Source organism: Microbulbifer sp. ARAS458-1, from assembly GCF_045348205.1.
Taxonomy (GTDB): Bacteria; Pseudomonadota; Gammaproteobacteria; order Pseudomonadales; family Cellvibrionaceae; genus Microbulbifer.
In genome coordinates this window covers 3,147,193-3,204,863 of sequence record NZ_CP155838.1, presented here as the reverse complement: position 1 = coordinate 3,204,863, position 57,671 = coordinate 3,147,193, and the positions used below count along the sequence as shown (strand labels likewise).

48 protein-coding genes and 1 pseudogene (1 of these 49 running past the window's edge) are annotated in these 57,671 nt (G+C 57.9%); 32 read left to right on the top strand and 17 right to left on the bottom strand.

The window, feature by feature from the left end:
- Nucleotides 1–341 precede the first annotated feature (341 nt).
- The 9 genes and pseudogenes from AAFH99_RS13405 to AAFH99_RS13365 all read right to left on the bottom strand — a co-directional run bounded on the left by AAFH99_RS13405 (nucleotide 342) and on the right by AAFH99_RS13365 (nucleotide 12,076).
- On the bottom strand, nucleotides 342–1,400 hold the full coding sequence (locus AAFH99_RS13405; RefSeq protein WP_406827964.1) for a linear amide C-N hydrolase: 1,059 nt from the start codon (nucleotides 1,398–1,400) through the stop codon (nucleotides 342–344).
- Between the two features lie 114 nt (nucleotides 1,401–1,514).
- Nucleotides 1,515–2,195, bottom strand: coding sequence for a zinc metallopeptidase (locus tag AAFH99_RS13400; RefSeq protein ID WP_406827963.1), 681 nt, complete (start codon nucleotides 2,193–2,195; stop codon nucleotides 1,515–1,517).
- A gap of 94 nt (nucleotides 2,196–2,289) precedes the next feature.
- Nucleotides 2,290–2,766 (bottom strand): YcxB family protein, encoded by a 477-nt coding sequence (locus AAFH99_RS13395; RefSeq protein ID WP_043315441.1) that lies wholly within the window; start codon nucleotides 2,764–2,766, stop codon nucleotides 2,290–2,292.
- A 93-nt stretch (nucleotides 2,767–2,859) separates the two neighbouring features.
- Nucleotides 2,860–3,121 (bottom strand): annotated as a pseudogene (locus AAFH99_RS13390) (NlpC/P60 family protein).
- A gap of 613 nt (nucleotides 3,122–3,734) precedes the next feature.
- On the bottom strand, nucleotides 3,735–4,307 hold the full coding sequence (locus AAFH99_RS13385) for a hypothetical protein (protein WP_406827962.1): 573 nt from the start codon (nucleotides 4,305–4,307) through the stop codon (nucleotides 3,735–3,737).
- Between the two features lie 258 nt (nucleotides 4,308–4,565).
- Complete coding sequence (locus AAFH99_RS13380) at nucleotides 4,566–5,855, bottom strand: ribonucleotide-diphosphate reductase subunit beta (RefSeq protein WP_043315448.1); 1,290 nt, start codon at nucleotides 5,853–5,855, stop codon at nucleotides 4,566–4,568.
- A 232-nt stretch (nucleotides 5,856–6,087) separates the two neighbouring features.
- Nucleotides 6,088–9,030 carry a ribonucleoside-diphosphate reductase subunit alpha gene (locus tag AAFH99_RS13375; protein ID WP_406827961.1) on the bottom strand — a complete coding sequence of 981 codons (2,943 nt, stop codon included), beginning with the start codon at nucleotides 9,028–9,030 and terminating at the stop codon, nucleotides 6,088–6,090.
- A 916-nt stretch (nucleotides 9,031–9,946) separates the two neighbouring features.
- Entirely contained in the window at nucleotides 9,947–10,861 is a 915-nt protein-coding gene (argF, locus tag AAFH99_RS13370; protein ID WP_043315452.1) for an ornithine carbamoyltransferase, read from the bottom strand.
- Between the two features lie 27 nt (nucleotides 10,862–10,888).
- Complete coding sequence (locus tag AAFH99_RS13365; RefSeq protein ID WP_197023730.1) at nucleotides 10,889–12,076, bottom strand: aspartate aminotransferase family protein; 1,188 nt, start codon at nucleotides 12,074–12,076, stop codon at nucleotides 10,889–10,891.
- A 324-nt stretch (nucleotides 12,077–12,400) separates the two neighbouring features.
- On the opposite strand from AAFH99_RS13365, the gene grxD reads away from it, so the two are divergent.
- Nucleotides 12,401–12,733 (top strand): Grx4 family monothiol glutaredoxin, encoded by a 333-nt coding sequence (gene grxD / locus AAFH99_RS13360; RefSeq protein ID WP_406827960.1) that lies wholly within the window; start codon nucleotides 12,401–12,403, stop codon nucleotides 12,731–12,733.
- 80 nt (nucleotides 12,734–12,813) lie between these two features.
- On the opposite strand, the gene bfr is transcribed toward grxD, so the two are convergent.
- From bfr to AAFH99_RS13345, 3 genes are all read right to left on the bottom strand, one after another.
- On the bottom strand, nucleotides 12,814–13,296 hold the full coding sequence (bfr, locus tag AAFH99_RS13355) for a bacterioferritin (protein WP_043315457.1): 483 nt from the start codon (nucleotides 13,294–13,296) through the stop codon (nucleotides 12,814–12,816).
- A gap of 293 nt (nucleotides 13,297–13,589) precedes the next feature.
- Entirely contained in the window at nucleotides 13,590–14,906 is a 1,317-nt protein-coding gene (locus tag AAFH99_RS13350; protein ID WP_406827959.1) for a DUF2254 domain-containing protein, read from the bottom strand.
- 140 nt (nucleotides 14,907–15,046) lie between these two features.
- Nucleotides 15,047–15,259, bottom strand: coding sequence for a bacterioferritin-associated ferredoxin (locus AAFH99_RS13345; protein ID WP_043315459.1), 213 nt, complete (start codon nucleotides 15,257–15,259; stop codon nucleotides 15,047–15,049).
- A gap of 339 nt (nucleotides 15,260–15,598) precedes the next feature.
- Between AAFH99_RS13345 and AAFH99_RS13340 the strand changes: the two genes are divergently transcribed.
- The 8 genes from AAFH99_RS13340 (at nucleotide 15,599) to AAFH99_RS13305 (ending at nucleotide 23,788) form a co-directional block, all read left to right on the top strand.
- Entirely contained in the window at nucleotides 15,599–16,201 is a 603-nt protein-coding gene (locus AAFH99_RS13340) for a peroxiredoxin (RefSeq protein WP_043315460.1), read from the top strand.
- 415 nt (nucleotides 16,202–16,616) lie between these two features.
- The gene (locus AAFH99_RS13335; RefSeq protein WP_406827958.1) at nucleotides 16,617–17,825 is read left to right on the top strand and encodes a serine hydrolase domain-containing protein; all 1,209 of its coding nucleotides are present in this window, start codon (nucleotides 16,617–16,619) and stop codon (nucleotides 17,823–17,825) included.
- Nucleotides 17,826–17,967: 142 nt separating this feature from the next.
- Nucleotides 17,968–19,884: a molecular chaperone HtpG gene (gene htpG / locus AAFH99_RS13330; RefSeq protein WP_406827957.1), complete on the top strand. Its 1,917-nt coding sequence runs from the start codon at nucleotides 17,968–17,970 to the stop codon at nucleotides 19,882–19,884.
- 268 nt (nucleotides 19,885–20,152) lie between these two features.
- Complete coding sequence (locus tag AAFH99_RS13325) at nucleotides 20,153–21,202, top strand: NAD(P)H-dependent glycerol-3-phosphate dehydrogenase (RefSeq protein ID WP_051686810.1); 1,050 nt, start codon at nucleotides 20,153–20,155, stop codon at nucleotides 21,200–21,202.
- Nucleotides 21,203–21,229: 27 nt separating this feature from the next.
- Nucleotides 21,230–21,508, top strand: a complete 279-nt coding sequence (locus AAFH99_RS13320) for a DUF4389 domain-containing protein (protein ID WP_043315464.1) — start codon at nucleotides 21,230–21,232, stop codon at nucleotides 21,506–21,508.
- Nucleotides 21,509–21,673: 165 nt separating this feature from the next.
- Entirely contained in the window at nucleotides 21,674–22,276 is a 603-nt protein-coding gene (locus AAFH99_RS13315; protein WP_406827956.1) for a DUF4389 domain-containing protein, read from the top strand.
- A gap of 45 nt (nucleotides 22,277–22,321) precedes the next feature.
- Entirely contained in the window at nucleotides 22,322–22,780 is a 459-nt protein-coding gene (gene sixA, locus AAFH99_RS13310; RefSeq protein ID WP_043315469.1) for a phosphohistidine phosphatase SixA, read from the top strand.
- Nucleotides 22,781–22,897: 117 nt separating this feature from the next.
- Entirely contained in the window at nucleotides 22,898–23,788 is an 891-nt protein-coding gene (locus tag AAFH99_RS13305; protein ID WP_051686811.1) for an alpha/beta fold hydrolase, read from the top strand.
- Between the two features lie 24 nt (nucleotides 23,789–23,812).
- Here the strand turns inward: AAFH99_RS13305 and AAFH99_RS13300 are convergent, their stop codons facing one another.
- Both AAFH99_RS13300 and folE read right to left on the bottom strand, forming a co-directional pair.
- Entirely contained in the window at nucleotides 23,813–24,169 is a 357-nt protein-coding gene (locus AAFH99_RS13300; protein ID WP_406827955.1) for a 5-carboxymethyl-2-hydroxymuconate Delta-isomerase, read from the bottom strand.
- Nucleotides 24,170–24,207: 38 nt separating this feature from the next.
- Nucleotides 24,208–24,747 carry a GTP cyclohydrolase I FolE gene (gene folE / locus AAFH99_RS13295; RefSeq protein ID WP_043315472.1) on the bottom strand — a complete coding sequence of 180 codons (540 nt, stop codon included), beginning with the start codon at nucleotides 24,745–24,747 and terminating at the stop codon, nucleotides 24,208–24,210.
- Between the two features lie 158 nt (nucleotides 24,748–24,905).
- On the opposite strand from folE, the gene prmB reads away from it, so the two are divergent.
- Entirely contained in the window at nucleotides 24,906–25,838 is a 933-nt protein-coding gene (prmB, locus tag AAFH99_RS13290; protein WP_406827954.1) for a 50S ribosomal protein L3 N(5)-glutamine methyltransferase, read from the top strand.
- A gap of 171 nt (nucleotides 25,839–26,009) precedes the next feature.
- Complete coding sequence (aroC, locus tag AAFH99_RS13285) at nucleotides 26,010–27,110, top strand: chorismate synthase (RefSeq protein WP_406827953.1); 1,101 nt, start codon at nucleotides 26,010–26,012, stop codon at nucleotides 27,108–27,110.
- Between the two features lie 85 nt (nucleotides 27,111–27,195).
- Here aroC and AAFH99_RS13280 read toward each other — a convergent pair whose 3' ends face one another.
- Both AAFH99_RS13280 and AAFH99_RS13275 read right to left on the bottom strand, forming a co-directional pair.
- Nucleotides 27,196–27,978 (bottom strand): TIGR04219 family outer membrane beta-barrel protein, encoded by a 783-nt coding sequence (locus tag AAFH99_RS13280; RefSeq protein ID WP_043315477.1) that lies wholly within the window; start codon nucleotides 27,976–27,978, stop codon nucleotides 27,196–27,198.
- 146 nt (nucleotides 27,979–28,124) lie between these two features.
- A complete protein-coding gene (locus tag AAFH99_RS13275; RefSeq protein ID WP_043315478.1) occupies nucleotides 28,125–29,003 on the bottom strand; it encodes a LysR family transcriptional regulator in 879 nt (292 codons plus the stop codon).
- A gap of 123 nt (nucleotides 29,004–29,126) precedes the next feature.
- Here AAFH99_RS13275 and leuC point away from each other — a divergent pair, with 123 nt between their 5' ends.
- The 21 genes from leuC (at nucleotide 29,127) to AAFH99_RS13170 (ending at nucleotide 56,077) form a co-directional block, all read left to right on the top strand.
- Nucleotides 29,127–30,593: a 3-isopropylmalate dehydratase large subunit gene (leuC, locus tag AAFH99_RS13270; RefSeq protein WP_043315479.1), complete on the top strand. Its 1,467-nt coding sequence runs from the start codon at nucleotides 29,127–29,129 to the stop codon at nucleotides 30,591–30,593.
- Nucleotide 30,594: 1 nt separating this feature from the next.
- Nucleotides 30,595–31,242, top strand: a complete 648-nt coding sequence (gene leuD, locus AAFH99_RS13265; protein ID WP_043315480.1) for a 3-isopropylmalate dehydratase small subunit — start codon at nucleotides 30,595–30,597, stop codon at nucleotides 31,240–31,242.
- 24 nt (nucleotides 31,243–31,266) lie between these two features.
- Nucleotides 31,267–32,340: a 3-isopropylmalate dehydrogenase gene (gene leuB / locus AAFH99_RS13260; protein WP_406827952.1), complete on the top strand. Its 1,074-nt coding sequence runs from the start codon at nucleotides 31,267–31,269 to the stop codon at nucleotides 32,338–32,340.
- A gap of 93 nt (nucleotides 32,341–32,433) precedes the next feature.
- Nucleotides 32,434–33,549, top strand: a complete 1,116-nt coding sequence (gene asd / locus AAFH99_RS13255; protein WP_406827951.1) for an aspartate-semialdehyde dehydrogenase — start codon at nucleotides 32,434–32,436, stop codon at nucleotides 33,547–33,549.
- Between the two features lie 302 nt (nucleotides 33,550–33,851).
- Nucleotides 33,852–34,856 carry an Asd/ArgC dimerization domain-containing protein gene (locus AAFH99_RS13250; RefSeq protein ID WP_043315484.1) on the top strand — a complete coding sequence of 335 codons (1,005 nt, stop codon included), beginning with the start codon at nucleotides 33,852–33,854 and terminating at the stop codon, nucleotides 34,854–34,856.
- A gap of 352 nt (nucleotides 34,857–35,208) precedes the next feature.
- On the top strand, nucleotides 35,209–38,346 hold the full coding sequence (locus AAFH99_RS13245) for a FimV/HubP family polar landmark protein (protein ID WP_406827950.1): 3,138 nt from the start codon (nucleotides 35,209–35,211) through the stop codon (nucleotides 38,344–38,346).
- A 124-nt stretch (nucleotides 38,347–38,470) separates the two neighbouring features.
- Nucleotides 38,471–39,358, top strand: a complete 888-nt coding sequence (gene truA, locus AAFH99_RS13240; RefSeq protein WP_043315489.1) for a tRNA pseudouridine(38-40) synthase TruA — start codon at nucleotides 38,471–38,473, stop codon at nucleotides 39,356–39,358.
- A gap of 167 nt (nucleotides 39,359–39,525) precedes the next feature.
- Entirely contained in the window at nucleotides 39,526–40,179 is a 654-nt protein-coding gene (locus tag AAFH99_RS13235) for a phosphoribosylanthranilate isomerase (protein ID WP_406827949.1), read from the top strand.
- A 3-nt stretch (nucleotides 40,180–40,182) separates the two neighbouring features.
- Complete coding sequence (trpB, locus tag AAFH99_RS13230) at nucleotides 40,183–41,403, top strand: tryptophan synthase subunit beta (RefSeq protein WP_043315493.1); 1,221 nt, start codon at nucleotides 40,183–40,185, stop codon at nucleotides 41,401–41,403.
- Between the two features lie 11 nt (nucleotides 41,404–41,414).
- Complete coding sequence (gene trpA, locus AAFH99_RS13225) at nucleotides 41,415–42,227, top strand: tryptophan synthase subunit alpha (RefSeq protein ID WP_231491368.1); 813 nt, start codon at nucleotides 41,415–41,417, stop codon at nucleotides 42,225–42,227.
- 264 nt (nucleotides 42,228–42,491) lie between these two features.
- On the top strand, nucleotides 42,492–43,346 hold the full coding sequence (accD, locus tag AAFH99_RS13220; RefSeq protein WP_406827948.1) for an acetyl-CoA carboxylase, carboxyltransferase subunit beta: 855 nt from the start codon (nucleotides 42,492–42,494) through the stop codon (nucleotides 43,344–43,346).
- Nucleotides 43,347–43,586: 240 nt separating this feature from the next.
- Nucleotides 43,587–44,849, top strand: coding sequence for a bifunctional tetrahydrofolate synthase/dihydrofolate synthase (folC, locus tag AAFH99_RS13215; RefSeq protein ID WP_406827947.1), 1,263 nt, complete (start codon nucleotides 43,587–43,589; stop codon nucleotides 44,847–44,849).
- Between the two features lie 40 nt (nucleotides 44,850–44,889).
- Nucleotides 44,890–45,597, top strand: a complete 708-nt coding sequence (locus AAFH99_RS13210) for an SPOR domain-containing protein (RefSeq protein WP_051686812.1) — start codon at nucleotides 44,890–44,892, stop codon at nucleotides 45,595–45,597.
- Nucleotides 45,598–45,764: 167 nt separating this feature from the next.
- A complete protein-coding gene (locus AAFH99_RS13205) occupies nucleotides 45,765–46,262 on the top strand; it encodes a CvpA family protein (protein WP_043315503.1) in 498 nt (165 codons plus the stop codon).
- 68 nt (nucleotides 46,263–46,330) lie between these two features.
- Nucleotides 46,331–47,815 (top strand): amidophosphoribosyltransferase, encoded by a 1,485-nt coding sequence (gene purF / locus AAFH99_RS13200; protein WP_043315506.1) that lies wholly within the window; start codon nucleotides 46,331–46,333, stop codon nucleotides 47,813–47,815.
- A 557-nt stretch (nucleotides 47,816–48,372) separates the two neighbouring features.
- On the top strand, nucleotides 48,373–49,557 hold the full coding sequence (locus tag AAFH99_RS13195) for an O-succinylhomoserine sulfhydrylase (RefSeq protein WP_043315508.1): 1,185 nt from the start codon (nucleotides 48,373–48,375) through the stop codon (nucleotides 49,555–49,557).
- A gap of 98 nt (nucleotides 49,558–49,655) precedes the next feature.
- A complete protein-coding gene (locus tag AAFH99_RS13190) occupies nucleotides 49,656–50,567 on the top strand; it encodes a MoxR family ATPase (protein WP_043315510.1) in 912 nt (303 codons plus the stop codon).
- A gap of 22 nt (nucleotides 50,568–50,589) precedes the next feature.
- Nucleotides 50,590–51,609 (top strand): DUF58 domain-containing protein, encoded by a 1,020-nt coding sequence (locus AAFH99_RS13185; RefSeq protein ID WP_051686813.1) that lies wholly within the window; start codon nucleotides 50,590–50,592, stop codon nucleotides 51,607–51,609.
- Nucleotides 51,606–53,660: a DUF3488 and DUF4129 domain-containing transglutaminase family protein gene (locus tag AAFH99_RS13180; protein WP_406827946.1), complete on the top strand. Its 2,055-nt coding sequence runs from the start codon at nucleotides 51,606–51,608 to the stop codon at nucleotides 53,658–53,660. The genes AAFH99_RS13185 and AAFH99_RS13180 overlap by 4 nt, the downstream gene beginning before the upstream one ends.
- 134 nt (nucleotides 53,661–53,794) lie before the next feature.
- Complete coding sequence (locus AAFH99_RS13175; RefSeq protein ID WP_043317749.1) at nucleotides 53,795–55,045, top strand: MFS transporter; 1,251 nt, start codon at nucleotides 53,795–53,797, stop codon at nucleotides 55,043–55,045.
- A gap of 45 nt (nucleotides 55,046–55,090) precedes the next feature.
- A complete protein-coding gene (locus tag AAFH99_RS13170) occupies nucleotides 55,091–56,077 on the top strand; it encodes an HPP family protein (protein WP_406827945.1) in 987 nt (328 codons plus the stop codon).
- Nucleotides 56,078–56,115: 38 nt separating this feature from the next.
- Here AAFH99_RS13170 and AAFH99_RS13165 read toward each other — a convergent pair whose 3' ends face one another.
- Nucleotides 56,116–57,671: the 3' portion of an alpha-amylase family glycosyl hydrolase gene (locus tag AAFH99_RS13165; protein WP_043315517.1), read on the bottom strand. The gene runs 199 nt beyond the window's last position; only the last 1,556 of its 1,755 coding nucleotides appear in the window; the start codon falls outside the window, past its right edge — the gene reads right to left on this strand; the stop codon is at nucleotides 56,116–56,118.

Sequence of the window (57,671 nt, the reverse complement as noted above, 5' to 3'; positions counted from 1 at the left end):
AGTAGAAGGGGCAGCACCACCGTAGAAGCGAAGCGGCTCGGCATATCCACTCGCAGGATTTCGTGAACGTCTGATTCCTGAGGTGGGAACTGGCTCTGTAGGGCCTCCAGTTCAGCGAGAATTGCCTGACATTAATGGTATCGGAGTTGATATGTGTATCAGCGACAGTCTTCTGGCTAGGCTGGTTTCAGTGTTGACGAGTTTAGGAGAAACAGGTGGGTAGATCGGCACTGATTACCAGCGGGACTCGTGGCCTTGGTGGTCAGTGATTCAGCGGATTTGGTGACCGGGCAGCGCGTGTAAGTCTCGGGTGGAATGTTTCTGTTGCCGGTTTCGTGCATTCAAAAGGGAGGCTTGCTGGCCGCGTGAAACTTGTCGCTCACATCACCTGACAGCGCTATGTTGTCCGGGTCTAGCAGCATAACCGGTGAGCCGGGGGCCAGTTCGAAGTTGTTCAGATCCGCCCAGATAACATTTGGGCTGGTGGTCAGTTCAAAGAAGTACCGTCGGTCGGTCAGATTGATTGCCGTGCGGTACTCGGTGTTATAAATACCGAACCCCTTGTAGGGGGCCCCGAAGGGAACCGAGACATTGCGTGCGATGGCGAGGATTGCGGCAATGGCCTCTCGTTCATTGGCTGGCTTTGGCAATATTGCGGAATAGTAGCTGGCGCGCTGGAAACGATCGACGGGATTTACATTTCCTGGCAGCGGCGTGTCACTGCTGGGGTTGGAGTAGTCCTGTTTTTTCAGCAGCGCCAGTTGCTCGTCATAGGTCGGATCGTTGGTCATCACCCGATACTGCTTGCCGTGATGAACCAGCAGTTTGCCGTCGATAAATTCAAGCACCGCGGAGTCGCCACTGGCATCTTCGATCGCCAGGTGCACCGTGGCTTTGTGTCCCTGGGCTTCCGTCATCACGATCTGGATCTGTTCCATCAGCCCCAGTGCTTCCTCGACGCTGGCCGCGTTATCTAGCAAATATTGCAACCAGAGTCCGGCCTGTACACCCGGACGCTTGGGGTCCCGTGGTCCGAAGTCGGTGGCATTGAGGTACAGCAGGTGACCACTCAGGCCTTTCTCATTCAGGCCGTCCGCGGTGCCAATGCCATAGATCGTCGTCACCAAACTGCCGTATTTTGAGGTCCACTGGGCTGGGTTGTCTTTTACCGTCACAGTATCTCCGGTGCGGCCACCATCACGCGCCATTCCCCGAGGCAACACCGTCAAAACCGGCTCGGTCGACTCCGGCCAGTCCATTGTGCGGCCAACAACCACGGCCAGGCCGTTGTCATTCCAGAGCACTCGGGTGCAGGCTTCGGTGGGCTGTGTCAGGGTCGCGAAGATCAGGGCCGAGAACAGCAGGCTGTAACATACAGGTAGGAGTTTCAGGTTCAGCATCGACGGTACCTCTTTGGGTGAAGTGTAGTAAACGTCGGTACTGTTTTCTGGGTCCTCGCGGTTAATAGAGCAAGAAGGAATGGGATAGTCGCCAGCAACGAATCCCCGGCTGAGCTAGCGAATAAATCGTACCCAGCGCCAAAGGCGCAATATGTCCAGCAGAGCCCCCGCCACATAGGTGAAGGCACAGGCTTTCAGTACGCTGTGGGCTTTGCCCATCAGGTGCGCCGGCAGGTAGCCTTCCCGCAATATGGGCAGGGCCTTATTGAAGCTCGCATCGTACTCTTCCGGCAGTATCGCCACGTACATCAATACTGAAGCCAGCATGGTGATCACCGCGATCACACCTATCCACAGAAAGACGACCGGTGATTTGATCAGCAGTGTAAGAATAGGGGCGGCGATCAGAATGGTGCCGCCGATCTTCTGGATCTGCCCGGCCCGACCCAGGTATTTGTCCCGCAGCTTGGAGATGGGCTCCTCGCGGCAGAACTGCATCGCATGGCCGACCTCATGAGCGGCCACCGCCACTGCCGTTACCGATTTGCCGTGGTACACATCCGGGCTGAGGGCCACAACCCTCTCCGACGGCGAGTAGTAGTTCTGATCCTTGCCGGCCTCAATGACCTTTACTCCCTCGAGTTGAAATCGCTCGATCAGGTGTTCGGCCAATTCCGCGCCGGAGCCCGGCATATCGCCGACCTCAGTGGAGTGTCGCCATAACACATAGCGCACCCATAGTTGCGGGCCTGCGATCAGGGCGGTGATGGCTAGAGTGGCAAGTATGTATGGCATTCGGCGCGATTCAGTAGATGTTAAGCCTGGTCGCCAGAAGGTAGCTCCTACATGGCTGTTTTTGCAATGCTTCTAACGCTGGAGCGAATTCGTATTAACTCTTGGATCTGGCGACAATCTCACCGATCAGATCTTCAGTAAACAAGGATTTGGACAAGTAGTGCCTGCCACCGGATTTCGCCGCAATGATCAACCCCAAATCTGTCTCAATGACATCCTCGATATCTGACCATGGCAGTGCAGTCTGTGTGTGCTCGCTCTGAGTCGTTATCCCGCGTTCGTCGACAATGACGGTCACTTCACTACCCGCGCTTTTGCCCCACATCTGCCGCGCCAGCCACCAGGCGCGTCGGAAGCGGATATGCAGAAGCTCCAGAATCGCAAAAGCGATGAGCATATAGCCCAATACCCGGGGCTGATCGGTAAAAATCAGTGATCCTGCACCTGCAGCCAGCATCAGGGCCGGGAACAGGTAGTTGGGCTTGGCACCTTTTCCATAGGGGAGGGACTGATCAAAACATTCGGCCAGGTAATCCCTTGATAGGGTGAATTGTTTTTTGAAAGGCTGCATGCAGAAAAGTGTTCTTTGTATGCCGAGGTGGGGGATTATTGTACAGGCAGGCGACGTGATTTCCGATAGGGGCCAATACGTTGCCGTGCGCGATCAGGGGTCATCATCGAATTCGAGTGCCAGCCTGCGCGCCCGCCAGTAGCGATTTTTCCAGTAGTAATCCTGCATGTGCGAGATGGTGACGCCTTTGGACACGGAGGCGTGCAAAAACTTGCCATTCTCGATGTAGATCCCCACGTGTCGTCCCCTGCGGCCCGTCCTGAAGAATACCAGGTCGCCCGGGCGCAACTGGCCCTGATTGATGGCCTCTCGCCACCGCCTGATACCGGGTAGTGCGCGGCAGTTCAATCCCCATATGGTCGCGGTAGATAAGGTAGACCAGTGCCGAGCAGTCGATCCCACGCCTGCTCATGCCCCCCAGTCGATAGGGGATGCCCTTCCACTCCTGATGCTGCTGGTACAGGCTTTCCGTGAGCAAATCAGTCGGTGAGGGGGTAGGCTTGGACTTGGATGGTTTCGCGGGCTGCAGGCGTTCGTTGGCGGGGTTATGTGAGGTGCTGGCGGTGTCTTCCGACGACGTCTGATCGGGGGCCATACTGCAACCGGCCATTGTGAGGATCGTAAGGGAATAGGGCAGCAGTAGTCTTCTTTTCATTGGGGTACATCGATGCCATCACAGCAAACCGCGTCCGCGAGTCGACGGGCGAGGTTGGTTTTGAGGATGGCACAATGGTACCGGTGCTAGCTGAATCGGTGCTGAACCGCGCAGCCTGATGGAAATTTGAGGGGCTGCAGTTCCTGCCAGACTGCGTGCCTTTTCTGTTTGTTTTTGAACTGTATATCAAGTGGAGTGGCGCCGGAGGTAGTAGCGGGCGCATAGCAGTGGGTCGACGATAAGGGGTTAGGGCAATAGGAGGTCTCAAGATAAAGACGGTTTCGGTGTTAATACATTATACTGAACACTGCTTTCATCGAAGTCTTTCTGCAGTAGCCCGAATTATTTCAAGCTGTTTTTCTTTGGTGAGAGTAAGGCTCTTGGGAGTGCCGTCATCGAAGGTCGACGACACCTCGTACGCCGCTATATTCCCTGTGGATTGCAGCAATTCATACGCTTTCTTGTCGTCTGTCACACTCAGGTCCAGCGTCCTCGCGCGTAACCTCGATGTTTTCATATTGGCCAATCGATATCGTCCATCCTGTTCTCGCTCCAGATAGACCAAGAATTCCTGATCAAATTTCAGGGGGAAGCTGCAGTACGCTCGTTGCTGAACAACCTCTATCTTTTGATGAGCGTGAATGCCACCTTTAAATGGTTCGATAACGTGAAAAATATAATGCCTTTCGCCTTCCATTTCGTCATTCGATAACGCGCTTGTTCTGGACTCCATCAGGAAGCCATGGAACACCACATCGGCCGACGTTATCTCTGCCTCTTCCAGGGTTAACCCCTCCTCAATCAATTTCCATGGAACGATAGGGCTACACGCATTGGCGTTCGATGCGATTAATAACAATAGGGTGGCGATAAAATAACGAATCATTATTGGCTCAAAGGGCGCGTAATGGATTTGCTCGGCGCCAATACCCTCTCTTAATTCTTCCTGCTTTTTCTGCTATCCCTGACCAGATATGACTTCCCTGGCCCTCGCTTTAACTCAAACAGATCAATGGCTCGGAGCAAGTTACCTGTGCACCTAGAATAAAAAAAGCGGGCTTTCGCCCGCTTCAATACCTCTCATCCTGTGAGCGACTCTTTCTTGTAGTAAATCCTTTTCTACAGTCGATGTGTTCTCAGTGCGTTACCACTGCAGCGCACCACCGGTCTGGTATTCGATAACCCGCGTTTCGAAGAAGTTCTTCTCCTTGCGCAGGTCCATGATCTCGGACATCCACGGGAAGGGGTTCTGGGCACCCGGGAACTGTTCTTTCAGGCCCAGCTGGCTCAGGCGGCGGTTGGCGATGAAGTGGAGGTATTCCTCCATCATGGCCGCATTCATGCCGAGTACGCCGCGGGGCATGGTGTCGCGGGCGTAGGCCACTTCCAGTTCCATACCTTCCAGGATCATCTGGGTGACTTCCTGCTGGAACTTTTCGGTCCACAGGTGCGGGTTTTCCAGTTTGATCTGGTTGATGACGTCGATGCCGAAGTTCAGGTGCATGGACTCGTCGCGCAGGATGTACTGGAACTGCTCGGCAACGCCGGTCATCTTGTTGCGGCGGCCCATGGACAGGATCTGGGTGAAACCGCAGTAGAAGAAGATGCCTTCGGTCACCGCGTAGAAGGCGATCAGGTTGCGCAGCAGTTCCTGGTCGGTTTCTGCGGTGCCGGTCTTGAAGTTGGGGTCGCTGATGGAGCCGGTGTGCGCGAGGCTCCAGGCGGCTTTCTTGGCGACGCTGGGTACTTCGCGGTACATGTTGAAGACTTCGCCTTCGTCCATGCCCAGAGACTCTACACAGTACTGGTAGGCGTGGGTGTGGATGGCTTCTTCAAAGGACTGACGCAGAATGTACTGGCGGCATTCGGGGTTGGTGATGTGGCGGTAGATGGCCAGCACCAGGTTGTTGGCTACCAGAGAGTCGGCGGTGGAGAAGTAACCCAGAGAGTATTCCACGATGCGACGCTCGTCCTCGGTCAGACCGTTGGGGTCTTTCCACATGGACACGTCTTTGTTCATGTTTACTTCCTGCGGCATCCAGTGGTTGGCACAGCCGTCGAGGTATTTTTGCCAGGCCCAGTCGTACTTGAACGGTACCAGCTGGTTCAGGTCGGCGCGGCAGTTGATGATGCGCTTTTCGTCTACCTGGATACGAGCAGCGCCCATTTCCAGTTCTTCGAGGCCCGGGGCCGGATCCAGGTCATTTACGGCGGCGCGCGCGGCTTCTACGGCAGAAGAGGGCGCTGCGGTGGACGTGGAATTGGCTTGGGCCGCGGTCGATGCCGGGGCACTGCTGGCGCTCTCTACCTGGTAGTTAGCGCTGGGTTCGGTGACTGCCTGCTGCTCGGATTGCAGTGCACCCGGCACCGGTTGCGGTTCGGCTTTCTTGGGCTCTGGCTTGGCTTGTGTGTCGATATCGTCCCAGCTCAGCATGACTTCCCCTTATCTTTTTCCGTGCGATGCCCCATTGGTAATGGGGCATCCAAAGTATGTTTCGTGTGCGACCTGCACCCGGCCCGGGTTTGACTCTTTTGTTGAGTTTTTGCCCGATGCCGGGGCGGCGCTTATGGTCTTGGTTGCGTGGAGGCCGCTGCTGCCAGTGGCTCCACGCGGTGCTCTCCCCCGAGAGTCTTTTTAGCTTGTAACGTCAGCTTGTAACCAGCGCTTACTGGCAGGCTTCGCAGTCCGGGTCGTCCAGAGAGCAGGCTGCGGGTACGGCTGCTGGTGCTGGCTCTGCCTGTGGCGCTGCCGGTGCGGCGCTGGCAGCGGAGGCGCCGCCGGCGCTTACTGCGTTCAGGGTGCCACTGTTCACGGTGGATTTTTCCGTGGTGGTGGCGGCCAGTGCGCGCAGGTAGTAGGTGGTCTTCAGACCGCGGTACCAGGCCATGCGGTAGGTCAGGTCCAGCTTCTTGCCGTTGGCGCCGGCGATGTAGAGGTTCAGGGACTGGGCCTGATCGATCCACTTCTGACGGCGGCTGGCGGCGTCCACGATCCAGCGCGGCTCTACTTCAAACGCGGTGGCGTATTTGGCTTTCAGATCGGCCGGTACGCGGTCGATCTTTTGCACGGAACCTTCGTAGTACTTGAGATCGTTGACCATCACCTTGTCCCACAGGCCGCGGGCTTTCAGGTCGTGTACCAGGTAGGGGTTCACTACGGTGAATTCGCCAGACAGGTTCGACTTCACGTACAGGTTCTGGTACGTGGGCTCGATGGACTGGGATACGCCGGTAATGTTGGCGATGGTGGCGGTCGGGGCGATGGCCATCACGTTGGAGTTACGCATGCCCTGGCTCGCGACTTTTTCGCGCACCAGATCCCAGTTCAGGGTGCTGCTGGTGTCCTGGTCGATAAACTGCTCGCCGCGGTTCTTGGCCAGGATTTCAATGGAGTCGATCGGCAGGATGCCCTGGCTCCACAGAGAGCCCTCGTAGCTGCCATAGGTACCGCGCTCTGCCGCCAGGTCACTGGAGGTGGAGATGGCGTAGTAGCTGATCGCTTCCATGGTGGTGTCGGCGAAGGCGACGGCTTCATCACTGGAGTAGGAGATACCGGCCTTGTACAGCGCGTCCTGGAAGCCCATCAGGCCCAGGCCCACCGGGCGGTGACGCATGTTGGACTGGCGCGCGGTTTCCACGGAGTAGTAGTTGATGTCGATAACGTTATCGAGCATGCGCACGGCGGTCTTCACGGTGCTTTCCAGCTTACCCATGTCGAGGGTGCCGTCTTCAGCGATGTGCTGGGACAGGTTTACGGAGCCCAGGTTACATACCGCGATCTCGTCGTTGGCCTTGGTGTTCAGGGTGATCTCGGTGCACAGGTTGGAACTGTGTACCACACCGGCGTGCTGCTGCGGGCTGCGCAGGTTACAGGCGTCCTTGAAGGTGATCCAGGGGTGGCCGGTTTCAAACAGCATGCCCAGCATCTTGCGCCACAGGTCCACCGCGCGCACTTTCTTGTGCAGTTTCAGTTTGCCTTCGGCCACCAGTTGCTCGTAGTGGTTGTAACGCTCTTCAAACTTGTCACCGAACAGGTCGTGCAGGTCCGGGGTATCCGCCGGGGAGAAGAGGGTCCACTCCTTGTCTTCGAATACGCGCTTCATGAACAGGTCCGGTACCCAGTTGGCGGTGTTCATGTCGTGGGTACGGCGACGGTCGTCACCGGTGTTCTTGCGCAGCTCAAGGAATTCTTCGATGTCCAGGTGCCAGGTTTCCAGGTACGCGCACACGGCGCCCTTGCGCTTACCGCCCTGGTTGACTGCCACTGCGGTGTCGTTGGCCACTTTCAGGAAGGGCACAACACCCTGGGATTTGCCGTTGGTGCCTTTGATGTAGGAACCGAGAGAGCGCACTGGCGTCCAGTCGTTACCCAGGCCGCCTGCCCACTTGGACAGCATGGCGTTGTCCTGGATGGCACCGTAGATGCCGTGCAGGTCGTCCGGCACGGTGGTCAGGTAGCAGGAGGACAGCTGCGGGCGCAGGGTACCTGCGTTGAACAGGGTCGGGGTGGAGCTCATGTAGTCGAAGGAGCTCAGCAGTTCGTAGAACTCGATGGCGCGCTCGTTCGGCTTGTCTTCATTGATGGCGAGGCCCATGGAAACGCGCATGAAGAACAGCTGCGGCAGTTCGAAACGCACTTCGTTGGAGTGCAGGAAGTAGCGGTCGTACAGGGTCTGCAGGCCGAGGTAGGTGAACTGGTGATCGCACTCGGGCTTGATCGCATCGCCGAGTTTTTCCAGGTCGAAGTTGGCCAGCGCCGGGTCCAGCAGTTCCAGCTCGATACCTTTGGCCACGTAGGCGGCCAGGGCAGGCTTGTACAGGCTTTCCATTTCTTTCTGGGTGGCGGACTCGGCCACGTCCAGGAAACGCAGGGCTTCACTGCGCAGTTTGTCCAGCAGCAGGAAAGCGGTAGCGTAGGTGTAGTTGGGCTCTTGCTCAACCAGAGTGCGCGCGGTGATCACCAGTGCGGTATTGATGTCAGTTTCGGAAACGCCGTCGTAGAGGTTTTTCAGCGCTTCGTTCAGGATCAGGCCGGCGTCCACATCGGTCAGGCCTTCGCAGGCTTCGCTGACGATGGTGCGCAGACGCTCCATGTCCAGCGGGACCAGTGAACCGTCTTCCATCTTTACGCGGATACTCGGATGGGTATCGGTGGACTGGGCCACAGCGGTGGCTTTTTCTTTCTCTTTTTCAGCGCGTAGGCGGGCGTGCTCTTCGCGATAGAGAACGTAGTCGCGAGCGATCTTGTGCTCGCCGGCGCGCATCAGTTCCAGCTCGACCTGGTCCTGAATCTCTTCGATATGGATGGTGCCGCCGGAAGGCATACGGCGCTTGAAGGTGGCGCTGATCTGGGCAACCAGGTCGGCCACGCGCTCGTGGATGCGGCTGGAGGCTGCAGCGGTACCGCCTTCGACGGCGAGGAATGCTTTGGTAACAGCGACGGAGATTTTGCTGTCGGCGTAGGGCACCACGGTGCCGTTGCGCTTGATGACGCGAATCTGACCGGGGGCGGTGGCAGCCAGTGAGGTGTTGCTGCTGGCCTGGTCTGTTACCGAATCCTTGGTAGTGCCATTTGGCACAGACTGGGAACGCCCTGTCTCTGTGTGCATGAATTTCTCCGTAAGTTTTCGTGCGTGTCGGGGTCGACTGCCTGGGTTTTTGCTCTGATTCTTCAGTGTGTCGGCTTGTGGCCTTAAATTTTCTCGCGATCGATCTTTCGCCACTCAGCACAGTTTTTATGCGAATCGTAATGATTCCACAGGCACAAGTAGCGGCGGCGAAGCCGTGGCTTCGCTCGGATAACTCTTGTGGGGTACTGCTTTGATACTGCGTTTGGCTTGGGCGTTTGCTCCAGGCGTCACTTTCGCGCTGAAGGAGCGAAAAGTGGATAACCTGCCAAGCCAGCTAGTTGATGCGATAGAGTACAGACACTATATGTTGTGGTTGATCTGCTGGCGCAGAAAGTCACATTGCGCCATTTTCCCCGATGTCGCCTGGGCTACATCTGGGGGCTGCCAAGTGCTTAAACCCAATATATTGGGGTCCGATCTCGAATGAGCAACAAGATAATGCGGTTGGGGGGGTAATTCAAGGCGGATAACTACGGAGTTACTTGTGGATAATTTGTGGGTAGACGGTGCTAGGTTGAATTCTATTCCCCGGCAGCGCCCGCCATTACTGGCTGGGTATAAAAAGTAAACAGTGGATGGCGTGCTATCCACAATTTAAGAATATTTTTTAATAGTAAACCCGTCTCAAATTAAGCCCGGCAATAACAATTCCCAGTTGTGTATTCCCTGATCAAACCGGCACCAGTAGGTCGATTTGGGCGTCAGGCCATTTTCGATCATGTGGGGAATTATTGCTGTTGGGTTACAGCGCGATTGTGCGCCGTTGCTGTGGCATGTGAGGTTGGACAGCGTGCAGCCTGTGGACAAGTTGCGTTCTTTTGTCCTTGTCAGAGGAAGTGGCGCCAGCCTCTCGGGGCTGAGAGGCTGGCGCTCAACGGTGGAGGGGCTGAGGGAATCAGTTGCTGTTGTCCAGCAGGAATTCCATCAGCGCCTTCTGCGCGTGCAGGCGGTTTTCCGCCTCGTCCCAGACCACGGAGATTTTCTCATCTTCCAGCAGTTCGCCGCTGACTTCCTCGCCGCGGTGTGCGGGGAGGCAGTGCATAAAGATGGCGTCCTGGTTGGCATGGCTCATCAGCTCGTGGTCCACCAGATAACCGTCGAAGGCTTTGAGGCGGATCTGCTGTTCGGTCTCCTGGCCCATGGAGGCCCACACATCGGTGGCAACCCAATCGGCACCGGTGACCGCCTCTTTCGGGGTACGCACGACTTTTACCCGGTCTTTGGCACGGGCGAGGATGGTCTCGTCCGGGTCATAGCCCTCCGGGCAGGCGATGCGCAGTTCAAAGTCGTACATCAGCGCGGCGTTGATATAGGAGTGGCACATATTGTTGCCATCACCCACCCAGGCCACAGCCTTGCCTTCCGGGCTGCCGCGGTGCTCCACATAGGTCTGCAGGTCCGCCAGCAACTGGCAGGGGTGGTAGCTGTCGGACAGGGCGTTGATGACCGGCACCTTACTGTATTCTGCGAAGCGCTCCAGCACGTTGTGTCCGAAGGTGCGGATCATCACCATGTCCACCATGCGTGAGATAACCCGCGCGCTGTCTTCGATGGGCTCGCCGCGGCCCAGCTGGGTATCGCGGGGGGACAGAAACAGGGCGCTGCCGCCCATCTGTGCCATGCCGGCCTCGAAGGAAACCCGGGTGCGGGTGGACGATTTTTCAAAAATCATTCCCAGCACCTTGTTGCGAAACGGCTCGCTGGCGATGCCCTGGTTGCGCAGGGCCTTGAGTTCGATGGCGCGCTCAATGACTGCGCGCAGCTCTTCCCGGCTCAGGTCGGGCAGGGTGAGAAAGTGTCTGACTGCCATATTGATATCCTCTTAATTCCGTTGTCGTCAGGCGGCCTGTTGCGCGAAGTCCCGTACCAGTGCGGCGACACTGGTGGCGATCTGCTGGCATTCCGCATCGTTCAGGGTGAGCGGCGGCAACAGGCGCACCACATTGCCTGCGGTGACGTTGATCAGTAATCCCTGTGTGCGGGCCAGTTCTACGAGCTCGGCGCATGGGCGATCCAGTTCGATGCCGATCAGCAGGCCGAGGCCGCGGATGTCCCGGACGTGGGCGCAGCCAGCCAGCTCGGATTTGAGCTGATCCAGCAGTTGTGTGCCGAGGCTCGCTGCCTTTTCTATCAGCCACTCGCTTTCCAGAGTGTCCAGTACCGCGAGCCCAGCGCGGCATGCCAGGGGGTTGCCACCAAAGGTGGAACCGTGGGCGCCGGCGGTAAACAGTTCGGCCGCCTTGCCGCGAGCCAGGCAGGCGCCAATGGGGACGCCGTTGCCAAGACCCTTGGCGGTGGTGACCACGTCCGGCAGCAGGCCGTCGCTGTGCTGGTAGGCAAACAGCTTGCCACTGCGGCCGTTGGCAGTCTGGATTTCATCCAGCATCAGCAGCCAGTCCCGGTTGTCGCACAGTGCGCGCAGGCGCGGCAGGTAGTCACTATCGGGAATGCGGATGCCGCCTTCACCCTGTACCGGCTCCACCAGAATGGCCACGATGTCGTCGTGCGCATTGGCCAGTGCTTCAATGGCTGCCACATCGTTATAGGGCACCCGCAAAAAACCTTCCGGTAGTGGGGCAAACCCTTGCTGCACCTTGGGGTTGCCGGTGGCGGTCAGGGTGGCCAGGGTGCGCCCGTGAAATGCGCCTTCGGTCACCACGATCTTCGGGCAGGCGAGGCCGCGCTCGTTGCCGAGTTTGCGCGCCAGCTTGATGGCTGCCTCGTTGGCTTCGGCACCGGAATTGGAGAAGAACACGTTCTCCATTCCAGACAGCGTCACCAGCTTATCGGCCAGTTGCTCCTGGGGCGGAATGTTGTACAGGTTCGACACATGCAGCAGGGTATTGGCCTGCTCCTGGATCGCCAGGGTAATTGCCGGGTGGCAGTGGCCGAGGCCGCACACGGCGATCCCGGAGAGGGCGTCGAGATATCGTCGGCCATTATCGTCCCACACGTAGTTACCTTCACCTCTGACCAGGGTCAGGGTTCTGTTACCGTAGTTCTGCATCAGTGCGGGAGTAGCCACCGTATATCTCCTCTGTGGGTGGGTCTCTGTTGTTGGGCATTTCTATGGAAAGAAGGAGGCCCAAAGCAAAAGGGAAACCGCAGAAAATACGCCTTCGGCGTATCTTGACCGCAATTTCCCCGGGGAACCGGCAATACTAGCACAGCCATGGCCCGGAGCCAGCAGCCCGTGCCCACTCGTGGGCAATTGCGGGACTTCCGTGGGAATCGGGTTGGAATCGGGTACAATGCGCGCTTTCTGTTACGGTTAGATGCCCGCGGTGCCGGGTCACTCTACTATCCACCGAATTACCAACCGACTTTCAAGCCGAGGTTAGCTTCCACTATGGATACTCTGGAAAACATCAAAAAGCAGATCGCCGACAACGACATTCTGCTTTATATGAAAGGCAGCCCCAACGCCCCGCAGTGCGGCTTCTCCATGCGTGCCTCCCAGGCTGTGATGGCCTGTGGCAAGCGTTTTGCCTATGTGGACGTGCTGTCCAACCCGGATATCCGTCAGGAATTGCCGAAATACGCCAACTGGCCGACCTTCCCGCAGTTGTGGGTCAAGCAGGAACTGGTCGGTGGCTGCGACATCATTATCGAAATGCATGAGAGCGGCGAGCTGAAGACCCTGATCGAGGAGGCGGCGAAGGACGCGGAGCAGGGCGAGTAAGTGCTGCTGAGTTTCTGAGTGAAAACTCGGGCACAAAAAAACCGCGAGATTTCGCGGTTTTTTTGTGCCCGGGCGGAGCGTTATTCCTCGGAGGCGGAGACCATCTGCGTCTGCAGGTAATTCTGCAGGCCGACCTTGTCGATCAGGCTCAGCTGAGTTTCCAGCCAGTCCACATGCTCTTCCTCGGAATCGAGGATACGTTGCAGTAACTCGCGGCTGCCGTAATCGCGAACCGATTCACAGTAGGCAATGCCATCGCGCAGATCGGGAATGGCTTTCTGCTCCAGCTTCAGGTCGCACTTCAGCATTTCTTCGGTGTTTTCACCAATCAGCAGCTTGCCCAGATGCTGCAGGTTTGGAATACCTTCCAGAAACAGAATCCGCTCGATCAGCCAATCGGCATGCTTCATTTCGTCGATGGACTCGTGGTATTCCTTGTCGGCCAGTTCTTTCAGCCCCCAGTCCTTGAACATGCGGGAGTGCAGAAAATACTGGTTGATGGCAATCAGCTCATTTCCCAGTGCCTTGTTCAAATGTTCGATGACTTTGGGATCGCCTTTCATGGTGTTCTCCTTGAGCCGGGTCGCAATGTCCTGTGGCGGCAATTATTTATCGAAAACGTGGGCGCTGACTTTCTGAAACGATGGTGAAAGGAGACGGAAATAATCTGTCCTTCACCATCAAGATTGTAGAGTCCGTAGCGCAAGATTGTGTGGAGTTTGCGTTGCAGAAATGGACAAGTCAAGCGCGGAATGTCGGCGAACGTGCAGGAAAAAAGCCAGAAAATTAACGGGAAAAAGGCCGAAAAGTACACTGAGAACGATTGCTGTTTAGATTGTTTGGGTCGCGCGCGGGCTTATTTGAGTTCGCTGCGCATTCTTGCCAGCTGTTTTTGAATCGCGGCGACATCAAATTTATCGTTGAGGCTGATTTCGCAATCTTCCTGCAGGCGTTGGATCAGATTATTCAGCGCCTGCCGATCTTCCCGGCGCGAACAGATCTCAGCAAGCTCAATCAATGCGCTGCACAGATGCCGCATGACCACGCCGCTGTCCCGGCCATATTCGCGGATCTCATCCAGGGCCGCTGCCAGCACATCGGCAAAGCTGAGTTCCGTGGTGATCAGACGCAGCTGTTCACGATCGTCGTAAAAACAGTTGGGTAGCGCGGGGCGCTGCAAAATGATGCCAATACCGTCAACCAGGCGGTCAATACAGGTGTATGCCGTAAAGGGGTCGTTGATCCCCGGGGATAGGGCGCGTACTGCGATTTGCGCCAGTTGCCGGATGGAGAAAATGACATCCTGCTCGGCAGTGGGCTGGGCACCGAGGGTCACGGCACCGCGAATGGCTTCGGCGATAGCCTGGCTGTCGATATCCCGCGGCGGGTTGTAGATGGTGGCGACGCAGCCCCAGTGATAAAGAAACGCGCCCGGGTGAATTTCCAGGCGTACGGTGCACTGGTTTTCACGTGCCCACGCGATCAGTCCGCGGGTGTCGATGCGCTGGATATAGCCTTCTTTATTTGCGCGTACCCGCAGGCGGTCCTCTCCCAGTTTGAGATCCCGTAAATCTTGTCTGCAGGATCGTGAGTCGCGACAGTCTTCGGCAGGGTAAATGGATTCGAGGGCGCTGCGGAATTCCCGGTTGATCTGAAAGGTGATGTTGTCGATCTGGATCGATTGCGCGACGTTGTGAATGAAATAAATCAGATAGGCGATGCAGGCCAGTGCCATCAGCAGGGCAAAACTGACGGCGAGGGTATGGTGGTGTCTCGGACCACTGGCATCAATGCCGCGCATGACCAGCAACGCATAGACGAAGGTCGACAGGAAGATGCCCAGGGATACCTGGGTGCCTCGGTCGCGAATGAAATTGCGTACCAGGCGGGGGCCAAACTGGTTGGATGCAAGGGTCAGGGCCACGGTGGTGATGGAGAAGACGGTACCGGCCACGGTGATCGTGGAGCCGGCAACGGCGGAGAGCAGCGCGCGGGCGCTGTCGGGGTCGCGCAGCTGCAGCCATCCCAGCCCCGGTAGTTGCTCGACGTTCCAGTGTTGGTCAACCGCGAGAAATCCCTGGGCGAGCAGTATCGCAGCGGCCATCATGATGGCCGGAATTACCCAGAAGCTGGCGCGCAGTCGCTCGGCAAGGTGCAGTAATTGTTGTTTCATCGGCCCGCACGGACTCCTGGCACGGTTAAAGCAGTGTGGCAGTGCTTTTAAGCCTAGGTCAGAGGGCGCAAGTGGGGGGCGTGGAACAGCGGGGAAGGGAATCGGATGCCGGGGCGGACAGCGAGCCCGCCCAGAGACTATCAGCCGGCGGAATAAAAGAGGGCACTATTGGTGTTGGTGAGCATACCGGCGGTCATGGTCTCATCGATAATTTCCTGAGTCAGTTCGGCGCAGCGGCCACACTGAGAAGAAACCCCGAGATGACGGCGCAGTGCCTTTACCGAGGTGGAACCATCGTACACAGCCTCTTTGATCTGGCTGTCGGTGATGCCTTTGCAGATACATACATACATCGCGGTAAACCTGGCGCAAATACAGTCTTCTATTCAACGGAGGTTGGATCTTATTGGTAATGAGAATAAGTGTCAATAAGATTTTTCGACCGTTCAGTATGTATTCTAGTTGGTCGTGTTGCAGGCAGTAGTTAGAAATGTGACCAATTAGTCAGGTGGTTTAGGAGTGGCAACCCAGGCGGAGACGGCTGCTATTGGCGTTATATAAAAATTTAATGGGACTGCCATAGGCCCCTGTGTATCATAGCGGCCCCCTATCGATCTTTTGTCTTTTTATAGCTGTTGGTTATAAATTGACCATTTCTACAATCCATTATCTATCTCATTGAGGAGGTTCTCATGGCTGTATTAGTAGGTAAGCCCGCACCGGATTTCACCGCGGCAGCAGTACTGGGTAACGGCGAAATCGTTGACGAGTTCAACCTGGCAGAAACCATCAAGGGCAAGAAGGCTGTAATCTTCTTCTACCCGCTGGACTTCACCTTTGTGTGCCCGTCCGAGCTGATCGCCTTCGACCACCGCTTTGAGGAGTTCCAGAAGCGTGGTGTTGAGGTGATCGGTGTTTCCATCGACTCTCAGTTCTCTCACAACGCCTGGCGTAACACCGCCATCAACGATGGTGGTATCGGTCAAGTGAAATACGCACTGGTTGCCGACGTGAAGCACGAAATCTGTCAGGCCTATGACGTTGAATCTGAAGGTGGCGTAGCTTTCCGCGGTTCCTTCCTGATCGACGAAGAAGGTGTTGTACGTCACCAGGTAGTGAATGATCTGCCGCTGGGCCGTAACGTAGACGAGATGCTGCGTATGGTCGATGCGCTGGCATTCCACCAGGAGCACGGCGAAGTGTGCCCGGCTGGCTGGCAGGAAGGCGACAAAGGCATGAATGCTTCTCCAGAAGGCGTTGCTGCGTACCTGAGCGAGAACTCCGGCAAGCTGTAAGCTGTCCGAGGTGGGGGAGGGCCGATGGCCTTCCCGTGCTCGAAAAACCGCCGCAAGGCGGTTTTTTTGTGCCTGATGAAAGCGCTCCTGCGCTAATAGAGGTGGCCGGAAGGAGTAGAAAGTGCGTTAACATGCGCGCCTGTTCCAGTTTTATTACAATGCACCCGGTCGGGAATACCGTGACCGGGGGTTTCCGGGTAAAGAATTATTGGCCGGGCTGCTAGTCTTATATTCAGACTTCCACACATTAGCTGACACAGTCTGACCCGGCGGGTTGCTTTGCCTGTTCTATTGAGAGGGCACAGCGGATCGGCCACAGGGTGGGCCTCGGTGTATCGCAGTAACGCACACGGTGTAATTCAAGGTGTTTCAGGGCATTTTCCACAGAATCTACAGAGGTCTGCGTGGCGCGTGGTTGCCGTTTTTGGTCGCCTTTGCGCTGACCGGCGCAATGGGGCAAGCGGTTGCCGATACCGGCCGCGGCGACAAATCCGCCAGCGCGCGCACCGGCAACAAGTCCGTTGCGAAAAGTGTGGAAGCTAGCGCCCAGGAGTTTGATCGATACTTCCGCCAACTGCTAAAGCAGCAGGGGATTCCCGGTGCTGCTTATGTGATCGTAGATCGCGACAAGGTGGTGGCCATGGACACCTACGGGGTGCGGATGAAAGGCAAGCACCAGAAGGTGACTACGCACACCGTATTCCGGCTCGCCTCGGTGTCCAAGACATTTGCCTCCAGTATGGCGGCGGTGCTGGAGCACGAACACAAGTTCAACTGGGGCGACAAGGTGGTGCGCTACGTGCCCCAGCTCAGTTTCAAAACCCCGGCGCTCTCCATGCAGCTGCAGGTACAGCACCTGCTTAGTCACTCGTCAGGCCTTACTCCAAACGCCTACGACAACTACCTGGAAGACAATCGGCCCCTGTCCAAGATTCTGCCGAAGTTTGCCTCCATTGACCCCCACTGTGCCCCAGGTAAGTGTTATGGCTACCAGAACGTTCTGTTCAGCCTGATCGAAGACGTCATCCAGAAGGCCACCGGCGTGCCCTACGGTCGCCAGTTGAAAGAGCGTTTCTTCACTCCGTTGAAGATGGAAGATGCGTCGCTCGGCTGGGAAAGCTTTATGGCGGCGAGCAACCGCGCCGCGCCCCATGTGCAGACCGGCAAAGGCTGGCGTCCGGTAAAGGTGGAGAAAGAGTATTACCTGGCGGCACCGGCGGCCGGGGTGAATGCCAGTATCAGTGATATGGCCCAGTGGCTGAAGGCACAGATGGGCTATTACCCGGATGTTCTGTCACACGAGGTCATCAACGATCTCACCACCGAGCGGGTCGAAACCCGCCGCCACCTGCGCCACCGGATCTGGCGTGACTATATCGACCACGCCGGTTACGGACTTGGCTGGCGCCTATATACGGTGGGGGATGATCGTATCGTTTTCCACGGTGGCTGGGTGGCGGGGTTTCGAGCGGCCATTGCCTATTCGGAAAAGCGCAAGGTGGGGATTGTCATTCTCATGAATGCAGAGTCCCGCGTGATCTCTGACCTGACCGGCAATTTTATCGCGGACATCACCGGCAACGGCAAACTGGTGCAGGCCATTGCGGCGGCATCCAAGAAATAGACGGCCCTGTATATACCCCCCCCCTCTCTGAACCGGTCGCGCGCTTGAATTGCGCGTGACCGTCCCAATATTGCTTCCCCTGAGTTTGAATTGTCTGCCGATGCGCGGACCGACGTTGTTTTAGATAGGGGAGATACCATTCATGACTGTTGCGGCGCATAAAGAAAGCCACGGTTTCCAGACAGAGGCCAAGCAGTTACTGCACCTGATGATCCACTCGCTGTACTCCAACAAGGAGATCTTCCTGCGCGAGCTGGTATCCAACGCATCCGACGCCGCCGACAAGCTGCGATTCGAAGCGCTCTCCAATTCCGAATTACTGGCAGAAGACCCGGATCTGCGCATCCGCATCGAGTTCGATAAGGACGCCGGTACCCTGACCATTTCCGATAATGGCATTGGCATGAGCCGCGATGAGGTGATCGAGAACCTCGGTACCATCGCCCGCTCCGGTACTGCCAACTTTATGCAGAACCTCACCGGCGACCAGAAGAAGGACGCGCACCTGATCGGCCAGTTCGGTGTGGGCTTCTACTCCGCCTTTATCGTTGCCGACAAGGTCGACGTATTCACCCGTCGCGCCGGCGCCGACGCCAGCCAGGGTGTGCACTGGGAGTGCAGTGGCGAGGCCGAGTACTCCGTAGAAAACGTCGAGTGGCCGCACCGCGGTACCCGCGTGGTACTGCACCTGAAAGACGAAGCCAAAGAATTTGCCGATGACTGGCGCCTGCGCTCCATCATCAAGAAATACTCCGATCACATCGCCATACCAGTGGAGATGCTGAAGCAGGAAGTGCCCTCGGGTGATGACGAGGAGAGCAAGGAAGACAAGGCGCCGGAGTTTGAAGCGGTCAATGCCGCCCAGGCTCTGTGGACCCGCCCGCGCTCCGAGGTGAAAAGTGAGGAGTACAAAGAGTTCTACAAGCATATCTCCCACGACTTTGACGACCCGCTGACCTGGAGCCACAACCGTGTGGAAGGCAAGCTGGACTACACCAGCCTGCTGTATATCCCGGCGCGCGCCCCGTTTGACCTGTATCAGCGCGATGCCGCCCGCGGTCTCAAGCTGTATGTACAGCGCACCTTCATCATGGATGATGCCGAGCAGTTCCTTCCCCTGTACCTTCGCTTCGTCAAAGGTGTGCTGGACTCCAACGATCTGCCGCTGAACGTCTCCCGCGAGATCCTGCAGAAAGACCAGAATACCGATGCCATCAAGAGTGCCCTGACCAAGCGTGTACTGGACATGCTCGACAAGCTGGCGAAGAAAGACGCAGATCAGTACCAGAAATTCTGGGATCTGTTCGGGTCGGTAATGAAAGAAGGCCCGGCGGAAGATTTCTCCAACAAAGAAAAAATCGCCAAGCTGCTGCGTTTCTCCACCACCCACACCGACGACGCCAAGCAGGATCAGTCCCTGGAAGACTACGTTGGCCGTATGAAAGACGGTCAGAAGAATATCTATTACGTGTGCGCAGACAACTTTGCCACAGCCAAGTCTTCCCCGTACCTGGAAGTCTTCCGCAAGAAAGGCATCGAAGTGCTGCTGCTCACTGACCAGGTGGACGAGTGGTTCGTTGGCCATATGCAGGAATTCGACGGCAAGCCGTTCCAGGACGTAGCCAAGGGCGCGCTGGATCTGGGTGAGGCGGAGAACGAAGACGACAAGGCCGAGCGGGAAAAGGCGGAGAAAGAAGCCGGCGCGCTGGTGGAGCGCATCAAGGAGGTGCTGAAAGAGCGCGTCGAAGATGTGCGTGCAACCACCCGCCTGGTGGATTCCCCCGCGTGTCTGGTGGCCAGCGACAACGATATGGGGCTGCAGATGCGCCGTATTCTTGAACAGGCGGGCCAGTCCCTGCCGGAAGCCAAGCCGGTGTTCGAGGTAAATCCGAGCCACCCGCTGGTGCAGCGTCTGGATCAGGAGCAGGATGAAGATCGCTTTGCGGACCTCACCAATATCCTGATGGACCAGGCCAATCTGGCGGCGGGCAACCAGCTGGCGGATCCGGCGGACTATGTGCGCCGTCTGAACACTTTGCTGCTGGAGCTAAACAGCTAGTACTTGGCAGGGGCTCCTTCGAAAAGCCGGCGAATATTTCGCCGGCTTTTTTGTTGGAGCCGTTCCACCTTAAAAGTCGGCCCACCGCTGACCCGCCCGGAGCAGACTGAGCTATATTGTGCCTGCCGGTTTTTTGCACGAATTGGTCGTGATTAGGCAGCAATTATTGGTGAACTTGGCAAAAATGATCAATTTCCCAGGCGCCCATTGGGTGCCGGCAGCTGGCTCCGTATAATCTCCTGCTGCACAGTAAATACTACAGAGCGTTATGACCCAGCAAGACGTATCCCCAAGCGCCCCGGAATCCACAATGTCCATTGCCGTGCTCGGCGGTGGAAGCTTTGGCACGGCAATCGCCAATATTGTGGCTGGCAACGGTCACGACACCCGTCAGTGGATGCGCGACCCTGAGCGCGCCGCCGCCTGTATGAATGAGCGGGAAAACCGCCACTATCTCCCCGGGGTGGCACTGCACCCGAATCTCAATATCACCGCAGACCTCGAGAAGGCGGTGAGTGGTTGCCAGGTGGTGTTTGTCGCGATTCCCAGTAAATCTTTCCGCGAGGTGGTGCACCGCGCGGCACCGGTGCTGGACCCGGGCACCATGCTGATCTCTCTGACCAAGGGGGTGGAGCATGATAGTTTCCACTTGATGAGCGATATCCTGCGGGAAGAGACCGAGGGTATGCGCGTGGGGGTGCTGAGTGGGCCCAATTTCGCAAAAGAGGTTGTTGCCGGGCACTACACCGCCACGGTGATTGCCAGTGAAGACGATTCCCTGTGCACTACCATCCAGAAGGTGCTGCACTCGGAGACGTTCCGTGTTTATTCCAGTAATGATGTGTTTGGTGTGGAGCTGGCCGGCGCGCTGAAAAATATCTACGCCATCGTCACCGGAATGGCCGTTGCCCTGGGGCGCGGGCAGAACACCACCAGCCTGCTGATTACCCGGGCACTGGCGGAAATGATGCGCTTTGCCGAAGCCATCGGCGCAGACCCGATGACGTTTATCGGCCTTGCCGGGGTGGGTGATCTGATCCTGACCTGTTCTTCCGATCTCAGCCGCAACTACCGGGTGGGCTACTTGGTGGGCAAAGGTAAGAAGCTCGAAGACGCGGTATCCGAAATCGGCCAGGTGGCGGAAGGGGTGAATACGGTTCGCCTGATTAAGGCCAAAGCCGATGAATTGGGCGTCTACATGCCCTTGGTTTCCGCGATACACGCCATATTATTTGAAGGTACCCCGATTCCCACGGTCATTCGCGAGCTGATGTCTGGGGCGCAAACCTTTGATGTGGCCTATTCGGCCAAACCCTGATCAATAATTAACAGCTGTGAGGCTGATATGAATAACGCACAACTGAAGCAGAACCTGACCTCTGCGGACCATTGGACCCGTCTGTTGTTTATGGTGCTGTTTGTCATTCTGCTGGAGGTTGCGGGTGTCGTGATGCTGGCGACTATTGTCTTGCAGTTCCTGTTCGCCATCGTCTCCGGTGGTCCAAACGAGAACCTGCGCCAGATGGGGAACCAGATTGCTTCCTACATCTATCAGACCCTGCAATTCCTGATCTACAACACTGAAGAAAAGCCGTTTCCGTTTTCCGAGTGGCCTGAGTCCTGAGCGCCGCACCGGTGATGGGGGTGCAATGACGTCCCCAAAACCAAATCTGAAACGAAACCGGACTATATTGAGTGTTCCTGAATTTCTGAATAATTGAACCGCGGCCGGCCCAATGGCTGGCCTTTCCCCATTTGTGGTGCCCAACAACGGACTGGTGATCGCCCCATGAGCAATGAAGAACTGAAACAGAATCTGACCTCCTCGAACCAATGGCTGCGCCTTGTGTATATGGTGCTGTTTGCGGTGCTGCTGGAAATCGCCGGCTTTGTCATGCTGGCGGTGATTATCGCCCAATTCCTGTTTGCCATTTTTACCGGCGGAGCTAACGACAACCTGCGCCGTCTGGGGGACCAGATTTCCTCCTATATCTATCAGACGCTGCAGTTCCTGATTTACAACACCGAAGAAAAGCCGTTTCCGTTTTCCGAATGGCCGGAGTCCGAAGAGGAAGACCTGTCCAGTTACGAAAGTGCGGAAGAAGTGGACGGAGAGGTGATTGACGACGTCGACGCGCTTGAGACAGACCTCGACGAAGTCGAAGCGGAAATTGACGAGGTAATGGGTGAGGGCGTCGATGATGACGTAAAGCCTGAAGCCTCCACTAAGGCGGCTACCGCTGAAAAATCGGAGAAACCTGCCAAGCCCAAGAAGTCTGCAAAAGCCGGCAAGGCCGATGACGAGGAAGAAACCGTCATCGAGCTCGGGGCGGACTCTGCGGAAACCACGGAAGCAGATAGTGGCGACAAAGCTTCCGAAGAGAAAAAGTAATCTCTGCAACCCGACTCTGGCGGTCACTTGAAACGGGAGAGCCCTGTGCTGTTGTTTGTAATGCGTCATGGCCATGCCGAACCGTTCCGTAAAAGCGATGAGACCCGCGCACTGACCGAGGAGGGGCGTGCGGAAGTGGCGTCGGTCTGCAAGCAACGTGCCTCGGAGCTGGCGCAGGTGAAGACCATCTGGGCCAGCCCCTTTGTGCGGACCCGCCAAACCGCCAAAATCGTTGCAGAGACATTTGATCTGCCGGTGGAGGTGCAGGAGTTTCTCACCAGTGACACACCGGTGGAGCTGGTGTTGGAGGCGCTGGTCTCGGCGGATGAAAAGGTTTTCCCGCTACTGCTGGTCAGTCATCAGCCACTGGTAGGCAACCTGGTGAACGGGCTCTGCGGTAGTGGTGATGAGCATCCAATGGCGACCTCGAGCCTGGCCTGCCTTTCCAGTGAGATATGGGCGCGGGATTGCGCTGAGCTCGAGTGGTTGCAGCATAAACCTTGAGCGGGCCGGCGCTGGCCCGTGTACCTGATCGGTCAAAGCCGCTGAATTCTGTTGCCATTGTGGCGCTGCCGTAGTGCTGTCAGTATGTGTGTTTCGGCAGCGGTACAGTTACTATCCATGCGTCATTCCTCTCCTGCACTCAATGCCCCCCGCGAGATTACCCTGGACGTACAGGGCAATGTGATTGCCGCCCGGCAGTGGGGGAGCCCCGCGGGTATTCCAGTACTCGCACTGCACGGCTGGCTGGATAACTGTGCCAGTTTCGACAAAATGGCGCCTTTCCTGGCTGAACTCAACCTGATTGCCGTGGATCTCGCCGGTCACGGTCAGAGTTATCATCGCCACCGGGACGCGAATTACACCCTCTGGACGGAAATCGAAGACGTATTGGCTATTGCCGATGCGCTAGGCTGGGCGCAATTTTCCGTACTGGCACACTCGCGCGGGGCGGTTATCGGCACGATTGCCGCAGCTACCTTTCCCGAAAGGGTATTGCGTCTGGCGCTGATCGACGGCCTGGTTCCGCCACCGACCACCGACGCGGAGGCGCCGGAAACTCTGCGCAAGGGGATCGAACAGCGCGCGCGCTACCGCGATCGCAGGAGCCGGGTATTTGAATCTCTTGAGATTGCTGTGACCGCGCGCAAAAACGGCCTGTTCAAATTGAGCGACGAGGCTGCCCGTGCGCTGGTGCAGCGGGGTGTGCGCCCCTGTGAGGGGGGGTATACCTGGAGCAATGACCCACAACTGATGGCAAGCTCCCTGGCAAAAATGAATGAACCGCAGGTGCGCGCGTTCTTGGCGCGGGCCACAATGCCAATTCGGCTGGCGCTGGGCACAGAAGGGATTCAGGGGATGATCGAGCGTATCCGGCCCCTGGCAGAGCAGGTGCCGAATATCGAGTTGAAAGAGTTTTGCGGTGGCCACCATCTGCATATGGAGGATCGCGCGGAAGAGATTGCGAAATGGTTTTTACCATTTCTTGCTGCTGGGCAAGCGCAGGCCTAAACCCTTTGCGGGTGAACCGGAATGCTAAAAGGGAATACGTTTGGCGTAGCTGGCCTTGTGCATATCCCGCACTTCCACAGAAATTTCTGGCACTTCCGGCGCGGCCTCGCATAGGTAGTTGAAAATGGCCGCACTCAGTGCTTCTTTCTGTTCTGTAGTGCGCCCTTCAAGAATGCGCACTTCCGCGTGAATAAACAGATTGCTGGAGCCTTCGTGGCTCTTGCCGAGTACAAAATCCCGATAGGGCAGGGCGCGGGTTTTGATCGCGCTGGCATTGAACAGCCCGGTTTCGCTCATCGCCTGCTGGCCATTACTGATCAGTGCAGGAATGGAAATGCTGTCTTCCAGTTTTTGCGAATATTCGATCACCAGATGGGGCATTACCGGACTCTCCTCTGATCAGTAAGGGGCGGAACGCGTTAGCGAATCAGCGACAGAAACTCGTTGCGAGTGGCCTGCTGGCTGCGGAAAGAGCCCAGCATTGCAGAGGTTTTCATCACCGAGTTCTGCTTTTCGACGCCGCGCATCATCATGCACATATGCTTGGCTTCGATAATCACACCCACCCCTGCAGCACCGGTTACCTGCTGGATGGTCTGCGCTACCTGCACGGTTAACTGTTCCTGTATCTGCAAGCGGCGTGCAAACATGTCTACAATGCGCGCCACCTTGGACAGGCCCAGGACCTTGCCGTCGGGAATGTAGGCAACGTGCGCCTTGCCAATAAACGGCAGCATATGATGTTCGCACATGGAGTAGAGCTCGATATCTTTCACCAGCACCATTTCACTGCAGTCGGACGGGAAGAGGGCGTCATTGACGATCTCTTCCACGGTCTGATGGTAGCCCCGGGTCAGGTACTGCATGGCCTTGGCCGCGCGCTGTGGGGTGTCTTTCAGTCCCGGGCGCTCCAGGTCTTCACCAATGGCTTCGATAATGTGTGCGTAGTGTTCTTTCATCAGTATGCTTCCAACGTCTCGCCCGCGGGGTTGTTCTGCCATCAATACGCAAATGAACGGGCGTTCGATCACCGGTGTATCGGCGGGTATCAGAGGGTGCGCTACCCTAAGCCTTTGTCACACGGTAGTAAAGCGCCAAACATTGAGGAATATCGCCAATGATAGAGAATCGGGAGTCCAATCTGCACGAATTGTGTACCGTGCTGGACTATATCCGCTGGGGCGCCAGTCGCTTTAATGCGGCGCAGCTGTGGTTTGGCCACGGTACAGACAACGCGTGGGATGAAGCTGTCCTACTGGTCACCCACACATTGCACCTGCCGGTGAATAGCAAGCCGGAGATTCTCTCCGCGCGCCTTACCATGGCGGAGCGCGCCGAGGTGATGGAGGTGCTGGAAAAGCGGGTTAATGAACGCTTACCTGCCCCTTATCTCACCAGGGAGGCCTGGTTCTGCGATCTGCCGTTTTACGTGGACGAGCGGGTGCTGGTACCCAGATCCCCCATTGCTGAGCTGATTCGCAATCGATTCGAGCCGTGGCTACAGCAGGAGCCCCTCGCGATCCTTGATCTCTGCTGTGGCAGCGGCTGTATCGGTATTGCCTGCGCGGACGCGTTTCCGGAGGCGCGGGTGGATCTCAGCGATATTTCCGCCGACGCGATTGAAGTGGCCCAGATCAACATCAATCGGCACCATCTGAATGACGAGGTGCGTGCGGTGCAGTCGGACCTGTTCGCTGGCCTCAAGGGCTGCAGTTACGACCTGATTGTAAGCAACCCACCATACGTGGACGCCCGTGATCTGGCAGAGATGCCACAGGAGTATCATGCGGAGCCGGGGCTGGCACTGGGCTCTGGTGATGACGGCCTGGATTTCACCCGGCGCCTGTTATTGCAAGCGCCGGACTACCTGCAGCCGGAAGGTATTCTGGTATGCGAAGTGGGTAACAGCTGGGTCGCGTTGGAAGAAGCCTATCCGCGCGTACCGTTTTTCTGGCCCGAGCTGGAAGATGGTGGGCATGGTGTTTTTGTACTGACCCGAGAAGAGCTGCTGGCCTGCCGGTCCATGTTTGAAACTGGAGCGCGGAGCTAACCTCCAGCGGCGGATGCGCCGTCGGCTTATCCGCCCTACGGAATCTGCCAACCCTGTAGGGTGGATAAGCGCAGCGCATCCACCATCGCGGGCAAGCGCGCCATCGGCCAAGGTTTCCTCTATAATGCACGCCTTTCATCGAATAATTCACTGGGGTAGGGAAAACCGGGTATGTCGGGCAATACATTTGGCAAGTTGTTCTGTGTCACCACCTTTGGCGAAAGCCACGGCCCTGCGTTGGGTTGTATTGTGGACGGCTGCCCCCCGGGACTGGAAATTTCCGCGGAAGAAATCCAGCTGGAGCTGGACCGCCGCAAGCCCGGTACCTCCCGCTACACGACCCAGCGCCGCGAAGCGGACGAAGTAAAGATTCTTTCGGGGGTATTCGAGGGTAAAACCACCGGGACCCCCATCGGCCTGCTGATCGAAAACACCGATCAGCGCTCCAAAGACTACGCCAACATCGCCGAGCAGATCCGCCCGGCGCACGCCGATTACACCTACTGGGCCAAGTACGGTCTGCGGGATTACCGCGGCGGTGGCCGTTCTTCCGCGCGGGAAACCGCCATGCGCGTCGCCGCCGGCGCGATTGCCAAAAAGTGGCTCAAGCAGCAGTTTGGTATTGAGGTGCGTGGTTACCTGTCCCAGTTGGGCCCGATCAAAATCGAGAAGCTGGACTGGTCCCAGGTCAGCGAGAATCCCTTCTTTTGCCCCGATGCCGACAAGGTGCCGGCAATGGAGGAGTACATGCAGGCGCTGATCAAGGAGGGCAACTCCATTGGTGCGCGCATTTCCGTGCATGCGAGTGGTGTGCCAGCGGGCCTTGGCGAACCGATTTTCGATCGTCTGGACGCGGATCTGGCCCATGCGCTAATGAGCATCAATGCGGTTAAAGGTGTGGAGATCGGAGCCGGGTTTGCCTCTGTTGAGCAGAAGGGTACCGAGCACCGCGACGAAATTACCGAGCAAGGCTTTCAGTCCAATAATGCGGGCGGTGTGCTCGGTGGTATTTCCAGCGGCCAGGAGCTGATTGCGCATATTGCCCTGAAGCCCACATCCAGTCTGCGTATCCCGGGCAAAAGCCTCGACACCAACGGTCACCCGATCGAAGTGGTGACCAAGGGACGTCACGATCCTTGCGTTGGCATTCGCGCGACACCCATTGCAGAAGCGATGATGGCGCTGGTGTTGATTGACCATATCATGCGTCAGCGGGCGCAGAATGGGGATGTGGAGTTTGGCCTGAAAATCCCGGCGGGTGAGCCGGCCTGAGAATTGGTCGGGCTCGAACAATAAAAAAGGCGGAGCGTCTGAAACGCTCCGCCTTTTTTTGTACCTGATCTGTCGGTAATCGAAATTACAGGTGCAGGTTTAGCCCCAGGTAGGGTCCCTTGATTTCCAGATCGCTTTGCAGTGCATCCAGCTCTTTGACATCCAGGGTCATGGAGCGGTAACCGGCTTCGATGGCGAAATCCAGCGCCGGTACGAAGTCCCAGCGGATCTTGGCGGTCAGATCGGTGTGGCGATCACCGTTGTAGCTGGTGCCGTTGCCCTGGGCAATAATGGACCAGCCGGTAAAGGGCAGGTCGAAGCGGGCTACGCCGTATACCATGGGAAGAACCCCTGAGAGCTCGATCGTTTCCGATTGCTCAACCGACGGGCAGGGGCCGGATTCCGGGATGCAGACCAATCCGATCACGCCGTCGCCCTGGAACTCGCCGTCGTACATACGGGCGGTGAGACCGAGATCCAGGTTAACCCAGTTATCGAGGATCTCGTAATACAGGGTGGCATCGGTATGGCTCAGGGACATATTCGCGCTGAGCTCTGAGCCCGCAACAAAGGTTTCGTCGCCGAAGGTTACGTTCTCATCGAGGGTGGTCGCGCCATTGGTCTCGATCTTGCTGTGAGCCACCAGAATATTCGGGATCAGGGGGATCGGGTGTTCCAGAGCCGCCTGAATAAAGGTCACATTGTCTTCGGCGAGGGCAAACTCATCCACGTTGAAATCGTCGACGCCGATGGTGCCGCTGTAGGCGGGTTTCCACGCACCCAGTGTCGCGTCAAAGCCGAGGATGGTATCTGCGCTGGCAGAAGCGGAGGCCAGCGCTGCGCAGATGGCCAAGGTTATTTTTTTCATTTGGAGTCTCTCCCGTTGAATTCTGCGGCGGATTCTACAGCGTTTTGATGAAGTTTCCCTGAACCGCATTCCACTCGGCGATATTTCGGCACGATTTTGTGTGCTATTTGGTGTTCAGATAGAACCCACTGAGCCTGTCCGGTCGATCAAAGGCCCCGTGCCTCTTTAAAAAGCAGCTGTTGCAGGGCGTTGGCCGCATTGCTGAGCGTCCGGTTGCGGTGATAGATGATGCCCAGATTGCGCACGATACTCAGCTGCGGCATGGGCAGCTCCGCGAGGCTATCGTCGATCAGGGTTTTTGGCAGCACACTCCAGCCCAGGCCGACGCCGGCCATCATCTTGATGGTTTCCAGAAAGTTGGTCGCCAGTTTTGCGGTCAGCTTGAGTCCGTGGGCGTCGAATTCGCGTTTGATCAGTCGCCCGGTGTAGGTGTTCATATCCGGCAGGATCGCCGGGTATCGGGCCAGTGCCGGCAAGTCCAGTTCCGGCATCTGCGCCAGGGGGTGATCCGGCGCCGCCACCACCACACAGGGGTCCGGCCAGATAATCTGGGCATTGAGGTTGGGGTAGTCCTTCAGTGCCAGGGTGACCACGGCAAGCTCGTATTCACCGGCCATCAGTGCCTCGTAGGCCTGCTCGGAATCCAGAAAATCAATATCCAGGGAAACATCGGGGTACAGATTGCTGAACTCACGCAAAACCGGTGGCAGATGGTGCAGTCCCACATGGTGACTGGTGGCAATGCGCAGGCTGCCGCCGATGGTTTCGCCCAGGCTGCGCAGCTCGTGCTCGGCATCGCTCACCTCATTCAATATGTGGCGGGCGCGGGGCAGCAGGGCGCGGCCAGCGTTGGTGAGCTGGAGTTTTCGGCCAATGCGGTCAAACAGCGGTGCACCCAGTTGTGCCTCTAGTGACGCCAGGCGTTTGCTCACCGCGGGCTGGGTCAGGTGCAGTTGTTCGGCGGCTTCTGAGACGGAATTTTGCTCGGCGATCGCGAGGAAGGCCCTAAGCCATTGGATTTCCATGGTGATTCTCGGTGGTTGCCCTTGAGTATTCCAAAAGCGAATGCGCCATATAATAAATATAAATTGATGTTATTCAATGCCCCCCCTAGACTTCGCCATGTTATCCATAGAGGAGATGGGGCTATGGGCCATCCTGAAAACAAAAAGCAGACGTTGTACGACAAGCTCTGGGAAGACCATTTGGTCAAAAGCCGCGACGACGGCACCGCACTGATCTACATCGATCGTCACCTGATTCACGAAGTCACCTCTCCTCAGGCCTTTGAAGGTCTACGTCTGGCCGGACGCAAGCCGTGGCGCACGGATTCCGTGGTGGCCACGCCGGATCACAATGTGCCGTCTGACGCAGCAGAGCGCGCCGGGGGTATTGCCGGGATCCAGGACGAGGTGTCCCGTATTCAGGTACAGACCCTGGATGAGAACTGTAAAGACTTCGGTATTGTCGAGTTCGGCATCAACGATCCGGGTCAGGGTATCGTGCATGTGATCGGGCCGGAAACCGGCGCGACCCTGCCGGGTATGACCGTGGTGTGTGGTGACTCCCACACGTCCACCCACGGCGCACTGGGCGCACTGGCCCACGGTATTGGCACCTCTGAGGTGGAGCACGTGATGGCCACCCAGTGTCTGATTCAGAAAAAGATGAAGAACATGCTGGTGCGTGTGGACGGTGAACTCGGCCCGGGTGTGACCGCAAAAGACGTGGTGCTGGCCATCATCGGCAAAATCGGAACCGCCGGTGGTACCGGCTATGCCATTGAGTTTGGTGGTTCCGCGATCCGCTCCATGTCCATGGAGGGGCGCATGACCATCTGCAATATGGCGATCGAGGCCGGTGCCCGCGCGGGTATGGTGGCGGTGGACGACATCACCCTGGAATACGTCAAGGGGAAACCCTACGCGCCCAAGGGCGAGCAGTGGGACAAGGCGGTGGAAAACTGGAGCCGCCTGCACTCCGACGACGGCGCGCACTTCGATGAAATCGTCGAGCTGAAGGCGGAAGAAATCGAGCCGCAAGTAAGTTGGGGAACCTCACCGGAAATGGTGGTACCGGTCAGCGCGGTAGTACCGAGCCCGGCGGATGAAAGCGATGCCACCAAAAAGGCTGGTATCGAGCGTGCGCTGGAGTATATGGGGTTGACCGCCGGGCAGAAAATTACCGATATCAACCTCGACCGGGTATTTATCGGCTCCTGCACCAACTCCCGCATCGAAGACTTGCGCGCGGCCGCCGCAGTAGCAAAGGGTCACAAGAAAGCCGACAGCGTGAAGCAGGTGCTGGTGGTTCCGGGTTCCCAATCTGTGAAAGCGCAGGCGGAAAAAGAAGGTCTGGACAAGGTGTTTATCGAAGCGGGCTTCGAGTGGCGCGAGCCCTCCTGCTCCATGTGTCTGGCGATGAACGCGGACAAGCTGGGTGCCGGTGAACACTGTGCGTCGACGTCCAACCGCAACTTTGAAGGTCGCCAGGGCTACGGTGGTCGCACCCATCTGGTGAGCCCGAGCATGGCGGCAGCGGCGGCGATTGCCGGCCACTTCGTTGACGTGCGTGAAATGCAGAAGAGGACAGCCGTGAGCGGAGGGGAAAAATAGTATGAAGGCATTTACCAAGCATAAAGGTGTGGCGGCGCCCATGGATCGCGCCAATGTGGATACGGATCTGATTATTCCCAAGCAGTTCCTGAAATCCATCAAGCGCTCCGGCTTTGGCCCGAACCTGTTTGACGAGCTGCGCTATCTGGACGAAGGGCAGCCTGGGCAGGATCACAGCAAGCGCCCGGTGAATCCGGATTTTCCGCTGAACCACCCGCGTTATCAAGGTGCTTCCGTGTTGCTGGCGCGCAAGAATTTCGGTTGTGGCTCCAGCCGTGAGCACGCGCCCTGGGCGCTGGATGACCATGGCTTCCGCGCGATTATTGCGCCGAGCTTTGCGGATATTTTCTTTAACAACTGTTTCAAGAACGGTCTTTTGCCAATCGTTCTGGAAGAAGAAATTGTCGAGCAGTTGTTCCAGGAAATGTATGCGGACGAGGGGTATGAGCTGGAAATTGACCTCGAAGCCCAGGTGGTGATCAAGCCCAATGGCGAGACCCACGGGTTTGAAGTAGACGAGTTCCGCAAGCACTGTCTGCTGAACGGTCTCGACGATATCGGCCTGACCCTCGAAGATGCGGACGATATCCGCGCTTACGAAGCCAAGCGCCGCGAGCAGGCGCCGTGGCTGTTTGATGCGGTCAAGTAAAAAGAAAGAATAACTGGAAGAACGATGAGCAAAAAAATCATGATCCTACCGGGCGACGGAATCGGCCCGGAAATTATCGAGCAGGCAGTTGCGGTATTGAAAACCGCCGATAAAAAGTTCGGCCTGAACCTGGAATTCACCGAAGGCCTGATCGGCGGTGCTTCCATCGATGCCCACGGCGAACCGCTCACCGATGCGGAACTGAAAAACGCCGGCGACTGCGACGCGGTACTGCTGGGCGCCGTAGGCGGCCCCCAGTGGGATACATTGGACCGCGCGATTCGCCCGGAAAAAGGCCTGCTGAAAATTCGCAGCGGCCTGGGCCTGTACGCCAACCTGCGCCCGGCGATACTGTATCCGCAGCTGGCCGATGCCTCTTCCCTGAAACCGGAAGTGGTTTCCGGCCTGGATATTCTGATCGTGCGCGAGCTGACTGGCGGTATTTATTTTGGCGAGCCCCGCGGTATCAAGACATTGGAAAACGGTGAGAAGCAGGGTTTCAACACCTATGTTTACACCGAATCCGAAATCGAGCGTATCGGTCGCACCGCATTCGAAGCTGCACAGAAGCGCGGTGGCAAGCTGTGCTCCGTGGACAAGGCCAACGTACTCGAAGTGACCGTGCTGTGGCGCGAAGTGCTGGACCGCCTGGCTCCGGAATACCCGGATGTGGAGCTGTCGCACATGTATGTGGATAACGCGGCCATGCAGCTGGTGCGTGCGCCCAAGCAGTTCGACGTGATGGTAACCGGCAATATGTTCGGTGACATCCTGTCCGACGCCGCCGCCATGCTTACCGGCTCCATCGGTATGCTGCCGTCTGCGTCCATGAACGAAACCGGCTTCGGTCTGTACGAGCCGTGTCACGGCAGTGCGCCGGATATTGCAGGGCAGGGCATCGCCAACCCACTGGCCACCATTCTTTCCGCCGCGATGATGCTGCGCTACTCCCTGGATATGGGTGAAGCAGCCGATGCGATCGAGGCGGCGGTGAACAAGGTTCTGGATCAGGGACTGCGCACCGCGGATATTTACACGGATGGCTGTAAAAAAGTCTCCACCGCGGAAATGGGCGCAGCAGTGGTGGCCGCTTTCTAGTAGACACGCCTCCCATTCAGTGTCATCCCGGTCTTTTTATGCGGCGCAGCCGCTCCGGGATCCAGAAACAAACCAATTCAACAGGGTAAAGAAATGAACAAGGTAGGATTCGTAGGCTGGCGCGGTATGGTCGGCTCCGTTTTGATGGGCCGCATGCTGGAAGAAAACGACTTCGCACATATCGCCGAGCCGGTATTTTTCTCCACATCCAATGCCGGTGGCAAAGCCCCGGAAGTTGGCAAAGAAGTCGCGCCCCTCAAAGACGCCTACGACCTGGACGCGCTGGCCGAGCTGGACGCCATCGTCAGCTGTCAGGGCGGCGACTACACCAAAGAAGTATTCGGCAAGCTGCGCGAGCAGGGCTGGAACGGCTACTGGATCGACGCCGCCTCCAGCCTGCGCATGCAGGACGACGCCATCATCGTACTCGACCCGGTCAACCGCGACGTGATCGATAAAGGTATCGAGTCCGGTGTGAAAAATTATATCGGCGGTAACTGCACCGTGAGCCTGATGCTGATGGGCCTGGGCGGCTTGTTCAAGGAAGGTCTGGTGGAGTGGGTTACTGCCCAGACTTATCAAGCAGCCAGTGGTGCCGGCGCCAAGAATATGCGCGAGCTGATCTCCCAGATGGGCAGCATCCGCGACGGCGTTGCCGAAGAGCTGGCCGATCCGTCCAGCGCGATCCTCGAGATCGACCGCAAGGTGGCCGAGAACATGCGCAGCGGCGATTTCCCCACCAGCGAGTTCGGGGCGCCGCTGGCCGGCAGCCTGCTGCCGTGGATCGACACCCAGCTGGAAACCGGCCAGAGCCGCGAAGAGTGGAAAGCTCAGGTGGAAGCCAACAAGATCCTGGCCACCGACAGCACCGTGCCCGTGGACGGTACCTGCGTGCGTATCGGTGCCATGCGCTGCCACAGCCAGGCGTTCACCGTGAAGCTGAAGAAAGATCTGCCGCTGGCAGAGATCGAGAAAATCATCGGCTCCGCCAACGACTGGGTGAAAGTGGTACCCAACGACCGCGAAGTGACACTGAAAGAGCTGACCCCGACCGCGGTTACCGGCAAACTGGACATCCCGGTTGGCCGTCTGCGCAAGCTCAGCATGGGTGGTGAATACCTGAATGCTTTCACCGTTGGTGATCAGCTGTTGTGGGGCGCTGCCGAGCCGCTGCGTCGTGTACTGCTGATTCTTCTCGGCAAGCTATAAGCCGCTAGATCAGAGTACCTTTGCCTATGCGAAGGTGCCGATACCGGGCGACAGCTTGTGAGACCTTCAAAAACAGGATGTTTTTGCAGAGCCCCCATGGAAGGGTTCACGGCGTGTCTCACAAGCTGTCGCCCGGTAGCGGTACCGCCACCGCACTTCGCAATTGCGGTACCCCGTGCCTATATATCCCTTCGATAGCTTCCCCCCTGACTCTCCACGAGTATAATCCCCCGCAATTTTAGGCTGCTGCTTTAGTGGTCGACCTGGCTGAAAAGCATTCGAAAATACACGTGAGTACAAATATGACCGAATCCACCCGGGAACTGGTGATCGTTGGTGTTGGCAGTGCGCCTTTTGATGCGCTGCTGGAGATCCTGGAAGAGCGCAAGACCGTGACCCCGGGCCAGCTCAAGCTGGTGATTGATGATGAAGCCGAGGTCGATCCGCAGGTGTTCGCCAATCGCAGTGTGCCGGTTACTCCGCTGAAAGAGTTTGCCTTTACCCCGGAGCAGGTCGTGCTGCTGCTTACCGCTGGTGATACCGCGACTGCCGTGCTCGCACAGGCCGAACAGGCCGGCGCCTGGGTGGTGGATGCAGCGGGCATTACCCGCGGCGACGAAAGTGTGGCGTTGATCCATCCGCTGCTGAACAGTGCGGAACTCAATCAGCGGGATGAGAGTGATCGCAAAGTGATCGCCGTGCCGGGTGCGGGTGCCGCGATGCTGGCGGAGGCGCTGTTTCCGCTGAAATCGCAATTGCAAGCCGTTGAAGTTGTACTGAACCAGCCGGTGTCCGCGCTGGGCAAAAGCAGCGTGGATGCCGCGGCGGCACAGACCGCGCGCCTATTTAACGGCCAGGAGCCGGATGTGGACGAGACAACCGGTCAGCGCCTCGCGTTCAATCATCTGAGCTCCGCCGAGGCTCTGCTCGAAAGTGGTCATAATTTCAGTGAATTGGCGCTGGTGCTGGAACTCCGTCGCCTATTAGGTGATGAGGTGGCACTGGATGCGAGTATCAATACCGCCTCTGTGTTTCACGGTCAGCTGGCGAATGTCAGTGTGCAGTTGAAAGACCAGCAGGCGCTAGAAACTGTGCGTGGTTTGCTGACCAATGGTGCGCGGCTGGAAATGCGCGAGCGCCCGTCGGCTCAGGATGCCGTCGGCAGTGAGAATACGCTAGTGGGGCGCCTGCGCACCGGGTTGATCAATCCGCGCCAGGTTGTTTTTTGTGCGGCATCCGACAATTTGCGTAAAGACGTCGCAATTAACTGTGTACAGATTGTCCACTTGTTGCTAAAAATCCATTGATATTTAATACTTAGCGGCCTTTCTGAAGGTTTCTTCTTAACTTTGGACCAATGATTGGCCCTGTGATTGATCATTTTGGGGCATGGCGACACTTGGGGGTGCCGCAGGTCGGGTTAGGTGATAATTCGGATAGGCTGCGTCTTTTTCGGGGGGTGACTCTTTCGCTAGCGGTTGCTGGTCAATCGAAGAAAGTTTCGCCGGAGAGTAGAGCCTGGTGTCTCAGCGCCGGTTCTTTTGAGTAATTTTTGTGCACTGAAAGTGGCACAAGTCGGAAACTGTTGGTTGCTTGGGATAAGGCTGAGTGATTTTTGAGCAGTTGCCGGCGTGATTCTAACAATAAAGGGAATCGGATATGCGTGTGCAAAAGCTGGCACTTGCGGTGGGTCTGGTCAGCGCACTGGGTGGAAATGGGGCTCTGGCACTCGGTCTGGGTGAAATCAAACTGAATTCTACCCTCAACCAGCCACTCGATGCAGAGATCAAACTGCTGCAAACCCGCGGCCTGGGCGAAAATGAAATCAAAGTTCGCCTGGCGAGCACCGAAGACTTCGAGCGTGCTGGTGTCGACCGAGGTTACGCCCTCGACGGCATCCGCTTCGATGTGGACTACTCCAGCGGTCAACCGGTTGTTCGTATCACCAGTCGCACCCCAATTCGCGAGCCGTTCCTGAATTTCCTGGTGGAAACCCGTTGGCCCAGTGGTCGTCTGCTGCGTGAATACACCCTGCTGATGGACCTGCCGGCCTTCTCGACCAATACCGCATCGCAGCCGGTGCGCGCCGCTGAACGCGAGCGTCAGCAAGTGCAACGCAGCACCCCCGTGCAAAAACCGATTCAGCCGACGGTGCAGCGAGCTCCCGAGCCCGTGCAGGCACCGGTTGAGCAGCCTGCACCAGAAGAGTACGCCGCTCCTCAAGAGAGCGCTGCCGAACAGCCGCAGCAGCCCGTGTACGAGGAGCCAACGGAAACATACAGCGAGCCGCAGACCGCTACCGACTCTGGCAGCCGCGTCTATGGCCCGGTTGAGGCCAACAAAACTCTTTGGGAAATTGCCCGCGACAGTCGTGAATCTCGAGACCTGTCTGTACAGCAGACCATGCTGGCAATTCAGCGCCTTAACCCTGAAGCGTTCATCAACAACAATATCAATCTGCTGAAGAAAGGCGCGGTACTGCGCCTGCCCACTGCAGATGAGGTGCGCAACCTTTCTCTGACCGAAGCGGTGTCCCAGGTTGCAACTCAGAATGATGCCTGGCGCGAACGTGTGGGCGATGCGGATGTGACTGGTGCACCGCTGGATGCCCGTGCCACCGTCGAAGAGACCGTTGAAAGTGATGTGCTGGAAGGTCGCGTTTCCCTGGCTGCGCCGGGTGACAACGAATCTGTGTTGTCCGGTTCCGGCAGTGGCTCCAGCGAAAGCGAGGCGCTCGAAGGTGAGCTCGCGGTTACCGAAGAGGAGCTGGATAAGTCTCGCCTCGAAAGTGCCGAACTGCAGGAGCGCATTGGTGAGCTCAATGAGCAGATCGACACCATGGAGCAGTTGGTCGAGGTCTCCAATGAAGAGCTGCAGGCGGTGCAGGCTGCGGCGGAGCAGACCAACGAGGCACTGGAGTCTGAAACCGAAGTCGACGGTTTCGAATCCGAGTCCGAGTCTGAACTGGAGCCGGACGTGTCCGGTGAGACTGCCAACGACACTGCCGCACTCGATGGTGCAGGTGCGGAGGCCAGTGACGCTGTCGATGCCACAGAAGCGGAAGTAACCGAGACCGCGGAAGCGGAACCGGAAGTCGAGGAAGAGACGGGCCGCAATCGCGTGGTCGTCCAGACTCGCCCCGAGCCGACACTGGTTGAGCGCATCATGGATAACATTGTGCCCATCGGTATAGGCGCGGGCGCACTGCTGGCCGGTCTGTTTGGGTTTATGAGCTGGCGCCGCCGCCAGGAAGAAGAGGAAGCCATCCGCCAGGTTGAGGCGGAAATGGCTGCGGAGCGTGCGCAAGAAGAAGCTCCGGAAGAACCCTATGAAGACGACACCCTGGTGGCTGTTGAAGAGTTTGAAGCGAACGACAACTTCGATCTCGATCAACTGAGCGAAGTGGAAACCGATGATCCGGTAGCGGAAGCGGAAATTCACCTGTCGCTGGATCAGTATCAGGAGGCGGAAGCAAAGCTGCTCGCGGGCCTCAAGTCTGCACCGGAAAATGTCGACGCGCGTCTGATGCTGTTGGAGGTGTACGCCCACCAGCAGAATGCCGACCAGTTTGATGATCACTACCGTCAATTGCTGAGTTACAGTGACGGCCCGGCGGCGGACCGCGCCGCACGTCTGCGGGAAACTATCGCCGGTATCGGCGCGTTTGTTGCGCCGGAAAACGACTTTTCCAGTGAGTCACTGGAAGCCGCCCAGTTGGACGATATGGGCGCAGACTTCGATAACATTGAAGCGAGCTTTGACGACCTCGATGAGTTCTCAGCCACTGGGAAAAGCGACAGTTCGGGCGCTCAGAACAGTGACCTTGACTCACTGGATGACCTTTCCCTGGAGCTTGGCAGTGAAGATGCCGCGACGGCACCTTCCGACGACGAGTTCTCGCTTGATCTGGACCTCGGCGATGACCTGTCCCTGGATGGCGTCGAGGAAACGCCCGCGGCAAGTGCGCAACCAGCGGAGGACGATTTCACCCTGGACCTGGGTTCCGATCTGGAGCTGGAGGCAGACAAACCGGCTGCACAACAGGCTGCAGAAACTTCTCAGGAAGCCGACGATTTCAACCTTGATGACCTGATGGCCGATGGCGAACTCGACCTGGAGAGTCTGGAAAGCCTGGATCTTGATGGCGACTTGGACTTGTCTAGTGAGGGCGCCACAGCACCTGCCGACGCAGAAGTGGATGACGGTGGTCTGGAGTTCGATCTTGATCTGACGCCGATGGACGACACTGATGAGTCAGCGGTTGCTGACGACAGTGCTGCGTCCGCGGAAGTTGAGCCCCCCCAGGGCGAACCGGAACTCGGCACGTTTGACGGTGAGCTGGATGGCGACCTGGAAGAGAGCTTCGGTGATGACCTCGGAAGCCTGGACCTCGACAGTATCGATCTTGGTGAATTTGAGTTGGAAGGGGAAGCCGAATCCTCGGCCGCTGCGCAGGTTCCATCATCTGCAGCGCAGTCCGAAGTGGCCAGTGAGCAGGATCTGGATCTCGCGGTCATGGAACAGCCGGCAGCGCCGAGCAGTTCCTCCAGCAGTCAGCCCGCTCAGGAGTCTTCCTCGGAGTTGGGTGACCTGAGTTTTGACCTGGAGGGTGACCTGGATTCTGAGCTCAATCTGCTGGAAGGCAGTGACGAAGTCAGTACCAAGCTGGAATTGGCACAGGCTTACCTGGATATGGGTGACAAAGACGGCGCCCGCGAAATCCTCGGAGAAGTTGTGGAAGAGGCTGCGGGTGAACATCAGCAGCGTGCCAAGGATATGCTGGAGCGCATGAGCTAAGCGCATCAGGTCGCCCATTTCTACATAGTTATTCACGCTGTCTACAGCAACAACACTTTGACCCCGCCTGTGCGGGGTCTTCTTTTTTGCGCGCCAGGTTTTCGGGTCCGTGTAAAATTCGCCCATGATGAACAAGATTTACCACTACAAACCCAACGGTGAAGTGCCGGAGGGGGAGTCACTGCCGGAAGGATTGCGCCGCATCGCGTTGGGTGTGGAGTACTGTGGCACCCGACTGCGCGGCTTTCAAAAGCAAAAGCACGACCCCCAGACCGTGCAGGAGACGCTGGAAAATGCGTTATCTAGAGTGGCGGCTGAGCCCGTCACTCTGGTGTGTGCCGGCCGTACCGACGCAGGGGTACATGCCACCGGCCAGGTGATCCATTTCGATACCACCGCTGTACGCCCCACCAAGGCGTGGATCCAGGGGGTAAATACCCAGATGCCATTCGATGTGCGGGTGCACTGGGCCACAGAGGTGCCAGCGCAATTTCATGCGCGTTTTTCCGCGCGTAACCGCACTTACCGCTATCTGATACACAGCGCGCCGACGCGCGCGGCGCAGGCCGCGAGCGAGGTGACCTGGACCGAGCGCACACTGGACATTCAGGCGATGCGCGAAGGTGCCCAACATCTGATTGGCGAGCACGATTTCAGTAGTTTTCGTGCGGCTCAGTGCCAGGCGAAATCCCCGGTGCGGCGGCTTACCCGGCTGGATATTGGCCGGGTAGGGCAGTTGATTGTATTGGAGGTGAGTGCCACGGCGTTTCTGCACCACATGGTGCGCAATATTACCGGGGTATTGATGGCGGTCGGGCGCGGCGATCGCGCGCCAGGGTGGGTGAGCGAGGTGCTTGCCGCGCGAGATCGCACTGCTGCCGGTGTCACCGCCGCACCCCACGGTCTGTATCTGGTCGACGTACAGTACCCGTCGGAATTTTCACTTCCGGCCATGCCACCTGGTCCGCTGTTGGTACCGCAACCTTTGGGTACCATCGGCAGCGCGGAGTAATCCTGGCGAACGGGAGGGAGCACTGACCTGCGCGTTTCGTCGCGCCCGCCGATCTGCTAGTATCGCCTGCTCTCCAAGTTCTTATGCTGCCAGCGTCCGGGAAGTTCGACGTATCGCGTCGGTCTGGCGGTACAGGTGTGTCATTCCACACAGACGATTAATGGATTATGCGCGTAAAGATCTGCGGAATTACCAGTGTCGAAGACGCTCGCCTGGCGGTGGATGCCGGTGCGGACGCGTTGGGGCTGGTGTTCTATCCGCCTAGCCCCCGCCATGTAACCGCTGAACGTGCGGCAGAAATTGCCAGTGCGGTATCTCCGTTTGCGGTACTGACCGGTCTGTTCGTGGATGCGCATCCGCAGGACGTGGAAGATATCCTGAAACTGGTGCCGCTGAATTTGCTGCAATTTCACGGCGATGAGAACGCGCCCTATTGCCGTCAGTTCCACCGCCCGTACATGAAGGCCCTGCGCATGAAGCCCGGACTGGATCCGGTGGAAGCCATGGCCGCCTATCCCGATGCCCGTGGCATCCTGCTGGATGCCTATCGCAAGGGAGTCCCCGGTGGCACCGGAGACACTTTTGACTGGCAGCGCGTACCGCAGGGCAGTGAGCGCCACATCATTCTGGCCGGTGGCCTCAACCTCGAGAATGTGGCCGAGGCCATTGCTGCGGCGAACCCTCACGGTGTGGATGTCAGCGGCGGTGTGGAAGCCGCCCCGGGCCGCAAAGATCCCCATAAAGTGCGCGCATTTATTCGTGCCGCCCGTAACGCCGCAGGCAGCGGCGCGCGCAGTAACGCATTGACCCAAGGAGTTTGAGCAGTGACTAAACCCAGTTCGCCCATCGATTTCGGGGCCTATCCGGATGCCCGCGGGCATTTCGGCGAGTTCGGTGGACGCTTCGTCTCCGAGACCCTGATCAGTGCCCTCGATGAACTGCAGGAAATGTACCAGCGGCTGAAAAACGACGCGGATTTCCAGGCAGCCTTCGACTATGACCTGGCCCACTATGTGGGACGCCCTTCGCCGCTTTATCTGGCGGAGCGGCTGACGGAATCCGCGGGCGGGGCAAAAATCTGGCTCAAGCGGGAAGATCTGAACCATACCGGCGCACACAAGGTGAACAACACCGTGGGCCAGGCGCTGCTGGCCAAGCACAGTGGCAAAAAACGCGTAATTGCGGAAACCGGGGCAGGCCAACACGGTGTGGCCACAGCGACCGTTGCCGCGCGCCTGGGCCTGAAATGCGCGGTGTACATGGGTGCGGAAGACGTCAAACGTCAGTCCCCCAATGTGTACCGCATGAAGTTGCTGGGGGCGGAAGTGATCCCGGTAGAGTCCGGTTCCAAGACCCTGAAAGACGCCATGAACGAAGCCATGCGCGACTGGGTGACCAATGTAGACGATACCTTCTACATTATCGGCACCGTGGCCGGCCCGCATCCGTACCCGCAGCTGGTGCGCGACTTCAATTCCATCATCGGCCGCGAAGCGCGCCGTCAGAGCCTGGAGCAGTTTGGCCAGTTGCCCGACGCACTGGTTGCCTGCGTCGGCGGCGGCTCCAACGCCATCGGCCTGTTCCACCCGTTCCTCGGTGACGAGTCCGTGAAAATGTACGGCGTTGAGGCCGGCGGCGACGGCCTGGAAACCGGCCGCCATGCAGCACCGCTGAATGACGGCGTACCCGGTATTCTGCACGGCAACCGCACCTACCTGATGGAAGATGAGGACGGTCAGATCATTGAGACGCACTCGGTGTCAGCCGGTCTCGATTATCCGGGTGTGGGCCCCGAGCACGCCTGGTTGCACGATATTGGTCGTGTGGATTATGTCACTGCCAATGACGATGAAGCGCTGACTGCGTTCCGCACCCTGACCCGTAAGGAAGGCATCATTCCTGCACTGGAATCCAGTCACGCGGTGGCATACGGCCTCAAGCTCGCGGCCACCATGCGCCCGGATCAGAATATTGTGGTGAACCTGTCCGGTCGTGGTGACAAGGATATTTTCACCGTAGCCGCCATCGACGGCATCGAAGTGTAAGGAGCGGGATGGTGAGCGAACTGAATAATCGAATTGATCGCCGATTCGCCAAATTGCGCAGTGAAGGGCGCAAAGCGCTGGTGACTTATATCGTTGCCGGTGACGGTGGTCTGGAAAACACCGTGGAGCTGATGCACCAGCTGGTAGCCAGCGGCTCCGACCTGATTGAGCTGGGCGTACCGTTTTCCGACCCGATGGCGGAAGGGCCGGTAATCCAGAAGGGGCACGAGCGCGCGCTGGAGCAGAAGGCTTCTCTGCGCAAATGCCTGGAATTGCTGAAGGAGTTCCGCAGCAGGGATGAGGAGACGCCGGTCATTCTGATGGGGTACGCCAACCCTATCGAGAAAATGGGCGCGGAAGCCTTTGCCGATGCGTTGAAGGAAGCCGGTGGTGATGGCGCCCTGACGGTGGACCTGCCGGCGGAAGAGGCTGGCCCGCTGAACGATCTGTTGAATGCCCGCGAGTTGCGCAACATTTTCCTGTTGACCCCCACCACCAGCGACGAGCGCATTGCACAGATCACTAAGCTGGCCAGTGGCTTTGTCTACTATGTATCCCTGAAGGGCGTCACTGGCGCGGGCCACCTGGATCTGGATTCCGTGCGCGATAACCTCGCACGCATCCGCTGTCATACGAATCTGCCTCTGTGTGTGGGCTTCGGCATCAAAGACGGTGCTTCCGCGAAAGCGGTGAGTGCGGACGGCGACGGTGCGGTGGTGGGCAGTGTGCTGGTTGCCGCGGTGGGCGACTCCGCCGATGGTGCTGCAGCCAAGGACCGCATTGGCGGTATCGTAGCGGAGATGCGTTCCGCCCTCGACGGCTGAGCGTGCTTATCCGGCGATAAATCAAGCGCCAGCTGGCACGCAATGCTTTTTGGCCAGAAAGCCCGATTTTGCGGCTTATCTGGCCAAGTGCAATTTTTTTGAAAGTGGTTTAATTCGCGGTTTTAGAATTGCCGGTCATATAGGCTGGGCCCGGGAAATAGCGGGGTTCCCTGTTAAATTGGGAGCTTTGCCGGCAGTACACGAATTCAGGGCGCTTCGGGTTGGCCGTGGTGCTTAATGGCAAGCATTGGATTTGGTAACAGAATGAGCTGGTTAGAAAAAATTGTTCCGTCTGTGATTCGCACTGAGCGCCGCGCTGGCGCCAGCAAGGTGCCGGAAGGTGTGTGGAAGAAGTGCGTCAAGTGCGATTCTACTCTGTACCTGCCGGAGCTGGAGCGCAATCTGGATGTATGTCCGAAGTGCGAACACCACTTCCGTATTGGCGCCCGCCGCCGTCTGGATATGTTTCTCGATGCGGAGCATCGCGAGGAGCTGGCGACGGATGTGGAGCCGGTGGATCGTCTGAAGTTCAAAGACGTGAAGAAGTACAAGGACCGTCTGACCCAGGCGCAGAAGGCGACCGGCGAGAAAGATGCGCTGGTGGCGATGCAGGGTTTGCTGGAGGGCAAGCCGGTAGTTGCGGTGGCATTTGAGTTCGCCTTCCACGGTGGATCCATGGGCTACGTGGTGGGTGAGAAGTTCACTCGTGCGGCCCAGCGCGCGCTGGAAGAAAATATTCCGCTGGTCTGTTTTTCGGCCACCGGTGGTGCGCGGATGCAGGAGGCGTTGATCTCGCTGATGCAGATGGCGAAGACTTCTGCGGTGCTGGAAAAGCTGCGTATGGCGGGTGTGCCTTACATTTCGATCATGACGGATCCGGTGTACGGTGGTGTTTCTGCTTCTCTGGCGTTGCTGGGGGATATCAATGCGGCGGAGCCGGGTGCGCGTGCGGGTTTTGCCGGGCCGAATATCATTGAGCAGACCATTCGTCAGAAACTGCCGAAAGGTTTCCAGCGCGCAGAGTTCCTGTTGGAGCACGGTGCGATTGATATGATTATTCCGCGCAAAGACATGCGGAATACGGTTAGCCGGATTCTGGGCAAGCTATCCAACAACTGATTTTTCCTAGGTCCCGCGCTGATCAAACTCAGTGGCGGGACCGCTGCCGGGTGGGCCTTTGTGAGACACGCCGTGAACCCATCCCTGGGGGCTCTGCGAAAACATCCATGTTTTCGAAGGTCTCACAAAGGCCCACCCGGCAGCGCTCCCTTCGCTTCGGCTTCTTCACTTCGAATCAACTCCCTCTAGTTGTTCTTCCTAGCTAAAATCTTTTCACCTGACCAAATCACCGGTGACCTAATGCGCGACCTTCAATCTTGGCTCTCTCGCCTGGAAAAACTCCACCCCACAGAAATTGAACTCGGCCTGGAGCGTGTGTCCTCCGTTGCGCGTGTGCTGGGTGTGGAAACGCCGGCGCGCCGGGTGATTACCGTGGGTGGCACCAACGGCAAGGGGAGTTGTGTGCGCACCATGGAGGCACTGTTGCGCGCCGGGGATCACACCGTGGGCGCCTACAGTTCGCCACATTTGCTTCGCTTCAACGAGCGTATTCGCATCGACGGCGAGGAGGTTGCGGACGAGCAATTGATCGCGGCATTTGAGGCGGTGGATCAGGCCCGTGGGGATGTGAGCCTTACGTATTTCGAGTTCACCACGCTGGCGGCGTTCTGGCTGTTCAAGCAGGCAGGGGTCGACTTTGCCTTGCTGGAGGTGGGGCTGGGTGGTCGCCTGGATGCGGTCAACATCGTCGATCCGGATATTTCGATCATTACCAGTGTGGCGGTGGATCACGAGGCCTGGTTGGGGAGTGACCGGGAGGTGATTGGCCGGGAGAAGGCGGGGATTTTGCGTGCGGGTAAGACATTTGTGTGTGCGGACCCGCAGCCGCCGGCTTCGGTCATTGATATTTCCGGCAAGCTTGGCTGTGAGAGCTTTTTTATTGGACATGAGTTTTCCCTGCGCGATGGGGAGTATGCGTTGCAGGCGGAGCCGGCGTTGCGTTTTGGTGTGCCGGAACTGCAGTTGCCGCCGGCCAGTGTGGCGGCGGCGGTGACGGCGTTGGCGATCGCGGGTGAGTTACCGGGGGCGGAGCAGGTGTGCGAGGTGTTGGAAACACTGCGGATGCCGGGGCGTTGTCAGGCGGTGCACTGGCAGGATCGCAATCTGTTGCTGGATGTGGGACACAACCCGGCGGCGGCTGGATATCTGGCGGATTGGCTGGAGCGTCATCCGGTGTCTGGGCGCACGGTGGCACTGGTGGCGGTGATGGCGGACAAGAATCTGGGTGGATTGGTTGAGCCGCTAAAAGACACTGTGGATTACTGGTTTCCGGCACTGTTGCCGGGCAACCCGCGCGCGGCGGGTGCGCAGCAGATTCTGCAGGGGCTCGCTGCCGTGGGAGTTGCCGGGGAGCGGGTTTCCGATCGCTGCGCGCCGGTGGCGGAACAGTTGCCGGTGGCATTGGGAGCAATAGGTGAAGCAGACAGGTTGCTTGTCTTTGGTTCTTTCTTTACCGTTGCGGAGGTATTGTCGGAAATAGAGCGGCTCGGTGGAGCCCGATAGTTCTTCTATAGCCCCTCCAACAGCCCAAGAGAGCAGACACATGGCCGGCCGGGACAGCGATTCCTATTCCAACACGCAACAACGCCATGGCGGCACGCCGCGTCGGCTAAACGACGGGGTCAAGCAGCGTATTGTCGGCGCGCTGGTGCTTGCGGCGCTTGCGGTGATTTTCCTGCCGACGCTGTTCGATCGGGAAGGGGCGCGCTATATCGATGTCACCAGCCAGATTCCGCCCCCCCCCGATATCAAGCCGATCTCCATTGCCGAGCCGCAGCCGGTCGCAGATATCGAGCCGGCGCCGCCAGTGAATGAGGTATTCCAGCCGGATTTCGTAGAGCAGGCGGGTCCAGCACCGGATCCGGAAGCGGTTTCGCTTGAGCCAGAGGTGCCTGCCGAGCCGGAACCCGTGACGCATGCTGAACCAGCCCCCGCTGAGCCATCAGCCGCGCAGACCACTGCGCAATTGCAATTGCCGGCAGAGGAAACCCAGCTGGATGAGCAGGGGTTACCGGAAGGTTGGGTTATTCAGGTGGCGGCCTATAAAGAAGCGACCAGTGCAGACCGTATGCGCACGAAACTGATGGATGCGGGGTTCCGTGCCTATACCCGCGCCGTGGATACACCCAAGGGGCGTTTTGTGCGGGTATTTGTGGGGCCCAAGTTGAGCAGGGTGGACGCTCAGTCGGAAAAGCAGAAGCTGGACAAGCTACTCAAGACCGAGACCCTGATACTGCGATACCGGGCCTGATACCACCCGCTGATGCGTGACCTTACCATGCACTCCTTTTGCCGGGTCTTTTCCAGTACCTGTCAGTGAATTCGGCCAATGGATTTGGTGAACTGCTTCACTGGTCCCGGTCGGTAAGTTAGAATGCGCGCTCTTCGCGGCAGCCGCCGCGTAGCAGGTAGGGTTGAATGAACTGGGCTGACTGGACCATTCTGGCAATCGTCGCCATCTCCACGCTGATCGGCTTGAGCCGAGGCTTCGTGCGCGAAGTACTGTCGCTGCTCACCTGGGTGGCGGCATTCGTAGTGGCGATGATGTTTCGCGACCAGCTGGCGCCATTGCTCTCCAACCTCGTCGATACGCCTTCACTACAGGCCATTGCCGCCTTTTCCATACTGTTCATCTTTACCTTGCTGGCAGGAGCCGGCCTGAATATGACTCTGTCTGCGTTCGTAGAGGCTACCGGCCTGTCGGGCACTGACCGGGTGTTGGGTATGGTGTTTGGTCTGTTTCGCGGCTGCATCATCGTGATGGCGTTGCTGATCTTTGCTCCGGCGCTGGCGCCGGTGGATCAGGACGGCTGGTGGCAGCAATCGACGTTCATACCGCATTTTCTCGAATTTGAGGACCGCGCGCGCGAAGCGGCAGGCGCGATCAAGGATTTCTTCGCAGGGCAAATTGACTGATCGATGGGCTGCGGGAGGCGGCGCGGGATCACCATGACCATTTCGAATTGACTGGGGTTATCTGAAGTATGTGTGGCATCGTTGGAATCGTCGGTAAGAGTGACGTCAATCTGCAGTTGTACGACGCGCTCACTCTGTTGCAGCACCGTGGCCAGGACGCCGCCGGCATCGTCACCTGTGATGGCGACCGCCTGAATCAGCAAAAGGCCAATGGCCTGGTGCGCGACGTCTTCCGCGCGCGCCATATGCAGCGCCTGACTGGCAACTTCGGTATCGGTCATGTGCGCTACCCAACCGCCGGAAGCTCCGGCCCGGCACTGGCCCAGCCGTTCTACGTCAACTCCCCCTACGGCATCGCCATGGCCCACAATGGCAACCTCACCAACGTCAACGAGGTGAAGGATCAGATCTTCCAGCAGGACCTGCGCCACATTAACACCGATTCCGACTCCGAAGTCCTGCTCAACGTATTTGCCCACGAGCTGCACAAGCAGCACAAACTCCAACCCAAAGCCGAAGACATCTTCACCGCCATGCGTGCCGTGCACAAACGTGTACGCGGTGGCTACGCCTGTGTGGCGATGATTGTTGGCTACGGCGTAGTGGCCTTCCGCGACCCCAACGGCATCCGTCCGCTGGTGTACGGCAAGCGCGAGACCGATAAGGGCACCGAATATATGGTGGCCTCGGAATCCGTAGCGCTGGACGTGCTCGGCTACACCCTGGTGCGCGACGTTGCGCCGGGTGAATGTATCTACATCGAGCTGGACGGCACTGTGCACTCCGAGCAGTGTGCGGAAAACCCGCAACTGCGTCCGTGTATTTTCGAACACGTATACTTTGCCCGCCCGGACTCCATCATGGACGGCGTTTCCGTACACAAGGCGCGCCTGCGTCAGGGTGAGCACCTGGCCGAGAAAATCCTGCGTGAGCGCCCGGACCACGATATTGATGTAGTGATCCCGATCCCGGATTCCTCCCGCTCCGCCGGCCAGATGGTGGCGCACCGTCTGGGCGTGAAATTCCGGGAAGGCATGGTGAAGAACCGCTATATCGGCCGTACCTTTATCATGCCGGGTCAGAAGCAGCGTAAAAAGTCTGTTCGCCAGAAGTTGAACCCGATCGAGCTGGAATTCCGCGGTAAGAATGTATTGCTGGTGGACGATTCCATCGTGCGCGGGACTACCTGTAAGCAGATCATCCAGATGGCGCGCGATGCGGGTGCCAACAAGGTGTATTTCGCCTCTGCCGCTCCGGCGGTGAAATACCCGAACGTGTACGGCATCGATATGCCTTCTGCCACCGAGCTGGTTGCCCACAACCGCACCACCGAAGAAGTGTGTGAAGAGATCGGTGCAGACTGGCTGATTTATCAGGACCTCGATGAGCTGATTGTTTCTTCTGCTGACGGTAATACCGAAATCAAGGAATTCGATTGCGCGGTATTTGATGGCAAGTACATCACCGGTGATGTTACCGAAGAGTACCTGGACAGCCTGCATGCGGCGCGTAACGACAACGCGAAAGGGAAAGGCAACGAGAGTTCGCTGTAAGCTCTAATAAAGCTTTCTCTTTTTATATTTCGGCCCACCCATCGGTGGGCCGAAGCGTATTTGCCAATCGCTAAGGCGCTGATGCCGGGAGTTGTTTGCGAGACCTTCCGCGAGAGGGACCTCGCGGAAGAGCCCCCATGGATGGGTTCACGGCGTGTCTCGCAAACAACTCCCGGCAGCAGTGCCGCCAGTGCACTACCTACGTAGCTCTCCATACCGCGGTGGTAAAAAGAGCTTCGTTTTTGCCAGTATTGGCGACAGAGCAGCGGGGATCCGTTTTCAAAACCGCTGTGAATACCCGCAAGCGGGCCCGGCCGCCAATCGCAGATGGGCGTCGTTCGGCTGCGTGCGAAGCAGTGCTTCGCAAACACTTGCCTCACCCATGTAGGCTGCGTCGGCGACGTCCCTGTCGCCGACGCTTTTGAAAACGGATCCCCGCTACTCTGTCTTCGCATTAAATCTATTTACTTCGTAGCTTTGGTGATTCGACCTGCCTAAGTCGCCTTCATGGGTTAAGATTACCGGCTCAGCAATTTCTAACCCGGGACGGTTAATCCATGTTTGAAGACGACGGCTACGCACTGGAAACTCTGGCGGTACGGGCAGGCCAGAGCCGGTCGGCGGAAGGCGAGCACGCCGAGCCTATCTACACCACCTCCAGTTACGTCTTTCCCTCCGCGGCAGAAGCCGCCGCGCGTTTCTCCGGGGATTCTCCCGGCAATGTCTACTCGCGCTACACAAACCCCACCGTGCGTATGTTTGAAGAGCGTATCGCCGCGATGGAAGGCGGGGAGGCGGCAGTGGCGACTTCGAGCGGTATGGCGGCGATCTTGAGCCTCTGTATGGCCACCCTGAAAAGCGGCGACAAGGTGATCTGTTCCCGCAGCGTATTCGGTACCACCACCGCGCTGTTTACCCGCTACATGATCAAATTCGGGGTGAAAGTCAGCTTCGTGGAACTGACCGACTTCCAGGCCTGGAAAGACGCGCTGGATGGCGATACCAAACTGCTGTTTATGGAAACGCCGTCCAACCCTCTGTGCGAAGTCGCCGATATCCGCGCCATGGCGGATCTCGCCCACAGCGCAGGTGCGCAACTGGTGGTTGATAACTGCTTCTGTACCCCCGCACTGCAGCGCCCGCTGGAGCTGGGCGCCGACATTGTTGTGCACTCCGCCACCAAATTCCTCGACGGCCAGGGCCGTTGTCTGGGCGGTGTAGTTGTGGGCAAGAAAGAGGTAATGGACGAAGTCGTCATATTCCTGCGCACCTGTGGCCCCAGCCTGAGCCCATTCAATGCCTGGGTCTTCTTGAAAGGTCTGGAAACGCTAAACCTGCGGATGCGCGCCCACTGTACCAGCGCACTGGATATCGCCTGGTGGCTGAAGGAGCAGGGGGCGGTGGAGAAGGTCAATTACGTCGGCCTGCCCAGCCATCCCAACCACCAGCTTGCGGCGGCGCAGCAGAGTGGCTTTGGCGCGGTATTCAGTTTCACCGTTGCCGGTAGTCGTGAGGAAGCCTGGAAGGTGATCGATGCCTGCAAGATCTTCTCGGTAACCGCTAACCTGGGTGACGCCAAAAGCACCATCGTGCACCCGGCCACCACCACTCACGGCCGTTTGAGCGATGAGGATAAAGAGAAGGCAGGTATTACCGAGAACCTGATCCGCGTCTCCGTCGGGCTGGAAAATGTCGAAGACCTGAAGGCCGATCTGGCGCGAGGCTTGTCGGCACTCGCGTAAAAGAGTCACAATGGCGCGGAATGTGACATGATATATGGCCCCGTTTATCCCGGGGCCTATCATTTACTGAAGAAAAACCGAGCAGTAATGGATTTGCCGTGCAAAAAATCATCTCCGCTATTGTCGATGACATCGGCAAGGTCCTGTTAGGAAAAGAACATCAGGTGAAGTTGGCGCTGGCCTGTCTGCTGGCCCGCGGCCACCTGTTGATCGAAGACCTGCCGGGTATGGGCAAGACCACCCTGGCGCACGCACTCGCTCAGGTGCTGGGGCTCAGCTACAAGCGTGTCCAGTTCACCAGCGATATGCTCCCTGCGGATATTATCGGTGTCAGTATTTTTGAGCGGGAATCCGGTCAGTTCCGTTTCCACGAGGGCCCGGTGTTCAGCCAGGTGCTGCTCGCCGACGAAATCAACCGCAGCTCGCCGAAAACCCAGAGTGCGTTGCTGGAAGCGATGGAGGAACGCCAGGTCAGTGTCGATGGTGAAACCCGCCCGCTGCCCGAGCCGTTCTTCGTGATTGCTACCCAGAACCCGCTACAGCAGTCCGGTACGTTTGTTCTGCCGGAATCCCAGCTCGACCGATTCCTGATGCGCATCAGCCTCGGTTACCCCACCCGCGAAGCCGAACGCGCCCTGTTCAAAGGCGTTGATCCACGCGCGCAGCTGGCGCAGATCAAGCCACGTATCAATACCGATGGGTTGCGCAAACTTCAGAGCCTGGTGAACCAGGTTAAGGCCTCCGACTCCCTGCTGGATTATCTGGAGCGTCTGGTACAGCACACGCGTCAGAGTGCAGAATGTGGTGTCGGCCTATCTCCGCGGGGTGCGCTGGCACTACTGCACGCCGCGCGCGCCTGGGCATTGATTCACAACCGCAGCCACCTGCTGCCGGAGGATCTGCAGGCGGTGCTACCATCTGTCGCCGGCCATCGATTGCAGAGTGACGGTACCGATGGTACCCAATTGGTGGAGCGTATGATGCACCAGGTAGACATCATCGCCGCCTGAGGCAAATGGGGTTTTCGCACACGTGCTCGATAAAGTCTCTTTTGAAGCCTCTGCCAGCGAACCCTCTGGCTCTTTGAGTGCTGGTGCTCTAAACCGGCGTTGGCTCCGCTGGCTGGACCGGCGCCTGCCGGCGGCGCCCAGTGTCACGCTCAACCATCGCAAACTGTTCGTTCTGCCCACTGCCGCGGGCATGGGTTTCCTGTTACTGATTTTGCTGTTGTGGCTACTCGGCACCAATTATGAAAATAATCTGGTGCTTGCACTGGTATTCCTGTTGGTGGGGTTGATGGTCGTCTTGCCGGTGCACACCTTTGCCAATCTTTCCGGTCTTAAACTGCGCCTGCAGGACGTTGACCCCGCCTTTGCCGGGGATTTCGGCATTGCGAAAATCGCAGTGGAAAAAACCGGCAAGCGCACACACGAAAGAGTGCGCCTGAACTGGCCACCGGAAGAGGGAGGATTGGTGGATGTTAGTGGTGGTGAGCCTGTCGAAGTCCGCCTGGACCTGCCGCTGGTCCGGCGTGGCAAGGTGCGCGCTCCGCGTATTCGGGTAGAGAGCCGCTTTCCCCTGGGGTTGTTCAAGTGCTGGAGCTGGGTGGACCTGGATGTGGAGTTTCTGGCGTACCCACAACCGAAGTCATCGGGCCCACTGCCCTGGGGCGTCAGTGTGGGCGAGGGGGAGCAGGAGAAAAGCTTTTCTGCCGGCGGCGATGATTTCGCCGGCCTGAAAAATTATCAGCCGGGTGACTCACTGCGGCACGTCGCGTGGAAACAGTTTGCCGGGGGACGTGACCTGTACAGCAAGGAATACGCCTCCGGCAGTGATGCCCGCCTGTGGCTGGACTGGGATCTTCTGGCAGGGCGCGAGCCCGAGGTCCGCCTGAGCAATCTGTGTGCCTGGGTGCTGGAGGCGGAGCGTGCTCAGGTAGCCTATGGATTGCGGCTTCCCGGCCTGACGGTGGAACCTGCACTGGGTAGCGCCCATCGGCACAAAGTGCTGAGTGCGTTGGCGCTGTTTCCGGTAAAAGGCGTTGTCGGATGAGTGTGCATAGTGGGCAATTACAGACATTGTTGCCGCGAGAGAGCCTGCTTTGGGTCTTCGCCGCGCAACTGGTGGTGCTGTTGCCGCACTTCGCTCATCTTCCCATCTGGTTAGTATTTGCCTGGTGTATCGCCGTTTACTGGCGCCTTGAAGTGTTTCGCGGGCGGCGGGAAATTCCCGGGCGTGTGGTCAAACTGGTGGCGGTCAGTCTGGCGGTGGCGGGTTTGGCGATGACGTATCGGCGCTGGTTTGCGCTTGAGCCCATGGTGGCGCTGCTGGCGGTGTCTTTCACTCTAAAAAATATCGAACTCCTGAGTCGGCGAGATGCAATGCTCAGCCTGATGTTGGCCTACTTTCTTGCCGCGACCCTGTTTGTATTCGATCAGACGATTCCCTATGCGCTCTATGGTGTGTTCAGCCTGCTGGTGATCACCGCCGCCCTGGTAGCGCAGCAGGGCAGTGGTAGTGCGCGTGCCGGTCGGGCTTTGGGGCTGTCTGCAAAGCTACTTGCGCAGGCGGTGCCGGTAATGCTGGTGCTGTTTGTGGTCATGCCCCGCCTCGGGCCTCTATGGGCGGTACCGCAAAATACCTCCGCTGCTTCCACCGGAATCAGTGACTCCATGAGCCCGGGGGATTTCAGCCGCCTGTCCAAATCCGACAAGCCCGCACTGCGCATCTCTTTCGACGGCCCGGTACCGCCGCCGGAGCAGCGCTACTGGCGTGGGTTGGTGTACACCCACTTTGACGGCCGCCGCTGGAGTGAACCGGGGATTACCGGTAATCGCTGGGCCGGTCGCCGTTCCCGTGTGCGGGGTGAGGGCGAACAAAGTCTGCCCGCGGTAGGGCCACGCTATCGTTATCAGGTCATTCAGGAAGCCAGTCACAATCCCTGGCTGTTTGCCATGGCAACCCCCCATTCCGGTACCCGGGGGGTGCGTACCACTGACGAAGATACCCTGATATATCGGAATCCGGTGGGTAGCCGGCTGGCCTACGATGTGCGCTCCTGGCCCCGGGACAGTATTCCCGCACAGTCTCAATTGAGCGCGGCTGAGCTGCGCCGCCATCTGCAGCTGCCGGATTCTGGAAACCCAGAGGCCCGGGCCTGGGCAGTCGCGCGGCGGCAAGAGGGAATGGATGCGGAAGCCATTTCCCAGGCACTGCTGACCATGTATAACCGCAGTTTTACCTACACCCTGCAGCCACCTGCCTTGGGCGCCAACACGGTGGACGAGTTTCTGTTCGGTACCCGGCAGGGATTCTGTGAACATTTCGCCAACAGCTACGTATTTACCATGCGCGCCGCCGGCGTGCCTGCTCGGGTGGTGGCGGGCTATCAGGGAGGCGAGTGGGTAGAGCAGCAGGAATATCTGCTGGTGCGTCAGTACGACGCGCACGCCTGGGCGGAAATCTGGCTGCCGGAGCGCGGCTGGGTACGTGTGGATCCCACCGCTTCCGTAGCGCCCCAGCGAATTCGCGACGGCCTGCAGAGTGCCGCGGCCGAAGAATTCATGCAGGATGCGTTTTTGCCACTGCATAAAATTCCCTTTGTTACGCGCCTGCGGCTGCAGTGGGACATGATCAATTACCGTTGGTATCGCACGGTGGTGAGCTTCGATGCCGAGCGCCAGGAAGGCCTGTTGCGTCGCCTTCTGGGAGAAATATCCCCCTTGCGTGTGGCGATCTTCCTGGGGACTCCGATGGCAATCGCTCTGGTGGCATTGCTGATCTGGCTGAAACTGTCCAGTCGTGGTCCCGCGCTAGCGCCGGCGGACCGGGTGTACCTGCGCTTTTGCAAGCGCATGGCGCGTGCAGGATTGCCGCGCAACCCCGGTGAGGCCCCGGGAGATTACGCACGGAGGGTCGAACGGGAATGGCCGGCACTTGGTCCCATGGTTCTACGTATCACCCTCGCCTATGAGAAGGCCGCTTTCGCCGATGACACTGGAGCACTCAAACAGCTGCGGCGTCTGGTGCGAGTCTTCTGGCCGCTGCGGCTTTCCGCGCGCTCTGGTATTTCCACCAATTCTCTACCGACGTCGGCACGTTGATCGGTAAGTTGAGCTGGAGCGCGTACGAGGTAAAAACACCGGGTAAAAGTGTGGGACAATAGCGCCCCATTTTTGCAACTGCTGGCAAAGCTCAGGGGCGGCCGCGGTGAGTGATTGATTTTCCGGATTCTGCAATGGCTTTTCCCGCACTGGCGGCTCGACTACGCACCTTCCTGCTCGGCTTCAGCGGCACCTCTCTGGCTACTGGCCTGCAGGTGATATTGCTGCCGTGGATTGCCGTGTCGGTAGTGGAGTTGCCCGCTTTGCAATTGAGCTGGGTGCAGGCATCCGTTTTACTTCCCAATCTGATTTTTCTTCTATTTGGTGGCGCCCTGGCGGATCGCTTCGATGCTGCGCGTGTCGCCGCGTTATCTTGCCTCGGGTTGGCTCTGTGTCATGGGGCGCTGGCATTTTTTCTTGTGGATTCCATACCCAGTTTGACGTTACTGCTGGCGTACGGAGTCAGCCTCGGTTTTTTCACCGCTTTTCTGCAGCCTGCACGGGAAAACCTGGTACAGCGCGGAGCCCGCAAGCCGGACGTGGGTACGCCGCTTCAGGAGAGTCATGTGCAACATTTGGTGACCTGGATGATGATGGCTCAATACGGCGGTCAGGCAATGGGGATGCTTCTGGCCAGCCGCTTCGATCACTGGGGGGCAGAACCGCTGCTGATGGTCCAGGTGGGTGTGCTGATTGGGGCAGCGGTATTGTTCTATTGCCTGCGCGAAAATGATCCGGCTAAGCAAGTGTCTGCGAAAAAATTACCGTCTGCGTTGCTGGAAGGGTTTGCGGAAGTGCGTAAGAGTCGCGCCATTTTTGAACTGGTGTTGCTGGTGGGCTTTAACGGCCTGGTACATATCGGTGTGTTTTTGGTGGTGTTGCCATTGATGGCTGAAAGTTACGGCCGCGGCGCCAGCTACTACGCGTCGCTGCAGATTGCCTTTGTGGTGGGTACTGTATTGGCCACCATCACTATGTTACGGCGGGGACAGGGGGACCAACCGGGGCGCGGTGTTCTGATGTGCCTGCTGTACAGCGCGGCATTACTGATTGCCATCAGTTTTGGCCCCACCGCACTTGGTCTGATGCTGTTGTGTGCCTGCTGGGGTGCGGTGGCGGCGGCCTCCGCGGCGCTTGGTAAATCCATTGTCCAACTACTGGCACCGGAACAGGTGCGCAGCCGAATTATTTCCATTTATCAGTTTTCCCTGTTTGGTTCTGCCGCCATCGGTGCGCTTGCTGCAGGTATCATAAGTGAATTTACCGCGCCACTGGCCACATTGTGGTGGGCGGGAATCTTCAGCCTGCTTGCCTTTGTGCTGGTCTGGCTAAGCGGCGCACTGCGCCACTTGAACGTCCGCTCCTACGATAATCCGAAACCTTAACGTCCACATCAATTCATAGCGCCATTTTGACCAACGGGGGTTACTTTGCGTCTGATCAGCGAGCTGCGCGCCTATCTGGGTATTGAAAAAAACAACACCAGCCATCGCGAAAAACTGATTTCGGCCCTGGGAGCGGCACTGGCAATTCTCGGGGTGTTCTGGGTGACTCAGCGGGCGCTGTCTGCGGGTGTCATCGATATCTCCACCAGCTATTTCATCATTGCTTCCATGGGGGCCAGTGCCGTATTGCTGTTTGCGGTTCCCCATGGCGCACTTTCCCAGCCGTGGCCGCTGGTGGGTGGGCATCTGGTCTCGGCCCTGGTGGGTGTTCTCTGTCACCGCTGGATTGGTGTCGAGCTGCTGGCGGCGGCCATGGCGGTAGGGGTTGCGGTTGCGGCCATGTACTACCTCCGCTGTATCCACCCACCTGGCGGTGCCACGGCCCTGACAGCCGTTACCGGCGGTGAAGCGGTGTATCAATTGGGGTTTGATTTTCTGCTGGTACCGATTTTGACCAATGCCCTGTTGATCCTCGCCGTGGCGGTTGCGTTTAACAGCCTGTTTCACTGGCGCCGTTACCCGGTGCATCTCGGGCGGCGGCGAAAATCTCCCGTTACCGCGGAGCCTGAATCTCGTGAAACCGAAATTACCCAGGAAGATTTTGCCGCGGCGATTCAGGAACAGGATTCTTACGTGGACATCACAGCCGAAGGGCTTACCGAATTACTGGAATTGGCCAAGCAGCATGCGGAGCGCAACGTGGTTCACCCACAGGAGATTGTGGGCGGGCGTTGTTACAGTAATGGCAAGTTGGGCAAACTGTGGAGTGTGCGGCAGGTGGTGGACGAATCTCAGGAACCACCGCCGACCAAGGACCGCGTCATTTATAAAGTCCTCGCCGGGGAAGGCGCCTACGATACCGGTATCTGCCTGCGTGAAGAGTTTCGTCAGTGGGCGCGCTTCGAAGTGCAGCTGAAGGGCGGGCACTGGGTAAAATCCCGCGATAGTGTGGACGACGAACACCCCGAATGACGGAGGTCCGTCGCACTGCCTGTGCTTAATAGACGTCACTACCAGCGGTTGCTGATCCACATGGTCTGATACGGATCCAGCGTCACTGTCGCCAGCATATCGTCGAATATCGCATCACTGATCAAATCTTTCCATTGGTCTGTGCCAATCAGGTTGATGGCGTTCAGATGAATGGTGTGGGGCTGATCGGAAATATTGTTCAGGCAGAAAATACTCTGCCGGCGATCCAGACTCTGGCGCCAGAACGCAAACACCTGATCACCAAGGTGCAGGGTAAACTGGGTCGCGTTCGGGTGGAACGCCGGCTGTTCACGGCGCAACTGGATCAGCCGGCGCAGTTTGTGAAACACCTGGTGGTGATGGGTCTCCGGATTGGCCAGACGTTCATTCAACTCCTGTTCCTGCCACTGACGACGATTGATGGCGCGGTTGTGGCCGTGTTCCTTCATGCGCTCATAGTCATTGGTGGTGCCCACAAGACTGTGCAGATAAAACGCCGGAATGCCCTCAAGTGCCAGCATAATCGCATGGGCGCAAATAAATCGGTTCAGTTGCCAGCTATCTTCCCCCTCGGTAGTTCCCTTTAACGCGTCAAATAGGGAAATGTTGATCTCGTAGGGTTTATTGCTGCCGTCATCCAGTGCACGCCAGGAAATCTGCCCGCCAAAATTCTCCATGGTCTGAATCAGGGCTTCCTGCTCGCTGTCATCCAGCAGACCTTCTACTGGCCTCAATCCGATACCGTCGTGAGAGGCGATAAAATTGAAATAGGTTGTACCGTTCTGGGCCGGTGGCATGCTCATCAGCCAGTTTTTCAGATAGCGGCAGTTGCCGGTCACCAGGGTGTTGACCAGTAGCGGGGGCAGGGAGAAGTTGTAGATGCAATGTGCTTCGTTGGCATTGCCGAAGTACGACAGGTTCTCCTGATTGGGAATATTGGTCTCGGTAATGATTACCGCGTTGGGGTTGGCATGTTCAATCAGTGTCCGCAATAACCGTACGATTTCGTGGGTTTCTGCGAGATTCAGACAGTTGGTGCCAAGAGTTTTCCAGATAAAGGCAACCGCATCCAGGCGGAATACCCGTACCCCCATATCCAGATACATGCGGATAATATCCACGATCTTGGCCAGGACTTTGGGATTGGCAAAATTCAGGTCAACCTGGTCGTGACCAAATGTACACCACACATGCCGGGTACCCCGTGGCGTATCGGTGGCGCGCAGTAGGGGGGTAACCCTCGGACGCACTACTTTCGTGAGGTCTTCTTTCGGGTCCGCCTCAACAAAAAAGTCGCTACCTGGATCAATACCTTCCTGATAATTCAAGAACCATTCATGCTGGGCGGAGCAGTGATTGATGACCAGATCGGCCATCAGGTGGAAGTCGGTACTGATCCGCAGGATATCGCTCCAGTCACCGAGGCTTGGGTCTACCTGCTTATAGGCGGACACCGCAAAGCCGTCGTCACTGGAATAGGGGAAGAACGGTAATATATGCACCGTGTTGATCAGCATTGGAAAATGCGCCTGCAGGAAGTGGTGCAGGGTTTTCAGCGGTGGCTGGTTATCGTTCAGGATACTGTTCCCGTAGG

Excerpts from the sequence above, each read along its gene's own strand:
- leuC (WP_043315479.1), top strand. The coding sequence starts at position 29,127 with ATGGGCCATCCTGAAAACAAAAAGCAGACGTTGTACGACAAGCTCTGG.
- leuD (WP_043315480.1), top strand. The coding sequence starts at position 30,595 with ATGAAGGCATTTACCAAGCATAAAGGTGTGGCGGCGCCCATGGATCGC.
- AAFH99_RS13280 (WP_043315477.1), bottom strand. The coding sequence starts at position 27,978 with ATGAAAAAAATAACCTTGGCCATCTGCGCAGCGCTGGCCTCCGCTTCT.
- AAFH99_RS13385 (WP_406827962.1), bottom strand. The coding sequence starts at position 4,307 with ATGATTCGTTATTTTATCGCCACCCTATTGTTATTAATCGCATCGAAC.
- AAFH99_RS13345 (WP_043315459.1), bottom strand. The coding sequence starts at position 15,259 with ATGTATGTATGTATCTGCAAAGGCATCACCGACAGCCAGATCAAAGAG.
- argF (WP_043315452.1), bottom strand. The coding sequence starts at position 10,861 with ATGGCAGTCAGACACTTTCTCACCCTGCCCGACCTGAGCCGGGAAGAG.
- AAFH99_RS13350 (WP_406827959.1), bottom strand. The coding sequence starts at position 14,906 with ATGAAACAACAATTACTGCACCTTGCCGAGCGACTGCGCGCCAGCTTC.
- AAFH99_RS13320 (WP_043315464.1), top strand. The coding sequence starts at position 21,230 with ATGAATAACGCACAACTGAAGCAGAACCTGACCTCTGCGGACCATTGG.
- bfr (WP_043315457.1), bottom strand. The coding sequence starts at position 13,296 with ATGAAAGGCGATCCCAAAGTCATCGAACATTTGAACAAGGCACTGGGA.
- AAFH99_RS13275 (WP_043315478.1), bottom strand. The coding sequence starts at position 29,003 with ATGGAAATCCAATGGCTTAGGGCCTTCCTCGCGATCGCCGAGCAAAAT.
- AAFH99_RS13300 (WP_406827955.1), bottom strand. The coding sequence starts at position 24,169 with ATGCCCCATCTGGTGATCGAATATTCGCAAAAACTGGAAGACAGCATT.
- AAFH99_RS13325 (WP_051686810.1), top strand. The coding sequence starts at position 20,153 with ATGACCCAGCAAGACGTATCCCCAAGCGCCCCGGAATCCACAATGTCC.
- grxD (WP_406827960.1), top strand. The coding sequence starts at position 12,401 with ATGGATACTCTGGAAAACATCAAAAAGCAGATCGCCGACAACGACATT.
- AAFH99_RS13395 (WP_043315441.1), bottom strand. The coding sequence starts at position 2,766 with ATGCAGCCTTTCAAAAAACAATTCACCCTATCAAGGGATTACCTGGCC.
- AAFH99_RS13245 (WP_406827950.1), top strand. The coding sequence starts at position 35,209 with ATGCGTGTGCAAAAGCTGGCACTTGCGGTGGGTCTGGTCAGCGCACTG.
- aroC (WP_406827953.1), top strand. The coding sequence starts at position 26,010 with ATGTCGGGCAATACATTTGGCAAGTTGTTCTGTGTCACCACCTTTGGC.
- AAFH99_RS13405 (WP_406827964.1), bottom strand. The coding sequence starts at position 1,400 with ATGCTGAACCTGAAACTCCTACCTGTATGTTACAGCCTGCTGTTCTCG.
- AAFH99_RS13205 (WP_043315503.1), top strand. The coding sequence starts at position 45,765 with ATGAACTGGGCTGACTGGACCATTCTGGCAATCGTCGCCATCTCCACG.
- AAFH99_RS13380 (WP_043315448.1), bottom strand. The coding sequence starts at position 5,855 with ATGCTGAGCTGGGACGATATCGACACACAAGCCAAGCCAGAGCCCAAG.
- AAFH99_RS13210 (WP_051686812.1), top strand. The coding sequence starts at position 44,890 with ATGGCCGGCCGGGACAGCGATTCCTATTCCAACACGCAACAACGCCAT.
- prmB (WP_406827954.1), top strand. The coding sequence starts at position 24,906 with ATGATAGAGAATCGGGAGTCCAATCTGCACGAATTGTGTACCGTGCTG.
- AAFH99_RS13250 (WP_043315484.1), top strand. The coding sequence starts at position 33,852 with ATGACCGAATCCACCCGGGAACTGGTGATCGTTGGTGTTGGCAGTGCG.
- AAFH99_RS13195 (WP_043315508.1), top strand. The coding sequence starts at position 48,373 with ATGTTTGAAGACGACGGCTACGCACTGGAAACTCTGGCGGTACGGGCA.
- htpG (WP_406827957.1), top strand. The coding sequence starts at position 17,968 with ATGACTGTTGCGGCGCATAAAGAAAGCCACGGTTTCCAGACAGAGGCC.
- AAFH99_RS13235 (WP_406827949.1), top strand. The coding sequence starts at position 39,526 with ATGCGCGTAAAGATCTGCGGAATTACCAGTGTCGAAGACGCTCGCCTG.
- leuB (WP_406827952.1), top strand. The coding sequence starts at position 31,267 with ATGAGCAAAAAAATCATGATCCTACCGGGCGACGGAATCGGCCCGGAA.
- AAFH99_RS13305 (WP_051686811.1), top strand. The coding sequence starts at position 22,898 with ATGCGTCATTCCTCTCCTGCACTCAATGCCCCCCGCGAGATTACCCTG.
- AAFH99_RS13180 (WP_406827946.1), top strand. The coding sequence starts at position 51,606 with ATGAGTGTGCATAGTGGGCAATTACAGACATTGTTGCCGCGAGAGAGC.
- AAFH99_RS13375 (WP_406827961.1), bottom strand. The coding sequence starts at position 9,030 with ATGCACACAGAGACAGGGCGTTCCCAGTCTGTGCCAAATGGCACTACC.
- folC (WP_406827947.1), top strand. The coding sequence starts at position 43,587 with ATGCGCGACCTTCAATCTTGGCTCTCTCGCCTGGAAAAACTCCACCCC.
- purF (WP_043315506.1), top strand. The coding sequence starts at position 46,331 with ATGTGTGGCATCGTTGGAATCGTCGGTAAGAGTGACGTCAATCTGCAG.
- truA (WP_043315489.1), top strand. The coding sequence starts at position 38,471 with ATGATGAACAAGATTTACCACTACAAACCCAACGGTGAAGTGCCGGAG.
- folE (WP_043315472.1), bottom strand. The coding sequence starts at position 24,747 with ATGAAAGAACACTACGCACACATTATCGAAGCCATTGGTGAAGACCTG.
- AAFH99_RS13340 (WP_043315460.1), top strand. The coding sequence starts at position 15,599 with ATGGCTGTATTAGTAGGTAAGCCCGCACCGGATTTCACCGCGGCAGCA.
- accD (WP_406827948.1), top strand. The coding sequence starts at position 42,492 with ATGAGCTGGTTAGAAAAAATTGTTCCGTCTGTGATTCGCACTGAGCGC.
- AAFH99_RS13175 (WP_043317749.1), top strand. The coding sequence starts at position 53,795 with ATGGCTTTTCCCGCACTGGCGGCTCGACTACGCACCTTCCTGCTCGGC.
- AAFH99_RS13315 (WP_406827956.1), top strand. The coding sequence starts at position 21,674 with ATGAGCAATGAAGAACTGAAACAGAATCTGACCTCCTCGAACCAATGG.
- asd (WP_406827951.1), top strand. The coding sequence starts at position 32,434 with ATGAACAAGGTAGGATTCGTAGGCTGGCGCGGTATGGTCGGCTCCGTT.
- AAFH99_RS13400 (WP_406827963.1), bottom strand. The coding sequence starts at position 2,195 with ATGCCATACATACTTGCCACTCTAGCCATCACCGCCCTGATCGCAGGC.